This window comes from Lysinibacillus antri, assembly GCF_003977595.1.
GTDB lineage: Bacteria > Bacillota > Bacilli > Bacillales_A > Planococcaceae > Ureibacillus > Ureibacillus antri.
This window is the reverse complement of record NZ_RYYR01000031.1, coordinates 1-46872: the sequence shown is the minus strand read 5'-3', so window position 1 is coordinate 46872 and position 46872 is coordinate 1. Positions and strand designations below refer to the sequence as shown.

The window sequence follows — 46872 nt, the reverse complement described above, 5'->3', positions numbered from 1 at the left end:
AACGAGGAGTGTAACTTTATTGGATAATGTTGACAAGTGGTTTTTTCATGCACAAATTAATGTCCGAAAGGTACATTTTTAGTTTGCCATAACCAGGGGGATTCTTTCTGCCTTTGGATTAGCATTTTACACCATCCAGCCGATCGAACTATTAAAACGCTGGGGCTCAACCATTGTAGTAGGGTGGGGAATGATCGTCGGTGGGCTTGTATTCAGTTTTGTTCACCCACCTTGGCAATTTGAAGGGGAATGGTATTTCTCTACGAATTTTGCATTTCTATTTATCGTACTATGTGGAACGGTTCTATCATTTTATAGTTATTTAGAAAGTTTAAAATATTTATCTGCTTCTGAAACGAGTCTTCTTGCATGTGCTGAACCGCTTTCTGCTGCCTTTACAGCCGTCGTATTTTTAGGCGTTTCATTTGGATGGATTGATTGGGTAGGGACGCTCCTAATTTTATGCACAATCTTTATTTTATCCAAGAAAAAAGCAACACCTTCATGAAGTTACTCTTCATTATGGTGTTGCTTTTTATATTTCTTATTCATTTTCTCAAGCGTTTCGAGCTTTGTTTTCGTTACACGTTGATGCGTACTAAAGTCTACTTTTCCCCTTGAATTTGCAACGTCTTTTCCTTGTTGCTTTTGTAATTTTAATCTTTTTTTCTTTGCATCCGATCTACTCATCAATTTTCACCTCAAGTAAAATAATAACCGAATTTCTTTAGAAAGGGGAGGAGATCAAAGAAAAACCTCGAGTTAACGATAACTCGAGGTTGAAACCTTTTATTAGTGAGAAACGTCTTGTACAGAGATACCAGTTTGAGCTTTAACTTCAACTTCACGGTATTTCGCAGCGTCCTCTTGTTTAGAAAGCATTGTACCTAACCAACCACCGATGAATCCAAGTGGAACTGAGATTAATGCTGGGTTCGTTAAGAAGATTAATGGTTCACCAACAAAGATTGCTTTTCCTGCTTCTGGATTCCAAACGTTTGGAGAAACAGCTACAAGAATTAATGCTGAAATTAAACCAGTTAACATTGCAGCTACCGCACCATTTGTATTGAAACGTTTCCAGTAAATTGTGTAAATAATTACTGGTAAGTTTGAAGAAGCTGCAATACAGAATGCTAATGATACTAAGAATGCAACGTTTAATGTTTGTGCACCTAAAGCTAAAAGGATCGAAACTATAGAGATAATAATTGAACCTACGCGAGCAGCAATTACTTGCTCTTTTTCAGATACTACACCTTTTTTGATAATTTGGCCATAGATATCATGTGATAGGGCAGATGCACCAGAAAGTACAAGACCTGCTACTACGGCTAAGATTGTTGCAAAGGCAACGGCACAAACGAATGAGAATAAAACGTCTCCACCTAAAGCTTGTGCAAGAAGTGGGGCAGCCATGTTACCCGCTGCGTTTGCTGCAACGATTTCTTCTTTACCAACGAATGCAGCAGCACCGAAGCCTAAGAAGATTGTTAATACATAGAATAAACCTACGATCCAAGTAGCCCAAATTACAGATGAACGAGCAGTTTGAGCATCTTTTACTGTGAAGAAACGCATTAAGATATGCGGTAAACCAGCTGTACCTAATACTAATGCAATTAACATTGAAATTGTGTCAATTCCATTTGTATATTTTAATCCTGGATTTAAGTAAGCTTCACCAGCATCAGTTGCTGTTGTCATATGAGAGAACATTGTTAAAATATTGAAATCGAATTTTGCTAAAACTAAAAATGAGATAATTACTGTACCTAACATTAATAAACATGCTTTAATAATTTGTACCCAAGATGTTGCAGTCATTCCTCCGAATAATACGTAGACAGTCATCATCGTACCTACTAGAAGAACTGCGATCCAATAATCGATACCTAATAATAATTGAATAAGTGCGCCTGCTCCAACTAACTGTGCAATCATGTAGAATAATACGATTACAATTGTACTTAAAGCCGCTGTACCACGAACTTTTTTCGCATCAAAACGAGCAGAAATCATATCAGCTAATGTAAACTTACCAAGGTTACGTAATGGCTCAGCTACGATGTATAATACCACTAAATAAGCTACTAAATAACCAATCGAGAAGAAGAAGCCGTCAAATCCTACTAATGCGATTGCTCCTGCAATCCCTAGGAAAGATGCTGCTGATAAATAGTCACCAGAGATAGCTAGTCCATTTTGCCAACCTGTTAGACCACCACCTGCAGTGTAGAAATCACTTGCAGTACTAGTTTTCTTAGAAGCCCACCAAGTAATAACTAACGTCAAACCAACGATACCAACGAACATGATAATAGCTATTGGACTCATTATTTAGCACCTCTTTCGTACTCATCGATAATCGCTTTTGCATCTTTATCGTATGAATTTGCTTTACCTACGTATAGGTGTGCCATTCCCCAAGTCATAATGAACAATCCCGCTGCGTAGAACCAAACCAATGTAATATCCCCAACTACCTTTTGGTGTAGCACTTGCGTATACGATGTTAATACTGGTAATAACATGTATGCACCAAGAAAGACTACTGTCATCGCCCATAAAAACGAATTTTTCTTTTTCGCTAATTTTTTGAACGATTCCATTTCAGCGATTTTGTCATAATCAATTACTTTTTGATTATTCGCCATAAACATACCCCCCGTTTGTGTTTAATTTCCCTGCTTAATGTTTGTAAAATTCTATTTTGATAGATTTCACATTTTCATTCTATTTAATCGTTCACAAAATTGCAATAGTTTTTTATAAAATTATGTAAAAAAAATTCCTAAATTTTCGTTTTTAACGAGAAAATTTTAAACAGGTTATAGAAAAATAATGAATCAATAAGCAGGGTAGGGTGCAGAAAACCTTGATGTAGCGCCATTTTTTGATGTATTGACAAATAAAATATATGTTTTTTAAAGAGAAAAAGGTATTTTTCGATAAACTAAAAATGTTAATCATTTCCACGATTTTAATAGTAAAAATATAAGTTGAATAATAATAGTAAGTATGATTACGTGGATAGAATAGCTTTTTGAGAAAAAAAAAGAGAAATCTTATAAATAAGATTTCTCCCAATATTGTTACAACATTATATTAATGTGAAATATCTGATACCGAAACACCAGTATTTGCTTTTACGCGAATTTCTTGATAGATTTCTTGAGCTTTTTTCTGTTCAACTTTATGTTGTGTTAAAACTGTTCCTAAATAGCCTGCAATAAAGCCTAATGGAATCGTAATAATAGCAGGTACAGATAGTTTTAGTAAAGGTTCACCAACTAAAATTGCTGCACCAGGAACTGGATTCCAAACATTTGGACCCATTGCACCTAAAACTAAACAAGATACTAAACCTGTAACGATTGCCGCTACAGCACCGTTTGAATTAAACTTCTTCCAGTAGATCGTGTAAAGAATAACAGGTAAATTTGCAGACGCACCAATACAGAATGCAAAGGAAACTAAGAACGAAACATTTAAACTTTGTGCAAATAGAGCAAGAATAATAGAAACGATCGCAATCGAAATAGATCCAACACGAGCAGCAATTACTTGTTGCTTTTCTGTTAATTTTCCATCATTTAAAATTTCTCCATAAATATCATGAGAAATCGCTGAAGCTCCTGTTAATACTAATCCTGATACTACCGCTAAAATCGTTGCAAAGGCAACCGCAGCAATAAATGATAATAAAATGTTACCACCTAAAAACTCAGCTAAAAGTGGGGCAGCAGTGTTACCTGCAGCATTTTCTAATTTAATCGCATCAATTCCTACAAAGTGCATTGCACCGAAACCTAAGAAAATTGTTAATGAGAAGAAAATGGCAGTAATCCAAGTTGTCCAAGAAATAGAAGAACGTGCTGTTTTTGCATCTTTTACCGTAAAGAAGCGCATTAGAATATGCGGTAAACCAGATGTACCTAATACTAACGCCATCATCATAGAAACAGAGTCAATAGATGATGAATATTTCATACCTGGAACTAAGAATTGATCACCATGGTCACTTGAAATCGTGTCAAACATTTTTATTAAACTAAAATCAAATTTTGAAAATACTAAGAAAGCAAGAAGGGTAGTACCAAATAGTAAAAGTCCAGCTTTAATAATTTGAACCCACGATGTAGCAGTCATTCCACCGAATAATACATACGTAGTCATCATTACACCTACGATTAAAACCGCTAACCAGTAATCAATACCAAATAATAATTTAATAAGTGCGCCTGCTCCAACTAATTGAGCAATCATATAAAGAATAACAATAATAATTGTTCCAGTGGCAGCAACTCCACGAATACGTTTTTCATTAAAACGAGCTGTTAACATATCTGCAAGTGTATAACGGCCAAGATTTCTCATTGGCTCTGCAATTACATATAGAAGAACTAAATTTGCAACAACATAACCAACAGAGAAGAAGAATCCATCAAACCCTGTTAATGCGATCGCACCGGAAACCCCTAAAAATGCAGCAGCTGATAGGTAATCCCCAGCTATTGCAAACCCATTTTGCCATCCCTTAAGTCCGCCACCAGCTGTATAGAAATCACTAGCAGAAGACGTTCTTTTTGCAGCAATATACGTAACGATCAGTGTTAAACCTACAATCCCTAAAAAGAAACCAATTGTCACTAAATTCATTACTTCGCACCGCCTTTATATTCAGCAAGCACTTCAGCTGCCATTTTATCGAATTTCGGCGCCATTTTTGTGTACAGCATACATAACATGACTGTCATGACAAATAGGCAAGCTGCATATACCCAAACCCCAGTAATATTCCCGATCCACTTCTGTTGTAACACAGGTGTGAATGCAAGGATTGGTAATAGAATATATAATGTTAAAAATAATGCCGCAACCCCAAATAAGAACGTATTCTTTTTCTTCACAAACTCATTGAATGAAGTCATTTGATCGATCTTTTTGTAATCGATTTCTTCTTTTTTTGTTTTACTAACCGTTGTTTTAATAATTTTATCCCCTTGATTATTTAACGTGCTAACGTTAGCCATCACATTTCCCCCTAATGAAATATTATTCTACTTTAAACGTTATATTTCTGTTTCACCTCCTGCTGTTAGTCCATATTTTAGGGTAGAGTATTATATATTTCAATACTATTTTTTCAAAAATATCCCTTGACACCCAATGTAATGAAGTAGGGAAAAGCTTAGAATTATCAAGCTTTAAGCAGAATTTCCCTACTTGAAAGAGAATTGCAAAATTTGAAAAATGGATAATTTTAGTATAGTAATTACAAAAATTTTGCCTGAACTAGAAATAATAATTCACATTATAGAAATTATTGAAATGAGTAGATTAGAATAGCAATAACATACAAATACGAACAGTTGTTATAGAACAACAGAAAAAGATAATTTTTTGATATTATAGAATTTTTAAAAATTTTTAGCTTGACACGACAATTCTTGGGTAAAATATTAGCTTAATAGATTCATTGTTTAAATAAATGTGATTGAAGGAATAAAATGACAAGCAAAAGTAAACTGGTAATTCTGCAAATTTTAGTACGATGGTGAAAACGAGCATTTGAAAAATTGCATTCGCGGATTAGATCAATTAATAAATGATTACGGAAAAAATGTATTTTATTATTGGGGTATTTTCCAATTCCGTCTCACTATCTAGAGTATACTTATATATTGAGATTCAACTTCATATAATTTATATTATGACCACATCCCAATTTTGAAGTTAAAAAAGGAGATGTGTTTCCATCCCCTACATTTCTTTTCTATATCTCCAGCCCGCATTTTTAACGTTCATTACATCAATATATTCAATACTTGCTTCTATAACATCATTTAAATTTAATTTATTTTCTTTTGCAAACGTTCTAAGATCAGTCAGAACCGTTTCATTACATGTTGTTCGTAATTCTACACGATCTTTCGGACGAGATTTTTTATCAAACTGAATATAGTTTTCTCTTAAAATATTTTCAAATCCATTTTCAAGTAAATAACCTATATGTGTATTATTAGCTTTTGCAATTGCTTTTAAATTTTCGATCATTGCTTTGCTAATCCTCGTTTTATATTCTTTACGCGTCTCATCTATACTTTGAACAAGTTTTCCATTGATCATTTTCCACATTGTTCTATCACTCCTAATTTAACCATTGAGTTAAACGTTCTTTTTTCTTTTCGTTAAAGTTATCCTCATTACAGCACTCATAAATAATCATTGCTAAATTCGAAAGACTTTCTTTGCCTTTGACCCAAACTCTGTAAATGCATCGGCCAGATGGACTTGTTTCCGTAGTTATTTCTGTTCTAAGTATCCAATGATTAAACACATTAAACAATCCCTCTGCAAACTCCTTACTCGCCGTGGTCACATTCATGACATATCCTCTATCTTGGACCCAGCCATCCCCGTCGATCACACCCCTTATAAAAGATGACAAAAATTGATCTGGTACAGGTGGGAACTTCAATGTCAGTGATTTATTTGACGTAATCCCTATTTTCTCTAGGTCATGCTTTATTTCACGAGAATTTATTATTAGTAGAGGTGTTTTTCTTGTTTTACCAATTGGAGCTAATACATAATCTGCATCCATAAATTTTGCTATAAGCTTAAGGATTCTTTCATCCTTCTGTGCGAACGTAATGCTATGTGTTTTACTGCTTACAGTACCATCTGTAACAAACAATCCTAATACCCAAGTCATTTCATGAGTCCACACTTTAAAGAAATCTTCGTTCACTTTGTGTTTTCTTGGCTGACCCGATCCTTTTTCACGGATTGGTTTCACATTATATTTATTAAGTACATAATGTATTCCGCGATCTGTCAAACCAGTCATGCTCTTCATTTCCTTAAAAGGCGTCCCACTTTTATAAAGTTTGATGATCATTTCATCTGTCACACCTGATTTTCTCGGCATTTTGATATCACTCCTCATTAGGTAGTATCATTGTGTCGATTCAACGATGTTATTTCTATTATACAAACAAATGTTCCTATTTTCCAATTTTTTTAAAATAAAAAACGACGAACGATAGATTACCGTTCAGTCGTTTTACTTCATTATAATGCTCTGCTTCTACTACTCCTCACTTAAAAATTAATTATAAAATTCTCCATCTACGAGAATAAAATATGAGATAAAACAATCATCGTCGCTAAAGTAATCAGTATTGTATGTGTTGTACGAAGACTTTTCACCTTTTTATTTTTAAATAAAACTGTCCCAAATATCCCAGCAATAATCATTAGTACAACTCCACCGATCCCAATAATCCCTTCACCTTCCAATTCCCCTTCACTAAAATACATAACGATTCCATGACCGATACTTAGCAATAACGCAGCGATCCCAATCCATATATGGTATTTACTCAAAAATTTTGTAATCGATATATAGTTCCCTTTTGATGTTGGAAATGTAGTAATGAATGATTTGGTTAATCTTCTAAAAGGAAAAATTAATCCACTAGTACCCATTGTTATAACGGTTCCCCATCCTATCATTTTGCCAATTTCTTCAAAACGCTCATCTTCATGTTCTTCTCCGTCATGTTCCTTTTCATAATAATTATCCTTTTCTTCAAAATCATCATCCGCTACTACGGTATGACTAAAAGTATTTAGTGAAATAACGAAAAATAGTACGATGAATATAACGATCAAATTTCTCATGTAAGCACTCCATTCAGATGTATTTATTCATTAGAGTAATCACCGTTTATGAAAAATCTCTGAAAAAACTGGGAAAATTGAATAAATTTTAAAACAAAAAGCCCCTCATTCAAAAACCATATAGTTTTCGGATAAGGGGCTATAGTTAAGTTCGTTTAATTTTGCTGTTCAGACATTAATTGAGTTCTTAATTGCTGTACTACCTCTTCTGCAGCTGGAGCAGCAGGTTTATAATATCCTTTTTGAAGAGCGTAATTATATAAAGTTCGTTGGCGAGATTCGTCTTGATTTCTCAATTGAATTAATGTTTGTCTAAGTTCTGAATCATTCGTTTGGGCAATTATATGGGCATATCCAGTTAAACTGGCATTTAATCCCGCTAGATAATCATTAACCATTTCTTTATCTTGAAACATTGTAAGCCTCCTAGTTTAAATAAGATATTAAATCTTGTTGAGCTTGTTTTGCTGCTTGTGCATCTCTTTCAAGGATTGATTTTAATTCTGGATCAGTGCAACTCGCTGCATATGCTTCTAATTTTTTTGATACGTTACCATGCCCACCGATTAAACTGCGTAAATGTTCAACTTCTAATTCCGTTAAATTATGATTCATTACAAAGCCTCCTTTACTTTAATATTTCTCCCTTCTTTTAAATTTCATACTCAGACTTGAAAAACTTGATGAATAAAAGGGAACCGCACGAGCGGAAAGCGTCTACCGTAGCGGAAATCAACAGACTTCAAAAGCAAAAATGTACAATTCAAATTACAAATTGTACATTATTTTACTTTCAGGACAGCCCTACCTAGCCTGGTTTATTAACTTTTCAATTAGATCCTTTACGTTTTTTACAATATGGTCCCATCTACTTTCTATGATTTCACTTAATCCTAAGTTAAATGTAATTTCATACGCTTCTATCCCAATCAAATAACCTTGAATGTGATCTTTAAGTTGATATAACACTTGAAATAAATGCAAATTATGTAGTGAAAAGTCTAATGAATGAAATGCCGCAAGATGATCTAATGGATAAATCGTGATCTCTCCTGGTTGATTATCTGAAATAGTAGCATCTATTATAATGACGGATTTCGCATTTTCAATCTGTTGTATACAATAATCAACGTCTGACTCCCCAACGATATACTGAATATCGTATTCTGTCTCTTGTTTCATCAGTTCTTCAACAAGATAAATCCCAATCCCATCGTCCATCATTAATCGATTCCCGATTCCAAGAACAAGTATTTCTTTCATTAAAACACCTGTATCGTCTTTACTTGTTTCCCAGGACTGTAAACATGTGTAGCACAAGACATGCACGGATCAAAGGAACGTAGAATTCTACCAATCTCAACAGGTTGTTCAGGATTGACGATTGGTGTACCGATTAATGCTTCTTCCGCTACTCCTCTATAACCGTTTTCGTCTCGAGTTGAAAAATCCCATGTCGATGGCGTGATGATTTGATAGAAGGAAATTTTCTTATCCTTAATTTCTAACCAATGCCCTAATGCGCCCCTTGTCGTATCTACTAATCCTCTACCAAATGCTGATGATGGAAGTTCGTATTTTTGTTGTAATTCTACACCTGGAATAATTTGTTTAAGTAGTATTTTCATAATCTCGGCAATCTTCTTTGCTTCTAGTGCTCTTGCAATGGTACGGTCCATAGCCGAAATACGATTAGGATACGTTCCACTTAAAATGAGTCTTGCTAACGGCCCTACTTCAAAAGGAAGACCATTGTACCGTGGTGCCTTCACCCAAGAGTATGCCTTTTCTTTATCCATATCTGGTTCTGGCACCGCTTTATTTTGTTGGTCTTTGTTCGCCGGCGCCTGATAATAAGAGTAATCGATTTTTTCCTCAATATTCTTTTCATCAAACACTTCAATCCCTTTTTTCGTTAAAACTAGTGGATTCGTATAGAGTGTGCCGAGCTCTTTGTAATTGTGAAATGATCCATAAGATAATAAGTTGCCGTAACCTCCACCTAGTTGAAAATACTCCGGATAATATTTTGCAATATCGTAAACATCAGGAATCATTTTTTCGTCTATAAACAGAGCGATTTTTTGTAATAAAGAATCAATATGAACGACTTTCTCTGCTGTTGCTTTCGTCGTGATTCCACCAATAAAAACCCCATGATTATGGGGTGCTTTTCCTCCTAATACCGCTAACATTTGATGTGCTGAACGACTTATAGCTAGAGAGTCAAAATAATGTTGTGCAATCCGATCATTAATAGCTTTGGGTAGTCGAAAATCAGTATGATCCGTTTGTAAGAGCGTATTTTGATCCATTTTCACAAAATCCGGCACAGTATATTGATAAAAATGACGAATATGATTTTGCAAAAACTCGCAGGAATGAATAATGTCTCGTAAATAGCGTCCTTGCTCTAATGGTTCAATCTTAAGGGCATCTTCTAAAGCGAGTGAGGAAGCCATCGAATGTGCAGCAGAACAAATACCACATATTCGCTGGGTAAAATAAACCGCATCGAATGGACTCCTGCCAACTAACATTTGTTCAAATCCACGAAATAAATTGCCTTTTGTTTTCGCATCCACAACTCTTTTGTTTTCAATGCGAACGTCAATTTCTAAAAAGCCACTAATACGCGTTAAAGGATTGATTACTATACGTTTATTCATTTTTCACCACCCTTGTTGTGTCAAAGCTAATGAAAGGGGCCATTGCATCTGGAAATCCAAATTGTGCACATCCAATACAAGGAGTATCATCCCCAATCGGCCAATTCACATGTCCATTCCACTGCCTAGTTGGACAATCTGTTCTCGTTACTGGACCACGGCAACCAAGTTTAAATAAACACGTTTTATCGCTTAATTTTTCTGCAAAAATTCCACGATCGAAAAAAGGTCTTCTCGGACAACGATCATGAATAAGCGTACTATAAAACATTAATGGACGATTTAAGCTATCTGTCTCTGGCTCTCCATATAATAAAAGATGAGCTAATGTTCCTAAAAACCAGTCCGGATGTACAGGACAGCCTGGTAACATAATGATTTTTTTATGAGGAAGTACTTTGTTTAAGCCCACTGATTCAGATGGATTTGGTTTTGCTGCAGACACTCCACCATGGGTAGCACATGCACCAACTGCCAAAATGTGAGATGCTTTTTCACCAAGCATTTTGACTGCCTCTAGTCCTGTTAAAGGTTTCCCTTTCCAACTACCAATAATGTTATAAAGACCGTTATTCTTTAATGCCACTGCCCCTTCAACCGCTAAAATATACTCTCCTTCTAGCGCTTTCATTAATTTCTCTATCGCTTTCTCACCTTCAGCTACCATGAGCGAATTACTGTATTGAATGTCGACCATTGATTTAAACGTATATTCAAAGTCCGGATTTTGTCCGTTTAACAAAGAGATGATGTTTCCCGAACAACCATTTAACTCTAAATAAACAAGATTTTTTTTCTTAATAAGACCATTTTTAATACTCTTTATTGCATTTGTCGTGATCCTCGCTGAAATGGCTTTATTACTTAAATCTTCCGGTGGTAAAATGGGCATCGTCATGAAACTAACCTCCCCACTACTGGTAATGTGGCTAAAATCGATTGTTGCCCTGCGTGACAAGTTGCAAACTCTTGTGAATATTCTTTACCGGCAAGTAAACCAAAGTGGGTTGCCGCAGCCCATGCTCTATTATTGGTAACATCATAAACAGTACTATTCACAGCAACATATGCAGGTCTTCCATTTTTACCATCAAAGGTCGCTAATTCTCCAATGGTAAAATTGCGTCCGTTTAGTTGTGAGTTAGATTGATTTGGTATAGGTGTTATAGGTGAAATTTGAGTGGAGTTTGATGGAGAATTGTTTACTGGTATCATTCGTGAATTAACGGGGATTGGCTGGTAACAATGTAAAGCTTGATTGGCTAGTAATTCACTGATGAAATGAATCGTTGATGTTGTATCCCATAACCTTTGAAGAATTTGGGGAGCGATTGGTTGCTGGGGAACGGTAGAAAGCGTATATATATCTTGCCGTACCTGCGTAACAAGGCTGTTTAACTGCCATCTGAGCATCTCGATGTTTTGCATGGTGTCCTCCTAATTAAAGAGATTCCACACAGTTTATGCGAAAACTTTAATTTCATTAACATATTCTAGGTAAAAGTAACCCAGAAAGACGAAAAAGACGTCTTGTTGAACCTATTGGTGTTTTTAACACGACTTTTCCTACTTCCTTCTGGCATTCGATAATTTGACCAATCACTGTCGCATCCTTAGTTACGTCATAATTGTGTAGTTTTTCTAAAATCATTTCTTTTTGATTTGTATCTACAATCATTACTAGTTTTCCTTCATTTGCAAGATAGAGTGGATCAAAGCCTAAAATATCACAAGCACCTTCTACCTCTTGTCTAACAGGAATCGAACATTCATCTAACTCTATTGTACAATGATTCTCTTCACACAACTCAACAAGCGTTGTTGCCAATCCACCACGCGTAGGATCTCTCATCACACGAATCCCATCCACTTCTTCCATCAGTTCTTGTATAATATGATTTAATGAAGCACAGTCACTCTGTACATTGGTTAGTAATCCCAATTCCTCGCGAGCAGATAAAATCGCGATTCCATGGTCTCCAACCGTTCCGCTAATAATGACCGAATCGCCCACTTGGATACGTTCTGGATGTAATTGATGCTTCTCTTTTACAAATCCAATTCCTGTTGTGTTAATAAAAAGACCGTCCACACTTCCCTTTTCAACTACTTTTGTATCACCAGCTACAATTGATACACTGGCATTTTTTGCTTCTTTCGCCATACTTTCAACAATCGTTTTTAATTGTTTGATCGAAAATCCTTCTTCAATAATAAAGCCTGCAGTAATGGCTTGGGGAGTAGCACCACTTACTGCCAAATCATTCACTGTTCCGGTAATAGCGAGCTTTCCAATATCTCCACCTGGGAAAAATAAAGGTTTGACAACATAGCTATCTGTCGTGATTGCTAATTGTTTAGATTTACATTCGATCATCGCTGCATCTAATTGCGTATGGTGTTGATGTCCAAAAGCCTGTAGAAAGACATCTTTAATTAATTGATGAGTTAACTCGCCACCTTCCCCATGCGCTAAACTAATTCGCTGATCCAATTTACTCCTCCCTCATGTAATGATAATGTGCTGCACAAGTACCTTCTGTTGAGACCATACAAGGACCAATAGGACGTAACGGTGTACAGCCTTTATTAAATAACACACATTCTTCTGGTGTGATCATGCCTCGAATAATTTCACCACAACGACATTTTGTTTTTCTAGGTTCACTAAGGGATACATGAAATTTCTTTTGCGCGTCAAATTGGGCGTAGGATTCTTTTAAAATCAAACTACTTTTCGGGATCACACCGATTCCTCGCCAAGCTTCATCGTGGTAATCGAAATAGTGTTCCATCAACTTTTTGGCTACTCGATTTCCTTCATTCTTTACCATATAGGTATAATCATTGATGATATCTATCTTGTTATTTAATAATAGATGTAATAGTTTATAGATTCCTCTTAATAATTCAATGGGTTCAAAACCAGATATCACACCCGAAATAAGAAAATCCTCTGCTAAAAAGTTGTAATTATTTTTTCCCGTTACAACCGAAACATGACCCGGTAATAAAAAACCATCTATGTTAATTTCCTTTGAATTAAGTAATTCCCTTAAAACCGGTTCTACTAATTTTGTGGACATCCAAATTGAATAATTTGTTAATGCTTGCTTTTCTGCTTCTTGAACAGTAACTGCAAGAACCGGTATCGTCGTTTCAAATCCGATGCCTAGAAAAATCACTTCCTTATGTGGATTCTCTTGCGCAATTTTTATACTGTCTAGCGGGGAGTAAACAACTCTTATATCCTTACCTTCTGTTTTTGCATCCATTAAAGAAAACCTAGATCCAGGAACACGCATCATATCACCAAATGTACAAAGAATACGATTTTTATCCTTTGATAATTCAATCATCGCATCAATAGATTTTTGATCAGTTACACAAACTGGACATCCTGGACCTGCAATTAATTGGACATGGTCTTTCAAAATCGTTTTTATGCCAGATTTCGCAAAAGCCATCGTATGGGAACCGCATACTTCCATAAGAACAGGGATTCTACCGTTTTCTTTTTTATATTGCTCTGCTAGTTGAATAACGGCTTTTAATGATTGTCGTATAGTTTGTGGATCAGCTAAATGAGTTAGGTGTTCCATTCATCACATCCCTCCATTCGTCCATGCTCTCTTTTGCGAATTTTTCGTCAACAATGGTCATGGCTTGTCCTGCATGTAATAAAACATAATCATTCACTTGCACTTCTGGTACAAAAACGATCCCAACATACATGCTCGCTCCCATTACATCAACCAATGCCCTTCCCTTGTCTATTTTTAGAACTTTAGCAGGAACTCCTAAACACATCGTGACGACCCCTCTCTATCTATTATTTTCTGCAATTTTATTAGCCGCAATGATAAGTTGTCCAATGGCTAATCCACCGTCATGACATGGGATATTTTGATTTATAAAGACATTAAACTCTTCTTCCTTAAGCCTATTTTGTAGTTTGCTAGATAGATAGGTATTTTGAAAGGACCCACCCGATAGAACGATATTTCTTTCCATATGAGGGAACTTTTTGACAATGGTTAAAATCATTTGAACACAACTTTCAACAATGGTTTGATGAAAGTTATGGATGATTTCGATTAGCGGTTTATGTGCTAAGTGATCGATAATGATTTGGCGAATCATAGCGCTCAAATTAAGTTCAAATTCCATTTCGTTATTTTGAATTATTTGGAATGGATAACAAGTTGTAGGACGATCAATTAAGTCACGATTCATATAATCGGATAGCTTTATTGCAGCCTCTCCTTCATAAGTGGAAATTGTGCAAATGCCTAGAATGGCACTGACTGCATCAAATAAACGGCCACAAGTTCCTGCCATAGGAGTATTCACTTGTTTACGAATCATTTGCTCTATAACATCTAGTTCTTTTAATTTTTCAGGAAAAAGTTTAGTAGCGAATTCCTTGCCTTCTTCTTTTAAAGCGTATAGAAGCATACCAACTGCGTTTCGCCATGGTTCTTTTACAGCTTTTTCGCCACCAGGGAGCGGTGTATATCGTAAATGACCTAGCCTTCTGAACTTTTTTGCATCCCCATACAAAAATTCAAATCCCCAAATATGCCCGTCCTCACCGTAACCAGTACCATCTAAAATGATCCCTAAGCAAGGTTCAGTGAGGTTATGTTCTGCCATACACGACACATGATGAGCGTGATGATGTTGAATAAACATTGTTTGACCTTTGTGTTGTTTGGCAAGCATGGTAGTTGCATAAAAAGGATGCATATCGACTGCTATATACTTTTCGTCCACGCCGTACCATTTTTTAAATGCATCAAGTTGCTCGTTAAAATGATTCATCATTTCCTCATTCTCTAATTGTCCTATTTGTGGGCTTAAAATTATATCCTTTTGGCTCCCAATGGCAAATGCATTTTTTTGATTTCCTCCAAAAGCTATAATACGAGAAACATCGACACCCGACTCTATTGTCTCGGGAGCAAAACCCCTTGCGCGTCTAATGAATACCTTGTTTTTTCCGTCATGTAAAACAACAGAATCCTCAATCGGATGAGCGATTTCTCGATTATGAGTTAAAATATAGTCACAAAGTTCCCTTATATTCTCATGATCCGAATCATTGTAACTGATTGGAAACCCTGAAGTATTCGCACTTGTCATGACAAGATAGTCTAATTCCGTGCCTTCAAATAATAAATAATGGATAGGTGTGTAGGGCAACATGATTCCCATTGATGTTAATCCAGGGGCGATATTATGTGGCAATGTATTTTCAAATTTTCTATGCAATAAAACGATAGGGCCTGCTGAACTCGTTAACAATTCCTCTTCGGCATGTGTTACATTGCATAGCTTTTTTGCAACTTCTAATGATTTAGCCATGATTGCTAGTGGTTTTTGAGGGCGTCTTTTTCTTTTCCTTAAAAGATCGATTACTTTTTCCTGCTTGGCATCACAAACAAGATGATACCCACCTATCCCTTTAATGGTGACAATTTTTCCATGTTTTAACAACTCTTTTGCTTTAGAAATTGCATTGAGGTTATCAGCTACTAGTTCCCCTTTTGAATTAACAAGCTTCAATGTCGGTCCACAATGAAAGCAACAAACCGGTTGTGCATGATGCCTTCGATTTTGTGGATTTTCATACTCATCTTGACATGCTGGACACATCTGAAATTTAGCCATCGTCGTATATGGACGATCATATGGAAAACGTTGAATAATCGAATAACGTGGGCCACATTGTGTACAATTGATAAACGGATATTGAAAGCGACGATTTTGTGGATCCCTCAATTCTTCCAAACAGTGTTCACAAACGGCAGCATCTTGAGGTATGGTAGGAGTCGAAATCTGTTTATCAACTGAACTTTGAATGATAGTAAAATCTTGATAATTTTTAAGCATTATTTTTTGCGTCTTTATTTCTGTTATTTTAGCCAGTTTTGGAGGATTCATATTTAATTCATTTATCATTTTAGATAGTTGTTCTTCTTCACCTTCAATCATAATCGATACACTCTCAATGTTATTTTGTACGGTGCCTTTCAAATTGTACTTTTTTGAAAGGGCATAGACAAACGGACGAAAGCCAACTCCTTGTACCTTCCCCTTCACAATGATGTTTAAGGCTTGATACATGTACGATAAACATCCTTTATCCAATTAATCCACTCGTTCATTCCTTCCCCCGTTTTTGCAGATAATGTTTTTAATTGTGCTTTCGGATTAATCTGTTTTAAATCTCGGTCTGCTTCCTCCAAGTTAAACGATACATACGGTAAAAGATCAATTTTATTAATAATTGTTATATCCGTTCTTTTAAACATCACTGGATATTTTGGAATTTTATCATTCCCTTCTGGAACACTTAACACAACAACTTTATAATCTTGTCCTAAATCATAACCTGATGGACATACTAGATTACCAATGTTCTCGATAAAGAGAATATCAATTGATTCAAAGTCAAATTCAGGAATAACTTTGGCAACCATTCTTGCATCTAAATGACAACCACCTACTGTATTAATTTGAACAGTTTTGATTCCAAGGGTACGTAATCGTTCTGCATCACGGTCTGTTGCTAAGTCGCCTTCAATAACAGCGATCTTAAACTCGTCCGCTAGCCGTTTCACCGTTTCTTCCAATAAGGTTGTCTTACCTGCACCGGGCGAGCTCATTAAGTTGATCACTAAGGTTTGATTCTCTTTAAATAAATCACGATTAAAACTTGCCGCTGTGTTCAAATCTTTTAACACATCTTCTCGAAGTTCAATTTTCAATTTCATCACTTCCTTCATAAGATTCAACTTGAAATGTTTCCCCTGAAATCAGAAAGCCATTGAGTAAACCGCATTTTGGACAAAGGGCCAGGCGAAAATCGGGTTCAAATTTATGTAGACATGTTTGACATTGTGCAATTGCTTTTTCATGGATAATTTTTAATTGTGATTCTTCATCGAGGAGACCCATTTTCTTTTTACTAAAGTAGAAAAAGGCCAATTCCAATGCGTCTGGTAACACATTGGATAAATCGCCAACGATCACTTGAATTTGTTTCACTTTATAAAAACCTCTTGATTTTGCATCCTCTGACACTAGTTGAATGATTTCATGCATTAAAGACATTTCATGCATCTCATCGGCACCTTCCTATAAAGTGAAACTTCAATCCGTGGGGGTTTTCTTCATCCCCCACGGATTGTTAGTTGAACCAATCGGGCGCATGCCAGCAGTTGATCTCCCACCTATCCTTTTTGTTTTACTTAAGTCTTGAGGTGGGAGTCTTTACTGCCCGTTAATGCGGGATAAACTTCTATAAAAATCTTATGTTGAAATTTAATAATAAGAACTAATTATAGAAAAAAGAGAGAGAATAACCCGAGAATATACAGCGTGTCCAAGGAAGTGAAAAAAACTTTGTACAAACGTTATACAATTCTGTTATTCTCTGATATATTAAAATAGATAAATAATAGAAATGGAGAATTGATCACATGAACTTTGAGGATTTAGTGAAGTCACGCCATTCAGCAGTTAATTTTATAAAAGAAGAAAAATTGACAGAAGATGATTTTAAGAAAATCTTTGATTTAACAAAGTTAGCACCTAGTGTATATAACTTGCAGTTGACAAACTATCTAGTCATTACAGATGAAGAGAAAAAAGAGCGCATCTTTGAATTAAGTTATCAACAATACAAAATTCATACAGCTAGTGCAGTTATTATCGTCTTGGGCAATAAAAACAGCTTTGAAGTATCAGAAGCTGAAAAAATTTACGGCCCTATGAAAATGCTAAAAATGATGGACGAGTCAGCTTATGAAATGACAATAAATAATATTAAAGAATATGGTGATAGCTTAAAAGCAAATCCGCCTGAATTGGAACTAGAATTAGTTCGAAATGCAGGGATTCACGCAACAATGTTAATGCTTAGTGCAAAACATTACGGATTTGATACATGTCCAATGCACGTTCACAATGTCGATCAATTAAGAAAAGAGTTTAATATCCCTGACTATTTACAACCAATAATGATGATTACAATTGGTAAAAGTGTCGATAAAGAACGCCCACGTGGCTACCGCAAAACAGTAGGTGAATTTGTTCAGTTTAATAGATATTAATGATGAGAAAAGAAAGACTGTTTAGGAAGTTTTATCCCGCATTAACGGGCAGTAATTTATCTGTACCGAAAGCTTCAGCGTCAGGTACAAGACTCCCATCTCAAGACTTAAGTAAAACAAAAAAGATAGGTGGGAGATCAACTGCTAGCATGCGCCCGATTGGTTCAACTAACAATCCGTGGGGGATGTGGAAAACCCCCACGGATTGAAGTTTCACTTTATACTTTCTGGACAGTCCCTAATCTCTATAAATTGTCATGGTAACATCTGTATATCGCAACCGAATATTGAACCACTTGTTAATTAAGCCAGTGAGCGACTTAATACACTCTGTCTTTTCTAGAAGAACACCTCAGCTTTATTTGGAGTGGTGGAATTGAAAGGCATTCAAGATTGCCACTGAATGCCTTTTGTCATTTTCCTTTAATAATAGGATTTACCTATATAAAATGCTCAACAAACCTTAAACAATTTACAATTTAAAATCCTTAATATCAATCTGTAATCTATGCGCTATTTTATTTAATTCAGCTATAAATGATGCCATTTCTTCCATGGATGCATTTTGCTCTTCCACGGACGCACTAACTGTTTGTACGTTCCCTAATGACTGCTCAATAATTGATGCTATCTCTTCTATCATCAACATCATATCTCTTGACCTTTTATTAATTTGTTCAACCATAATCGATACTTCTTGTGACTGTTGAGACACTTCTTCAACATCTTTTAATATCTCTTTAAAGTTATCACCAGTTTCTCTAATTAATGTGCTACCATTTTTAACAAAGACCATTCCCTTATTCATAGATTCCACAGCTCTATTCGTCTCTAACTGAGTATCTTCAACTATATTTCTTATATTTACGCCAGCACTTGCTGATTCTTCTGCCAACTTTCTGATTTCAGTTGCCACAATCGCAAAGCCCTTCCCATGTTCTCCTGCTCGAGCTGCCTCAATCGTTGCATTAAGTGCCAATAAATTCGTTTGTTTAGCTATTTGAGTGATGATCTCTACAATTTCTCCAATTTTTTTTGACTTATTTTCGAGTAATTGAATAATATCTGATGTATCTTCAGTTGCTTTATATATTTCTTTCATCTCTTGGATAGTGTTATTTACTAATAAGTTTCCTGACTTACACGTAGCTTTCGCTGAATTTGCTATATGAGTGACCACTTGAACTGAAGAGGCTGACTCATTTATTCCCTTTGTAATTTCTTTAACTGTTTTAACAATTTCAGATGAATACTTCGCTTGTCCCTCAGCACCAGAAGCAATTTCTTGAATTGAATCTGAAATTTGCTCAATTGCTTTACTATTTTCTCCTGCGATTGTATTTAATTGATCCGAGGATTCAGTTACTTGTAAAACTGTTTGATTGGACTTTTCAAGTAGCTTATTAAGGCTAGAAATCATACTATTAAAAGAGGTAGAAAGCCTACCAAATTCATCTGTTGAATCATGCTGAATTGATACAGTTAGATCACCTTCTGAGGCCTTGATTATCGCCTCTTCAACCTTATTCAATGGAATAAGTATAACAACCCTGACAAATAATAAAATGACTACAGTAGAAATAATTATTGATATACATGTATTAATATAGACGCTAAAACTTCCGTCAATAATCTGCTTGATTTGTACGTTAATATAAGCAGATATGAGTGAACTTATTAGTAAACTTAAAATCACGATAATAATCATTTTTAAAAGAATATTAACTCTAACTCTAAAAATAGTTGTTTCGGGTTTAAGCCCTTTGGAATTATCCTGAATCCTTTCCAATACCAAATTCTCCATTCTATTTTGATTTATATTTATAATTGTTAAATGAAAGACCTCGCAAAGGTGAAATCGTTCACTTTTGCGGGGTCCCTTTTAAGAATTTTTTTTAACTTTAACTAATAACTCTAAAATTTCTTTAAAAAGAAGTAATTCTTCTGAAGACATATTATCTATATTGTCAATAATATAATTTTTCACTTTATTCTCCATCAGAAATACTGCGTTTCTTAAATTTATCCTATTAACACTATCTATATTGTGAAAATTATTCAAAATTTTATCTTTTATTCCCTTATTATTTGTAGCCACCTCCATCCACTCCTTTAAAGACTCGGGCTAATAAGAACCTTCTATTAAACTTCATATAATTTATATGAATCTCTGCCACTATCTTTTGCTTGGTATAAAGCAATATCAGCTTTTTTCATTAACTCAGACTTAGTTAAACCCTCTGAATAGGGTGCCATTGCAATCCCAATGCTTGTTGTTACATTTAATGATTCTCCATTAACTTCCCATGGTTTATGAACTTTACTTTTTATTCTTTCAGCAATTTCTAGTGCATTTTCAACATTTTGAATGCTAGACAGTAGAATGACAAATTCATCTCCACCTAATCTTGCCACGGTACCATGGTCACCGATAGACTCTTTAATTCGAAGACCAAACTCCTTAATCACCAGATCCCCTATATCATGACCGTAAGTATCATTAATCCTTTTAAAATGGTCAATATCCAAAATCATAAGAGCTAAGCCATTGTTATTTTTTAAAAATTGTTCCTTAGCAATTTCGAATCGTTCTTTAAACAGAAGGCGATTGGGAAGTCCTGTTAAAGAATCATGATATGCGAAATGTTTTAGTTTGGATTCGTATTCTTTTCTTAACGTTATATCTCTCGTTAACACTACTAAATGTTGAAACTTATTTTTTTGATTAAATACAGGCTTACCAATAGATTCACACCATAGCATTTCATCATTGGCATTTTTCTGCCTAAATTCGATTGTAAAAGGTTCGTCCGATTGAATAGATTTCTCAACAATCTCCATGTACCGTCCTAAATCGTCTGAGTGAACGTTATGAATAAAATGTTTTCCAATATATTCTTTATGGTGATAGCCTAATATATTTTTATATGAGGGTGATACATAGGTAATTTCACCATTTTTATTAACAAGTGTGATTAAATCATGCGCATTTTCTGCAATAATACGAAAACGTTTTTCACTTTCTTCAAGCTTCTCTATATTCTTTGTAGCTTCTGTAATATCTTTAAAAATACCAAATAATCCGATAACTTCATTTTCCAATATTAAAGGGATTACTTTTAAATTAATTGTTAGTATATTGCCTTTTTTATCCTTCAGTAAAAATTCTCCACTTGATGTACTACCCTTTAATGCTTCATTAATAGTTTGCTGTAATAAGTTAATATCCTCAAAAATAATATCTATAAAAGACTTTCCTATTAACTCTATTATTTCGAAGCCTGTAATACTTTTAACCGCTTCATTTCCATTCGTAATAAATCCTTTTTTATCAAAGGTAAGAATAGCATCTGGGTTATGAGTAAATAACGATTGATATCTTTCATCACTTTCAGCAATTCTTTCAACCATCTCTTTCACATAAGAGAGTGCAGCCTTTTCTTTAGTAATATCTCTAACGACGGATACAATTCGTATACATGAGCCACTTCCATCAAAAATAGGGGTTAATTTAACTTGAGAATAATTCATTTCTCCAACATTTTCTTTTTTTCTATATGAATCTTCGTAAGTAAGAATTTCTCTTTTAATTAACACTTCTTGGTATTTCTTATACAAAAACTCTGCTTCCTCTTTAGGTAACACATCCCTAAAGGTTAAACCAAGGATATCTTTATTCAATCTCAAGCACTGCATGGCACTTTTATTTAAAAACTCATATCGAAAATTTTGGTCTTCCACTTTTACAACAAAAACCATATCATCTATGCCATTTATTAAAATTTCTCTAAAAGAAAATTCCATATACAATCCCCTTATACACTAACTTGTAACGATTGTTTACTAAAATATTTATAGGCAGCCTCATATATAAATAATGTATCTGGTATGCTGTTATTCTTTTTACTGTAAGAGCTTAATCTATTAATTATAGAAGATAAACGGTCTTCTAGGATTCGATTTATTTCAAAACTTAATCCATATGAGAAAACACCTCTCTCTTCTTCGTCAATCCATTTGATGGAACCAGTTAGTTCGAATATTTCCTTAAGGATTTGACATTTTACACTGAATTTCATCTGTGTATTTACTGGAAGTTTCAAAGTAGATAGAATTTTCACTCCCCCTAATCCGATATTTTCTATAAGAACTGGAGATTTACCAACGTTCACTCCTTTACCATTGACTTCCACTATCGTCATTTCTCCTTCAATTGGAAAAGGAAACTGAAAACGATAATACTTTCTCTTTTCGACTAATACTATTTTCCTATTACTCTTTTCTGCTTTTAAGTAACCTTGTTTTAAAAGTTTTTCAAAAGTTTTCACCCTAACAGGTTTAGAGTAGATATATCCTTGAATAAGATCACATTCATTTTGTTTTAAAAACTTTAACTGCTCAAATTCTTCTACACCTTCAGCTACCACTTTCATACCAAGTACCTTACTTAGGTGCATGGCCGAAGAGATAATCCCTTTTTCAACACCATCTTCATCACCAATATGTTTAATAAAGGTTTTGTCGATTTTAATTGTATTTGGTTTAAATTTACGTAATGAATCTAATGATGCATAACCTGTTCCAAAATCATCGATGGCAAAGTTTATCCCTAGTTCTTTTAATCCTTCAATTGTTTTGATAACTTTCTTATCACTTTTTAATAATGAACCTTCAGTAATTTCGAATTCTATATAGTGAGCAGGTACTTTATGCAATTCTAACTGCCGTTTCACAAATGTTAAGAGTCCCTTTTTAATAAATCGTATTGGAGGTATATTTATAGAAATCGGCCGCACTTCGTATCCTTTGTCCATCCAATCCCGTATATAAGAAAAGACCTTTTGAATTACCCAATCTGTAATGTTATTAATCATATGATTTTCTTCAGCTAGCGGTATAAATTCACCCGGTGATACCAATCCCCATTCTTTATGATTCCATCGAATTAATGCTTCAGCTCCACAAATTTTCCCATATCTAGGCTCCACTTGAGGTTGAAAATATAATTCAAATTCTTCATTAAGAATTGCTTTTCTCATATCTCGATCTAGTACATATTTTTTGTAAGAAGATATATCCGTTAGATGAGAAGAAAGTTGATAATTATTTTTCCCTTCTCTCTTCGCTTTGTAAAGTGCTGTATGGGCATTTTCTAAAAGTACTAACTTATCTTTCCCTTCTTCCGGGAAAAACGTAATACCGATACTAGTAGAAACATGCAATTCATAATTTTGTATGATAAATGGTACTTCTGTTTCACGGATAATTTTTTCAGCAAGTTTATGAATGTCTTTTTTACTGTTATAATTCTGAACAACCATAATAAAGTCATTGCTACTTAATCGTGAAAGATACACGTTATTAGGAATCATAGAACTGAATCGGTTAGCGAGCAGTTTTAACGCCTCATCACCTATTTGGTACCCTAACGAATCATTAATAATATTAAATCGATCAATATCTAAATATAAAACTGCAAATGGTTCATCTTTTTCACATAACTTATCCAAATGGTCATAAAGACTTTTTTGATTCGGTAAGTTAGTAAGTGCATCATAGTTTGAAATATAAGTGAGTTGTTCTTTCGTTTCCATTTCACTTGTTATATCTGTTATTAAACCGAAAAGATTGGTGATGTTACCGTGAACATCGATTTTTGGTACAATTTGTTCTAGTATCCATTTAGTCTTCCCATCACCATTAATGATTCGATAAACAGCTTCTACACTTTTTCCTTTTGACAAGTCTTTAATTCCTTCTTCTATAACTCCATAACAATCTGGTTGAATCATGTTGTACCACAAGTGTTTTTCTTCGTACAATCTTTTTAAAGGGATTGCTGATATTGTTTCTAATGCTTTCGAAACGTAAACAAACTTATCATCTAAAGATTCCTTCATCCATATGCCTGATGTAATATTATCAAACATATAATAAAAGTTATCTTTCACTACTGTTAATTGATTTTCTAACTCTATTTGATAAGTTTCATCTTTAATTATGCCGATGATCTTGTAAGGATGTTGCTCTTTAAAGTACACTTCTGCATGCACCTTGATATATCGAATGTCATTATTTCTTCCATGTTTAATGCGGAATTGATTAACGAAACTTTCTCCTTTTTCAATTGCAATTTGTACTTTTTGATATGCATCTTCATAATCATGAGGATGTACTAATTTAAAAGGGTCTTCCATACTGATGCAATCATCTTTATCTATGCCAAAAATATGATGGAAATGCTCCGAACAATATAGTTGGTCTTCTTCTATTAGATACTCCCAACTCCCGATTTTCGTTATTTGTTGAGCTGAGTTTAGGTGTTTTTCACTTAAGGCCAACCGATTTTTTAACTGCACTTTTTCAGTAACATTGGCTGCAATTAAGTAGACACCTTCTACTTCACCATCATGCTTTATAGGTATAAAAGTAATCACCATAAAGATAGATTGATTTGATATTGTTTTGATTTCAACTTCATGTTTTTCAGAGTTCCCTCTTAATGTATTGTAGAACGCTGATTCAAGCTTTCTATAGTTGTCCTGAGATAAAATTTTATATAAATCTTCCACATTTTGAATGTTTAAACCTAATAACGCATGAACCTTTTTGTTATCGATTGTTACAATTTCACTATCTCGTGAAAACACAATAACAATATCTGGGTGATAAAGCGCTAGAGAGGAATAATAATCTAATAACCTACTACTTTCACTATTTAAACTAATATTCATATTCTGATGAGGTTCCTTCCCTAGGAACAACTCTTTTAATTTATTACTTTTTTTTGTTTTATTCATATAAATATTATTCATACAAATTCCCCTCCCCCGGTTGATTTGTAAATAAATTGAGTGAAATAAATAAAATTAACCTTTCCACTATAAAAATAGTAAAAATAGAATAATATAATGCAAAGTACTAGTGGATTTTATAACAAATGCATCTATCACTAATACTCAAAATCTAATCTCAATTTTCGACATTAATAGATAAAAGAAGTACTTAAAACATTTTTTAATATATTATGAATTATATAATGCATTCTTATCTTTTTGATGAATTACTCGCGAAATGCAGTTTTTAACGTCTGTAATGCATCATTACATTTCTGAAATACTAACTAAAAAGCATCATTTTATTCCAAAAAGAGTAGATATTTTTTACAATAAATGATTAACACCATAAGAACGTACCACCTCTGTCATGTTTTTTCTCAGCGATCGCCACTCAATTTTCTACTTATTTACAACACATTTACCAATAGGTATTATCCCTAAAGTGCAGAATTACAATATATGGGCATTGAATGATAAAAAGCCTAATCCCTCCTATTTTTAGCGAGGAAGTAGACTTATGACCTTCCAAAAATCTGGTATATCGATCAGTGTGGATTTTTACTCAACAATTCCCGTCTTAACAATATCCACGTTAATCTCTACATCAAATTCAGCATGAGGAAACATATCTTTCCATTCTTCGTGCGTTAACTTCTTGTTTCGTATACTACTGTCGTATACCATTCCAAATCCTAATGGATCAGAATTCATTTCTTGTAGTTTCTTCATTATATTATTAACCTTTTTTTCCATTTCCTTTTCAATTAATTCCTCTAATGTCTTGAGTGATTCTGGATCTTCTAAAATCACCTCTTCTGAAACCTCTTTTATTACTGAATCGATATGAATTGTTATTTTATATTTTGGTGTAGAGGCTTCCACAAGTGTAATTTTACTATTACTTTTAATGTCATCGACCACAACAAAAATGTTTTCTTTTTTTGGTTTATTTTTAATAAATTTTTTTACGGATTCCGATGGGATACTAATCTCGGTACTTCCTGCTTTAAATCTTTCACGGATTAATTTAATATAAAACCCTTCGTCTCCTTTAAGAAAGCCCACTACTTTGTCATTGTTGAATACTACCAATCCATCAGCTTTAACACTCTTATCTTCCATAGTTACAAGAGGTAAGATGGGATCCTTCCCAGGGTCATAATAAGCCTGCAAAAACTCATGAAGAGTTGCAGAAACTAGCAGTTCCCCCTCAATATTTTGTTTTAATAAGTTGTACAAGTACGTTCCCATATCGGAGACGGGTGGTTTTGTTTCCAAAATTTCTTTGGCATTTCCTTTACTAACACATAAATATAACATTGTCCCAATTGAAGCATCTCTTGATAACGTATCTGTTATAGAAAGAACCCCTTCTTCAGCAAGTGATTCCCCCAACACCACTACCCTGAGTTGTCCACCAACAATTTTGTTACTCGTTTCTAAATTGGAAGATTGTCGGGATGTTTTACTTGTATTCCCAGGACTACTTACAACTTGGAAGGCATTTTTTTCCTCAGGTTGGAATTGGTTAAGTACGGCGGTCGCTCGCACTTCTTCTTTATCAAGATCATATCCAATAACGGTGGCTAACCCAAGTTTTTCCAAATTGTATTGTTCTAAACAAGCTGTTAATACGAGTGTCATCATAAGGAAAATAACTGAAATGATTGTTTTTTTCATGCAAAGCACCCTAATAGGTTAATTTTGTAATGATTTTTTTATTCGAACCGCAATGTAGAGGATGATTGGATACACATAACAAACATATAACCCAATCATACCAACATAATCAATAAACATATTGATATGGAGTCTTTTGTTGAAAAATATGAATACAACTAGGGACAATAACAGAAATACATATAATGCATACGATTGTCTATAACCGAAACTTATTTTAATTCCTTTAGAAGCAGCCCACATATATAATAAAAGGTTGGGAATAATGATAATCATCCATACAGGAATAGCAATATACTCAAATCGTTCAATAAATGGAAGCTTCACTATTTTAAACATAGAAATCGTAGCCCAAATAGTTCGTTCTAGCTGCTCTCCACTAAAATAACCTATCGCTATGACTGTGAGAATTACTAATATAACAATAGAAGCAATGACTCCTAATATCGCAAACCTTACTGCTTTTTCTTTCTCTTTAACAAATGGATAAATAAAATAAAGAAGTTCAAATCCTAACAGACTATATGAAGTCTTTATCATCCCTTTATATAACTCAGTGGAGGTTAATTCAAACATTGGGAATAGATAGTGCCATTCAGCAAATTTTAATGGTTCAGCAAAAAAGATAAATAACATCCAGATCGCAGAGAGAAATGCAAGAAAACAAACACCAACAATAGGACGGAATCCACTGCGAACCCCTTTTCCCGTTAGAATAATTAGAAAGGCACCTATTAGCCAACTTGGCATTTTCTCAAACATCCACGCCTGAACAATTTCTATATAACCAAGGCAAATCGATAAAAATACAGAAAATAAGTAAAGGACAATTAAGAGATTTACAAACTTACCAAGCCATTTTCCATATATATCTAAATGAATATCAAATAGTGTGTGGTTTTCGTATTCGCTTAAAGTTTTTCCGATAATCCATACAATCAAACAAGTTATTACTCCAGAAAGTATAATGACAATCCACGCATCTTGTTGGACTTCCTTATATAAAACTCGCTGAATTCCAGCAACTCCAATACCCATCTGTGCGGTATGGACAACAAAAAGAACTAGAAACGCATTGATGGTATTCTGTTTCTTCATCTCCATGTTCACATTCATAGTAATTACCCTTTACTCGTCTATGTCTTTTCTTTGTTTCGCATTTGTTCTAGAATATCGAATTATATCAATTGGTCTATTGGTTTCTGGTCTTTTGCCTGCATATTGTGGGGGAACACGAAATAAAGAATCTTTCCAATCAGAAAATCGAAATGGATAGATAGGTACTAAATATGGTGTTCCAAAACTCGTTAACTTTAATAGGTGAATTATGATGTACAAAAGGCCAAATATTAATCCAATACCACCCCATAATCCAGCAAGTATAATAAGTGGAAAGCGAACGATGCGAATCACAGCACCCATCATATAACTTGGAGCTGTAAACGTACCTAATGCACTAAGTGCAATAATGATAATTAATATGTTACTTGTAAACCCTGCATCTACAGCTGCTTGTCCAATAACAATACCACCAACGATCCCCATTGTTTGCCCAACTTTCGTAGGAAGTCTCGCTCCAGATTCCCGAAGTAACTCAAGAATAAACTCAAGAATGAGCGCTTCTAACACTGGCGGGAAAGGAACACTTGCCCTTGATTGACCTAAAGACAACAAAAGGGGGGATGGGATTATCTCGTAATGATAGGTTAGTGCAGCTACGTAAGCTGGTGTAAGAAGAAGTGATAACATCATGGCTATAAACCGAACTATTCTCAAAAAAGAACCAATATTCCAACGAGTATATACATCATCTGTCGTTTCGAAAAAATTTAGAAATGAACTGGGAGCAATAATAACACTGGGACTTCGATCAACAAATATAGCAATTTTCCCTTTGCCTAACATGTAACATACACGGTCTGGCAGCTCAGTTGTTAACGCTTGTGGGAACAATGAAAGTGAATTATCATCTAATAGTTGAGCTAGTACATTACTATCTATTGGATCATCTATTTTTAAATCTTGGATCCTCTGTTTCATCGTTGCTATGTTATCCTCGTTCGCAATATCCTTTATATATACAATCCGTACTTCTGTACTATTTCTTTCACCAACAAGAAATTTTTCAGTACATAGATTTCGATCTGTTATATTTTTTCGCAACAACGCTATATTTGTACTTATAGATTCAGAAAACGTAATACTTGGTCCAAAAATCATTGATTCATTTTCAGAAGCACTTAAAGGTCTTTCCACTAGCTTTGAAAGTGAAATAAGCATACACTTTGTTTCGTTTTCCATAAGGAGACATACTGCACCAGTATTTATAGCATCCACGGTTTGAAGAAGTTCAGATGAATAGCTTATTTTTTTAGTCAGAATCAATGGTTCTAGCTCTTCATATTTTAAAACCTTCATTTGATCTAAGTTTAGAAGAAGCATGGAAAACTCTTGATGATTAATCATATTATCCAAATATAAGAAAACAGCGCCCTTTTTATCTCTTTCAACGTGTTTAATGATTAAATCGGGGCTATTATTCGTATAATGCGTAATCCCCTTCGTCCATTCTTGCACATCAATTGGCTTTTCTATTTCATCCATTTTCTCATTACCCATGCAGCAAATCACCTTTTGTTGAAGTATATTCTTTTTAGCATCCTAACCAAATTCTAGGTAGGGTAAACATGTGAGGAAAGGATGTGAAATAAATTCCCACACCAATTTACCTATTTATGAAACTTTTGTTTTTCACAAAGTATCTGTGATAGATGAACAGTCTATTATATATGACAAGAAAAAAGGCCAATTTGTAATGCATTCGCATCACAAATTGACCTTTTAAAGTTGATAAAAGTTTATTCTGTCACAAACTTCTATCTCTAATATAAATTTAAAGGTAACGTAATCTTAAATGTACTGCCTACATTTACTTTGCTGCTTACTGTTAAACTTCCGCCTAATTCGTGGATGATTTGTTTCGAAAGACTTAATCCAATTCCACTTCCTTCTACAGTAGGATTATTTGACGGCGATCTATAGAATGGTTTAAAGATATCTTCTAACTCTTTTTCTTCAATTCCTTTTCCTGTATCATGAAATTCAATAGTTAATATACTTTCTTTCACATTTGTTGAGATTCGCACATTCCCATTGTCTTTATTATATTTTATTGCATTCGTTAACAAATTGGTTACTACTTGCTTCAACCTTTTTAAATCTGAATATATATATAAATCGGTATTATTCATTAAGACCTCAAAATCTACTGAAACTCTCTTACTTTTTGCAAAAAAAGCCGCATCTAATATGCAATCTTCAATCAGTGCATTAATATCCACCTTTCTCAAATTAAAGGTTAAGCTGACATTATCATACCGAACAAAATCTAACATATCATTTATCATATTTTTTAATTGATTACTCGCCCTTAACATTTTCTCAAGTTGCTTAATTTGATTATTCGATAAATAACTATTTGGCGTAGTGAGCAGTAATTCGTTATACCCGATAATTGAATTTAGTGGCGTCCGTAATTCATGACTCATTAGCAATAGAAAATTCGTTTTGGCTTTATTTGCTTTATCTGCACGCTCTTTTTCAATCAATAATTGTTGATTAGTAGCAACTAACGCTTTATTTGTTTCTTTTAAATTGGCAATTAGAAACACACGTTCAAGAGATGTAGCTACTTGCTTACAAATGTCGCATATTAATTCAACCTCATCTGTTGAAAACGTAGACCTTTTACTTGAACCAAAGGATAAAGTCCCTATTAGCTTTCCGTGAGCAAATAATGGGTGACAAATATAGGCCTTTATATTCCAACCCTTAATTAGTTGAACTTTAGGGTCATCGGATTTATCAACGTGTTCTGCTATAATCTTTTTCTGTGTTTTTGCAACTGTTCCGCAAACTGCCTCTCCAAATTGGAGGATTTCTATACTTTCTGCAATTTCTTTTGATATCCCATGATAGTTCATTAACTTAATCTGGTTATTTGAAGAATCTAGTATATAATTAAAATAAAAGTCAACATCTAACAAAGATGATAGTCTTTCAAATAGAGAATCAAGTATTTTTTTAGGTTCATTAAATTGCATAATTTCTTTTGATATTTCCGTTAAAATAGTAAGTCGTTGATTATTTTCTTCAATAATATCAAAAACTTGCACATGCTTTGTATTGTCTTTGAGAAGAATAATGAAGTTCTCACTAGTAAGATAAACTTTCACTTCAATAGTTGATTGATTATTAAATTGAATTTCAAATGAAGAAGCAGTACCCATGTTATAATCTATTTCATTTATAATTCTTTTGAGTAAAGGATGAAAAGTAGCATATGGGTCTGCTTGCTCAATGTTATCCTGAGTTGAGGCATATATTGTTTTAAGTAACTGATATATTGCGCAGTTACATATATTAGATTCTCTAATTTGTAACGTTTCACGATCGACGATAAAATAACACTTATTTAGCGGTTTAACTTCTTTTACTTGAAATTCTATCGTATTTATCAAAGTTATCATCCCATCACTTAGCAATAATTAGTTGCCTGAAATTTTTTCTTCTAGCTCTTTTATTTTCAATTTGGAGACATGAGCTGCTTTTTCTAATCCATCAAAATAAGCTAAAAATGTTTCGTAATCCTGAACGATAGATGAGATTTTATTTATATTTACAATATTAGATCTATGTGCAACAAAAAAATTACTATCTAACCTCTTACTTAATTCGGTTAGATTCTCATTTGTTTCAATCGTTCGACCACTTAAATGGATGATGCACTTTTTCCCTTGTTTTTCAACGAAATAAATATCATCCATGGGAATCAAATGTAAGACGCCATTAGTTTTGATTTTTAATTTCTTCGTACCTTGGTAATTTTTTTCATTAGTCTGGTATGCTAAACTACTCTTCACCTTTTCTAGAGCTTGATATAACCGTGCACTATCAATGGGCTTCACAATATAATCAACCGCAGACTCCGCAAAAGCTTCCACTGCAAATTCATCGTAACCTGTGATAAATATTACTTTTATATCCGGTTTAACTTTTTTGCACTTTTTAACAGCCTCCATACCATTTAATTTAGGCATGTTGATGTCGGCAATTATTAACTTCGGATCATATATAGTCACTTGATGAATTAATTCTTCACCATCAGTACAAGTTGCAATCACATCAAAACTAGGGTGCCTTTCAATAAACGCTTCAATAATTTCTAAAGAATCTGGATGATCTTCAGCTACAATTATTTTAATTCGTTCCAAAAAGGGACACCTCACTACACTAGTTTCTTAGTTCTCTTCATTTTCTCGAGAAAAATAATAAGTGTACTCTTCATGTCGAATACACTTATCTATTAATCACGCAAAGTTTTTTAAATCTTATTATTATCTTTTCACAAATTCTTCATACAATCTATATAAATCATTTAACTATATTCACAAGATTTAACAGGTAATAAACAAATATCTTTATAGGAAAAATAAGCAACATTACCAAACTTAATCAATTTTACTTATTTTGTCTAATAATGATTTCACATTTCACGCCAATATATAGACTTTTCAAACTTAGATATCGGTACTCCAGGACAAAATTAGAACATTTCGGTAATTAAATTAAAATTTTGTTAATAACCTGTTCATCGACTTAAAAATGAAATAAAAAACACGTATTCCATAAATCCTATAATTAAACTACTTGGTAGCATTAATATAGAAAAAGAATTCGTGTAAATTAATTTTAACATATCTAAATACATTACAAAATACAAAGTATGGATTAATAATAACTATACGTCCTATTCTACACTATCCAAGTAAGCCCGTACTCTCCAATTGAACTCTCACACTTATGTTAATACTTGCGTGGGGATAAAGCGCAAGCCATTCTTCATAATCCATAAGTTTATTATGGAGTTTTTTGGTCCTATATTTAAGACCAAAACCAATTGGATCCACACCCTCTCATTTTGAAGTTTTTTTATTAACTTCATTAACTTTTCATCTATATCTTTTTCTACAATTGGATCATTATCCTCCAATTTACTGTTCTCTAGCTTTACTTTTGATTCACTAATAATTTCCACAATTTAATGCAGAAAGGCTTTTTTGTATTGTCCATTAGATATATGCGTATATTCTGACCCTAGAATCCTACTAATTCGTTCCTATTTCCTTTTCATATTTAATTTACCTTCTCGATTAAGTAATTCATCAACAGTTAGAAGAGGGCGTCCGAAAATGAACACCCCCTTATTTATTTACTCTTTTCTAATACATCTATAAGAACCGCTTCAATTTTTTCTGCTATAGATATTAATTCAGCATCGTTAAGTAGGCTAATCATGGCAGTTGGTTTAGGAAGACCGATTTTCGTTTTTCCTTCGTCTTCATACACGGTAATTTTGCAAGGCAAGAAATAACCTACTAATGGATTATGCTCTAGTACACGTGCTGCTTCTACCGGATTACAAACTTCCAAGATTCGAAATGGCTTTTTATATTGATCGACACCTTTTTTCTGTAAAGTTTCAGTCAAGTTTAGCTGCCAAAGAACCCCAAATTTATTTATCTTCAGATTCTGTTCAATAGATTCAATCGCTTCTTCAATTGTTTTATTGGTTTGAACCGTATAATGAAAATCCATTGTATCCTCCTACTGTTTTAAGATAGTATTCTCAATAATGTAGTTGATATATGCTAATCAAAATCCCATGATGTTCTAGAAAATATCAATCCAAATTTTTATGGCTGTTCCAAGTATTAATACGGCTAAAATATTTTGTAATACCTTTGTATTCATCTTCTGGCTAATTTTTGCCCCTAATGGAGCTGCGATTATTCCAGCAATGATAATGATAACAGCTGTCGGGTAGTCTATTTGCCCCGTTGAGATTTTTCCAATTGAACCGGCTAAAGATGAAATAAACGTAATCGCTAGGCTTGATGCGATAGCCATTCTTGCCGGAATATGAAGTATTGATAACATAATAGGAATTAATAAAAATCCCCCTCCAGCTCCTACAACACCTGAACCAATCCCGACAAAAAATGCGAGAATTGCTGCAATCGGCTTGTTGAACGTAACTTGATCTAAAGGAATATCGTCTAACTCTTTTTTTGGTATGAACATCATAACGGCCGCTACTAATGCTAAAATTCCATAGACGATGTTCACTTGAGCCTCAGTTAAATATTGTGATCCAAAACTACCGATAAAAGTTCCAATTAACACGGACATACCCATAATGGTAATTAACGATTTATTTAAGTAGCCACCACTTCTATATCCGATGACACCTGCAATTGAGACAAATAAAACGTCTAGTGCACTAATACCCGAAACTTCATGCGCGGTTAATGCATGAAATCCCAATGCGGGTGGAATCATTAAAAGCATAGGATATTTCACAATGGCCCCACCGATCCCGAGCATTCCAGAAAGAAATGAACTAATAAAACCTATAACGAAAAGGAGGATCACATAATTTATATCCATGTAGTTTCCTTCTTTCTCAAGAATACACCGAAAAATAAATAAGTGAGTCTTTACCCAACTCACTTATTATTTTTAAGCTTTTTTAATATAAAAAGTTAATACATTTTGTTCTTCTTTATGGTCTAAAAGAGTGTGACCTGCAGCAGCTGACCATGCCGTTAAGTCAGCGATTGCACCTTTATCTGTTACTTGCACTTCTAAAACTTGACCTGGTTCTAGTGTATCCATTGCCTTTTTTGTTTTAACGATTGGCATTGGACAAGCTAATCCTTTTGCATCTAAAATTTGCGTTACTTCCATATTAATTTTCTCCTTTTATTTCCTAAATTAACGTACTGCACAACGGTTTGGACCGATTTCCATCTCTGTTTGTTCCTCGTTGTCAGGTGTGATTTTCCCCATATTCACTTGACGAATTTGTTGATAGGCATTTGGTTGTGGTGGTAAGTTATCTGTTACTGTATGACGGAATTCTTCTTCACTTTCAATATTTAAACCGTGGTTCTCCGCAAATAAATCACCTAAACGTTTTGCTACGGTCCCATCTTCATTTAACTCTTCAATAATCATAAAGTGAGCAGGTAACACAATTAAATCCTCTACTAATTCACGGTAACGACGATATAATGTTTCACGAAGATCGCCTACCCAATCTTCAGCAAGACCTGCTAAGTCCGGACGACCGATTGAATCGATGAATAAAATATCACCTGTTAATAAATACTTGCTATCAACGATGAATGAAGTTGAGCCAATTGTATGACCTGGTGAGTAAAGTGCGCCTACTTCAATTTGAGAGGCACCCACTTTCACTGTTAAACCATCTTCAAGAGGTGTGTAATCGAATACGACTTCTTCTGCATCTTTTGGCGGTAAGTAATACGTAGCTCCTGTTGCTTCTGCGATATGACGACCACCTGAGATGTGATCTGCATGTAAGTGCGTATCAAATACATGTTTAATTTCAACATTTTTTTCTTTCGCAAAATTTGTGAACACTTCTGTGAATCGAACAGCATCAATAATCGCTGCTTCCCCTTCAGAAATCACCATGTAAGAAAGACAGCCTTTACCTAGACGAACAAATTGATACATTTCGCCGCCATCAGTTAAATCTCCAACTTTAATTGGTTCAAGATACGAACTCCAAGATTTCATACCACCTTCAAGATAGAACACATCACGACCTGCTTCTGCCACCATCTCCGCAACCATAACAGAAGAACCTTCTTTTGCACATACAACTAATACATCTTTGTCTGTCGGAAGTTTTGGAATGATCTCCTCTACACCATCTAGTAAATCGAAATAAGGAATATTTAAATACTCAAAGTTGTGTCCTTCAATTTTCCAATCGTCATAAGCATCTGTATTACGTACATCTAAAATAAATAATGGTTGTTTTTCAATTAGTTTACGAGCTACTTGTGCTGCTGTCATTTTAATGATTGTCATATTTAATTACCCCCATAGGTATTGTTTTTGATTTTTTTAATGGAAGGGTATGTAGCCCTTCCATTAGTTTTAACAGTTGCTAAGATATTATTAATTAGAATGTTAACGTTGGTGCTGCATCTTTAGCAAATTCAAGGAATGTTACTGCTCCGCCAACTTCAATCCCATCAATAAAGTCTTCTTTTGTTAAATTCATTACATCCATTGTCATTTGACAACCGATAAATTTTACGCCCATTTCCTGCGCCATTTCGACTAGTTGTGGAATGCTTGGTACATTTGCTTTTGCGAAACCTTCCGCAAAATGCTCTTTTCCTGCTGGCATTGGTAATTGTTGCATCGCTTGTTTATGAATTAAGTTAAGTCCCTCGAATGTAAAGAAAATCGCTACTTCTTTCTCTGTTGCGGCTGCTGCCGTTGCAATATTAAATACTTTATACGCGTCAAATAACCCACCATTACTTGCAATAATCGCTACTTTGTTAGACATAATAAATTCCTCCAGTTAATTTAATTTTTTTTATAGTTTTTTTGCTAAATCGCCATTCCAAGAACTCATACCTGGTAACACGTTTACAACTTTCGTAAACCCTTTTTCCGCTAATTTCTGTGCAGCTAAATCACTGCGTGTACCTGTACGACAAATGACAAATATTTCTTGATCTTTATCTAACTCTTCTAAACGATTTTCTAGTTCACCCATTGGGATCGATTTAGAACCTTCAATATGTCCAAATGCATACTCAGCTTCTTCACGAACATCTAGAATAATACCGCCATTTGTAGCACGGTCGATTAATTCTTCATTCGTAATTGTATTTTCATATTTCTGTTCGACGTTATGGTCATCACCACTTTTACGAATGTAATGCAGTAACACACCATCCTCTTCTTTCGTGCCAATATACTGATGCCCGACACTGTCTGACCATGCTTTTAGGTCCGCAATAGAACCTTTATCGGTAGCTTGCACTTCTAGAATTTGACCATCCTCTACATCATTCATTGCCTTTTTCGTTTTAACAATTGGCATTGGACATGCAAGACCTTTGCAGTCTAACTGTACATCTGCTTTAATTGACATTTAAAAGCCTCCTCATACCTACAAGGGTATTATTTTACTCAAAAAAATTATTCAACTTTTCCTTCCCAGCTCATCATACCACCAGTCATGTTTGTTACATCAAAACCTTGACTTTGTAAATAATGCGTTGCCTGACCACTGCGGCCACCTGAACGGCAAACCATAATGTACGGTTTGTTTTTATCAAGTTCGTGTGAACGAAACTCTAGTAATCCTAATGGAATATTCGTGATGCCAGGAATATGACCTGCTTGCACTTCATCCACTTCGCGAACATCAATTAGATTTAACTGTTCACCATTTTCTATACGTTGTTGAACTTCTTTTGCACTAATTTCTTTCATTTTATTTTCCTCCTAATTATTAATTAACTTCTCCAAGCACTCATGCCACCACGAACATTTGTGATGTTTTCATAGCCCAATTTTTTTAATTGTTTACATGCTTGGGCGCTACGCATTCCACTTTGACAAATGACTACAATTTCTTTGTCCTTTGGGAGCTTTGAGAGATCTGAACCTAATGGCATATTTTTAAATTGATGAATATTTCGGGACTTATATTCACCTGGTGTGCGTACATCGACGAATACTTTATCCTTGTCATTTAATATTCCTTTTAGTGTTTCAGTCGTTATAGTTTTTGTTCCTTTAACCGGTCTCATACGCCAAAGGATAAAAACAATCGCCACCGCAATCATAATCCAAATTTCCATGAATGTACTCCTCCATACCTGTATGGGTATGTTTTTATTGAAAAAGAAAAGTCGATTTTTTAACGACTTTTAACTAACAAATCCATTGCTTCTTGTATAGCGTCATTCGCGGTATCGTCGTTATGCTTTGCCTCCAAGATACATTCTTTTAGGTTTTGACTAACGATTACACCAATAGTATGATCAACACCTGAGCGGACAGCAGATAATTGAGTGACGACGGCTTTACAGTCTTTTTCTTCATCCATCATTTTCAATATCCCTCGAAGTTGACCTTCAATACGTTTGATACGATTTTTTATTTTAACTTCATACGAGTTCATCGTGCCGCCTCCTTCTCTTTATTTTCTCTTGCCGATATACATATAATATACCCCTATAGGTATAATGTCAACAGATAAAATAAAAGTTTCTTTTGTTTTTAGATTCTCCAAAAATTGAAGATCAATACACTTCCTTATATAGATGCATTGGGGATGGTAACAATAAACGTATGATAGTATCCATCTGAAGTTAATTGAATGTTGCCTTTATGTTGTTCAAGTATTTCTTTTGAGATGGCTAGGCCTAATCCTTTACCAATCGTATTACTCGTAGCTTCTGTCCGATAAAATCGTTCAAATATACGTTCTCTTTCTTCCCCTGAAATAAATTGACCTTCTGCACTCACAGAAATGCAATAAGATTTCTTTCCTCTTTTCCCTGTTATCACGATTGGCTTACACCCCGTGTAGTAACGTATGGCATTATCAATCAAATTACTCATAACTTGTGTTATCCCATTCGGATCAATTCGAATTAATTGTTGATCAATGTCCATTCTAATATCAATATTTTTTCCTTTCATGGTCCAACTAAACATGTGTACTACTTGATTGATGATGTCCGTAATTTGAATTTCTTCTTTTAGAAAAAATTTTTGATGTTGCACATATTCAAATTCTTCAATTGACTTTAGTTGCTCTAACATACTAATCAAGCGATTGGATTCTTGTTGAAGCGCATAAAATAACTCTTGATTACCCGTTATGACTCCACTTTGTAACGCCTTTAAATACCCATTTAAATTGGTTAACGGTGTCCGAAATTCATGAGAAAAATCCGACAGTTGTTTGTGCCTTTGAATTTTATTGCATTCTAGTTGATTGACTAGTTCATTAAAATGATAAATTAACTCTTCCATTTCACCATCAGATTGAAATTGGATATTCTGTACTTTATCACCTTGCTTTAAGCTTTTCATCGACTCGATTAATACTGTTAAAGGTTTCATTAATTTACGTGTAAAATAATACTGGCTAACTATAGCGAGAACAATAAATACCCCAACAAGTATCCATAAATATTGCAATAAGACGGCTTTAAATAATTTTGTTTCTTGATTACTCACCATTTCATCAAAGATTTGACAGGCAGCTTCGTAAATCGACCATCCAGAAAGCAATATGAATGCAACAATGATGAAACTATTGGCTAAAGTTAAGCGCCATAAAAACTTCTTTGGTAAAAAAGATGTTCGTTTATTCTGTAACAAACTTATACCCCATTCCACGAACTGTTTGAATCCTTTTTGGCTTACTTGGATTCTCTTCAATCTTTTCACGAAGTTTTTTAATATGTGCATCGATTGTTCTAACCATTACCTCTTTTTCTAGATAAGGATAAAGATGCTCTAATAAATTTTCTCGGGGTAATACGATGTTTGGGTTTTCCATGAAGTGATACAATAATTGAAATTCATGTTTCGTCAGGTGAATTTCTTTATCATATAAAAGGACTTCTCCTTTTCTCGGTTTTATACATAACCCTTTGTATGAAATTTTTTGACAAAATTGCCCCGTCCTTCTTAAAACTGCTTCTACATGGGCTAGTAATTCTTCTGGATCAAAGGGTTTTGTCATATAGTCGTCAGCGCCTAATCGAAGACCGTGAATTTTATCCGCAGTTTGTACTTTTGCACTTAACATAATAATGGATACTTCATTTCTTTCTTGATCTTTTATCCATTCACACAATTCTTCACCACTAATATTCGGAAGCATTAAATCCAAAATAATTAAACAGGGATGTTCATTCAAAAATACATCTTTCGCTTTTTCCCCGTCAGCTGCTTCTACCACTTCATAGCCTTCCTTTTGTAAATAAATCTTAATTAAGTTTCGAATCATTTGGTCATCTTCAACAATTAATATTTTTTGTTTCAAAATAACACCCTCATAAATTTAAGTCCTCATTTTAACTTCTCAAACTCTCTTATCATTAAATCGTAATTCATTGCACCTAATGCGACATACTGAATTGTTCCTTTCGAATCAATCATATAGGACGTTGGATAAGCTTGGACACGATATAATTCGGCCACATCCCCATTTTCATCTTTTAAAACAGGAAACGTGAACGCTCTGTCTTGAATAAAGTTCTCAACAGTTGTCAAAGAATCTTCTGTATGCGTTAAGTTAATAGCCAAAACGACCACATCCTCATCTTCAGAAAACTTTTGTATATCAGGCATCTCTGCTCGACAAGGTGGACACCACGTAGCCCAAAAATTAAGGAACACCTTTTTTCCTTTAAAATCGGATAAGGACATAACCTCACCTTTTAATGTTTCCAATGAAAAGTCAGGTGCCACATTTCCACGTTGAATGCCAACTACATTTGTCTCTTCAATGTCGATGTCCGTATTTGAAGAAACTACTGGATTCCCTGTTTCTGATTGATTGGACTGTGTTGAAATATATTCGAATAACGCATAACTAATCATCGCAATTAACAGTACACCAAATATCACTTTTCTCACTGCTATTTACCTCCTTCTATCCTAAATTGGATAACCATGTCCCATCAATTAATCTTAATAAAAACGCACTTAACCGAGGCATTTGTCCAAAAAATAGTAGGATCCCCATTAGAATCATCATAACGCCTCCCACCTTCATAATGAGGCCAGTTTTACTTAAAATCCATTTAGAAGATCCAACGAAAAACGTCAGAATAATAAACGGAACCGCAAAACCAATAACATACATCAATGTATAGAGAAGACCTTGACTTGGATTGGTTGCAGCTAATAACAAGATCGATGCAAAAATCGGACCAATGCAAGGAGTCCATCCTGCTGCAAAACCTAATCCAACAAAAAATGTACCTAAAAAGCTCGTCGATTTCTTCGTATAGTGTAATCGTCTTTCCTTCATAAATAAAGGAATCGTTAACCAACCAGCGACAACAAATCCCATGAAGACAATAAAGATTCCTGCTAGTCGTTGGATCAATAATGCGGTATTCCCTAGTAATAACTGTTGCAGCCATTGCCCAAGAAAGGAAGCACTAGCACCTAAACTAATAAAGACAACACCTATTCCAAGTAAAAAGATAATGGAATGACTAAATATTCTTTTGCGAATTTCAGAATTTTGTTCTGCTTGAATTTCCATCACACTGATGCCTGTAATATAGGATAAATAAGCAGGAAATAATGGTAGAACACATGGAGATAAAAAAGAAATGGCACCCGCTCCAAAAGCTAAAAGCATTCCCACTAGTAAGACCGTATCTGTCTGTATAACCATTTGATCACCTCTTCAAGTTAATAGAAATAAGAACAATCGTCATAAATAAAAAAAATACTAAAATAAATGGCAGTGATAATAGATACCCAAAAATTGATACATAGGGTTGTGTAAAAAACATAAAAAGCGTACCGATTAACCAACTAAGCAAAAGAATGGCATATAAAGTTAACGTTGAAAGCTTTTCTTTTGAATAATAAAAAATAGTCACTAGAATGCCGTAGAAAATTAAATTTGTTAAAGAATAAAAATTTTGATCTTGTACAAATTGAATAAATTCAAACATGAATGCTGCCGTCAATATAATGGGAATCAATAAACTTAACACTGGAAGATTATTTTTTTTCTGTTTATAAAGTAGTCGTAAAATACTACCAATAATGGCAGCATAAAAAGAAGTTGAATCAACAGGATATGCTAAAATAGCGAGTGGGTCTTTTACAAAAGTGGAGAGATTTAAAAGAACTTTCCCAATCCACATGAATATCACGAAATTGATGAAAAAATCAGTAACTTCTTCTAACTGTTTTTTCTTCTCTTCTTTACTAGATGGATTCATCCAATAAAAAAGTAATAGACCTGCAACAATGCTAAAAAAAACAGTAGCTAATGAAAAAATTTTTGCAGTAATAGCCATTTCACACCTCCTATAATTAAAAATCACTTCATTATGGTAAAAGCTACCCTTCTTGTTCCCCATCGTACATTTGAATGGACTTGATCATATCCTCCATGATTTGTTCATCCATCGAGCCGACGAACTTTTGAAAGATCCGTCCTTCAGCATCGATAATATAACTTGTTGGAATGGTAAGTATTTCATAGAGCTTTCCAACAGATCCATTTTCATCTAATACAACTGGGAATGTTAATCCATACTCATTGACGAACTTTTCCACTGCTTGCTTTCCTTCATCCAGGGCCGTTAAGTTAACAGCGATAATTTCAACGCCATTATCTTTATTTTTTTCATAAAAACTTTGCATATGGGGCATTTCTGCTCGACACGGCGGACACCAAGTAGCCCAGAAATTTAGAATGACGATTTTACCTCTGAGGTCAGAAAGGTTAATAGGGTCGCCATTCATATCCGATAAAGTAAACTCCGGGGCAAATTCAACGTCTAGTGATGAATGGCTTGACTCGATAATCCCGGTCTTTTTCGAATTATCGTTTGTATTTTTAGCTGGCTCTACAGGCTGACCTATTCCACTCGCTACACCTTCCGTTTGATTCACATTTTCTATTGCCGGATCACTTACCTTTTCCTTCATTAAAGAATCATAAAAGGCATAACCCGCTAAAAACCCGATGAGTATAAAAGGTAACAATTTTTTAATCACGAAAGCGTCTCCTCCTAATAGCGTCTCAATTTTTACTCTTGTTCTTTGAATTATGGAGTAGAATTGTGAAAATTTCGTTAAAATGAAACAAAAAAAGATACTTAAAGAAATAATCTTTTCTAAACAAATCAAAAATCCTTAAATAAAAGGGATGAAATCAAAAGATGAAGACTCTTCTTCACCCATTGACTCATCCCTAAATCAATATTACTTCAATTTTGATCTGCTACTTATTGCTTGTTTTTTTAATTGACGCCATACACACTTGAATAAGTCTTCCAACCACCATCAACATTTTTCACATCAAATCCATTATTTTTTAGAATTCGGCTTGCTAAATAGCCTCTTAATCCGACTTGGCAGCTAACATAAACGGTTTGATCTTTTGGGATTTCGTCTAAATTCTCTCTCAGGTCATTAAGGGAGATATTGATTGACCCTGGGATATAGCCATTTTCTCTTTCCTTTGCTTCACGTACATCAATTAAAAGCCCACCATCTGCTACAACTTGATCCACTTCATGCCATTGAATTTGTTCTAAGTCCCCTAACATAATATTCATTGCGACGTAGCCTGCCATATTTACAGGATCTTTTGCAGATGAATAAGGTGGCGCATAGGACAATTCTAAGTTCGTTAAATCTTCTACTGTTAGATTCCCTTTAATCGCAGTAGCAATGACATCCATTCGTTTATCAACACCATCTGCTCCAACGGCTTGTGCGCCAAAGATTTTTCCTGTTTCTTTATCAAAAATTAATTTTAACGCGATTGGTGCCGCTCCTGGGTAATATCCTGCATGGGAGCTTGGATGAATATGCACAACTTCATATGCTACTCCTAAACGCTTTAATGTTTTCTCGTTGTTACCAGTAGCCGCAACAGTTAAATCAAATACTTTTGCAATGGAAGTACCTAAAGTCCCTTCATATTTCTCGTTTTTCCCCATCATATTATTGGCAGCAATACGACCTTGACGATTCGCTGGTCCTGCAAGTGGAATCATCGCTTTTTTACCGTTGATATAATCGACAACCTCTACAGCGTCCCCAACAGCGTAAATATCCTGATTAGACGTTTGGAGATACTCGTTCACAATAATTCCTCCACGTTCACCTAACTCTAATCCAGCTGTTTTCGCTAATTCATTTTCCGGTCTTACTCCAATCGAAAGAATCGTCATATCCGTTTGAATTTCAGTTCCATCTGATAAAACTACTTTCTTTCCTTGATTGGCAAATGCTTGTACGCCATTTTCTAAAATTAAATTGACACCTTTTTCTTTTAAATGCTTGTGTAGTATACTCGCCATTTCAAAATCAATAGGAGCCATAATTTGATTCGCCATTTCGATAATCGTTACTTCAATGCCACGGTCAACAAGATTTTCTGCCATTTCAATTCCGATAAACCCGCCACCGATCACAACTGCTTTTTCAGGTTTTTGAGTATCAACATAGTTTTTAATGCGATCCGTATCCGGAACATTTCTTAAAGTAAACAATGCTTGGTTGTCATTTAATCCTGGAATTGGCGGTACAATCGGTCTAGCGCCAGGTGATAAAAGTAATTTATCGTACGTTTCTTTATAAACTTCTCCTGTTTGTAAGTTTTTAATAGTTACAGTCTTTTCTTCTGGATGAATGCTCTCCACTTCACTTAAATTTCGGATATCTAGATTGAAGCGTTCTGACATACCCTCTACCGTTTGTACTAACAATTTATTTCGATCCTTAATTGTTTCACCAATATAATAAGGTAAACCACAGTTAGCAAAGGAAATATATTCGCCACGTTCTACAAGGATAATGTCAATTTCTTCACTAATTCTTCTTAAACGGGCAGCAGCTGTTGCTCCCCCTGCAACTCCACCAACGATAATCACTTTTTTTGTCATATTTTTTCCCCTCCGAATTTAAATTCGCCCCAAAATACCATATAGGGTATTATTTTTTATAAATAAAAAGTCGAATGTGTTATCGACTCTTTACAAACAGGTTCACTGCTTCTTGAATGGAATCATTTAACGCTTTTTCGTCTCCCTCTGCAGCTTGAATACATTCAAGTAAGTTTTGACTAACGATTAACCCTATCGCACGATCCACTCCAGAACGAACTGCCGAAAGTTGGGTAATAACCGCTTTGCAATCCTTACCCTCTTCCATCATTTTCAATACGCCACGAAGTTGACCTTCCATTCGTTTCATTCGATTTTTCACTTTATCATCATATGAATTCAATCTATGTTGCCTCCTTTTTAGTTGATTCGTTATTATGTTTAACACCATCTTATACCCCGTTAGGTATGTTGTCAACAAAAACTCATCCTTTTAGAATATAAAAAAGCATGTTTTTGAAGTAAGATTCAAAAACATGCCTTTTTAGGTAAATGTCGAAACAGTAGATAGTAGTACGTTGAAGCATCTTGTAACTCACCTATTTCTCATTTATCGCTCGATTTAGCATATCCACAACTTGTTCTCGTGTTGCCAATGCTCTAGGATTACTGCCATCTGTAATTCCTTGTGACGTTAATTTTTCCCAAGCTTCTTTATGATTAGTAGAAACTCCATTATTATTTGCAATAAAAGTATCGTGATAACGTTTTAGTATGGATGCCATTTGTTCGCGTGTTATAGCACCGCCTGGATTCAAATTATTGCCGTCCCCTCGAAAAATTCCATTCGCAATGGCCCAATCCCAATCATTTTTAAAACTTGGGTCCACTCTATTTCTATCGGCAGTAATATCTGCTTTATTCGCAAGTTGACCTTCTAATTTGGCAATTCGTTGCTTTAGCTCTTCATATTGACTCACGGTTAACCCCTCCTCTTGACCTGGTATCGCTCTCTCCAATCCTACAAATCTAGCAAATGCTTGTGCAATTGCCTTACCGACATTTTCTAACACTTGATTGTTCCGTAACTTTTTTATATCGATTGTGCTATCCATAAAGCCACCTTCGACTAAAATCGCCGGCATGTTTGTCTCACGGACGATGTGCAAATTCGCTTTTTTGACTCCTCGATTGCGGAGACCGTATGATTGTACTAACGCAGGATGAATCGCATGTGCGAATTCGGTGCTTTGCGGTTTTGGGGTTGTGTAAATAAATGTCTCGACGCCTGTATGTTCGCCCCACACACTTGCTAATGCATTATGGTGAAATGAAATATAGTAGTTTGCGCCCCAACTATTTGCGCCGTTTGTTCGTTCAATTAATGGAACATCACGTCTTCCTGTGGGATCATCAAAACGTTTTGACATGACCCCCTTGTACAAAGCTAATTCATTGGCAAAAGCTCTAGCTACTTTATTATTAAATGTCCACTCTGGCTCTCCATCTGGGGTACGTTTTCCTGGAGTATTTAAACCATGCCCAGCATCAAACCCAACTTTAATCAATCCATTTCACCTCCTACTATTGAATATATCCAACGAACAAATATAAAAGTAGGCATTTTTAGGAGAACAATAGTAACGTTCTTTGTGGAATATTATTACATTCTTTCGCAACAATTTGATTACCTTAGTTTTTAAAAATTGATTTGTTATTCCCTCTAACAAACATTAAGAACTTCTACGGTTTCCCAATTACCGGAAATGCAGTTAAAATAGCTTCTAGTTCTTTAATGATTCCTTTTAAGTAGGATTGGTCTGAAGTAAACCCAAAGTTCAGCACCGCTCCATCACCTACTGGAAAACAAGTCTCCCCTTTCCACTTCAATTGACCAAAGTGATTTATTTCCCCTTCTAATTGAATATACTCCTCCATATTATATAAAATGGCTTTTCCTTTTAATTTGTTATCCATTATTTTTAGCTCGTCTACAAACGCTTGTAGTTCCTCTGTCCTTAAATTAGCGATGAATTGCACGATATATCCAGGAATGTCCACTTTAATTTTTGCATCAACCCAGTTACCATCCCAAAAGTCTACACTATGTGGGTAACTTCTTGTTAATACCTCAATTTCTACTTTTTCATTATCTTCCCCTAAAAAATGTACTTTCATGGAATCACCTCGGATTAATTTACTTTTATCTTGTACCAAAATAACAACCATTCAAACATAAAAAAGAAAGAACCCGATACATTTGAACTGCACCCCAAATTTTAGACACAAAATCTAAAATTTGGAGGTGCTTTTCTTTTGGCTAAATTTTCAAGGGAAGAAAAAATTGAAGCAGTAA

The 46872-nt window shown here is 34.5% G+C and carries 51 protein-coding genes; 2 read left to right on the top strand and 49 right to left on the bottom strand.

The window, feature by feature from the left end; genetic code table 11:
• Window positions 1–88: 88 nt before the first annotated feature.
• Window positions 89–508 (top strand): DMT family transporter, encoded by a 420-nt coding sequence (locus EK386_RS16940; RefSeq protein ID WP_126660362.1) that lies wholly within the window; start codon window positions 89–91, stop codon window positions 506–508.
• A 2-nt stretch (window positions 509–510) separates the two neighbouring features.
• On the opposite strand, the gene brfA is transcribed toward EK386_RS16940, so the two are convergent.
• The 20 genes from brfA to EK386_RS16840 form a co-directional block, all read right to left on the bottom strand.
• On the bottom strand, window positions 511–690 hold the full coding sequence (gene brfA / locus EK386_RS16935; RefSeq protein ID WP_126660361.1) for a ribosome rescue factor BrfA: 180 nt from the start codon (window positions 688–690) through the stop codon (window positions 511–513).
• 102 nt (window positions 691–792) lie between these two features.
• Complete coding sequence (locus EK386_RS16930) at window positions 793–2337, bottom strand: solute symporter family protein (RefSeq protein WP_126660360.1); 1545 nt, start codon at window positions 2335–2337, stop codon at window positions 793–795.
• Window positions 2337–2657, bottom strand: coding sequence for a DUF485 domain-containing protein (locus tag EK386_RS16925; protein WP_126660359.1), 321 nt, complete (start codon window positions 2655–2657; stop codon window positions 2337–2339). The genes EK386_RS16930 and EK386_RS16925 overlap by 1 nt, the downstream gene beginning before the upstream one ends.
• Before the next feature lie 451 nt (window positions 2658–3108).
• The gene (locus EK386_RS16920) at window positions 3109–4662 is read right to left on the bottom strand and encodes a solute symporter family protein (RefSeq protein WP_126660358.1); all 1554 of its coding nucleotides are present in this window, start codon (window positions 4660–4662) and stop codon (window positions 3109–3111) included.
• Complete coding sequence (locus tag EK386_RS16915; RefSeq protein WP_126660357.1) at window positions 4662–5036, bottom strand: DUF485 domain-containing protein; 375 nt, start codon at window positions 5034–5036, stop codon at window positions 4662–4664. The genes EK386_RS16920 and EK386_RS16915 overlap by 1 nt, the downstream gene beginning before the upstream one ends.
• A gap of 730 nt (window positions 5037–5766) precedes the next feature.
• Complete coding sequence (locus EK386_RS16910) at window positions 5767–6141, bottom strand: rRNA methyltransferase (protein ID WP_126660356.1); 375 nt, start codon at window positions 6139–6141, stop codon at window positions 5767–5769.
• 13 nt (window positions 6142–6154) lie between these two features.
• Entirely contained in the window at window positions 6155–6937 is a 783-nt protein-coding gene (locus tag EK386_RS16905) for an LAGLIDADG family homing endonuclease (protein WP_158674459.1), read from the bottom strand.
• A 200-nt stretch (window positions 6938–7137) separates the two neighbouring features.
• Window positions 7138–7692, bottom strand: coding sequence for a hypothetical protein (locus tag EK386_RS16900; RefSeq protein WP_246027708.1), 555 nt, complete (start codon window positions 7690–7692; stop codon window positions 7138–7140).
• 155 nt (window positions 7693–7847) lie between these two features.
• The gene (locus EK386_RS16895) at window positions 7848–8108 is read right to left on the bottom strand and encodes a spore coat protein (protein ID WP_126660354.1); all 261 of its coding nucleotides are present in this window, start codon (window positions 8106–8108) and stop codon (window positions 7848–7850) included.
• Between the two features lie 10 nt (window positions 8109–8118).
• Window positions 8119–8307 (bottom strand): hypothetical protein, encoded by a 189-nt coding sequence (locus EK386_RS16890; protein WP_126660353.1) that lies wholly within the window; start codon window positions 8305–8307, stop codon window positions 8119–8121.
• 189 nt (window positions 8308–8496) lie between these two features.
• The gene (locus EK386_RS16885; RefSeq protein WP_126660352.1) at window positions 8497–8955 is read right to left on the bottom strand and encodes a hydrogenase maturation protease; all 459 of its coding nucleotides are present in this window, start codon (window positions 8953–8955) and stop codon (window positions 8497–8499) included.
• The gene (locus tag EK386_RS16880; RefSeq protein ID WP_126660351.1) at window positions 8955–10361 is read right to left on the bottom strand and encodes a nickel-dependent hydrogenase large subunit; all 1407 of its coding nucleotides are present in this window, start codon (window positions 10359–10361) and stop codon (window positions 8955–8957) included. The genes EK386_RS16885 and EK386_RS16880 overlap by 1 nt, the downstream gene beginning before the upstream one ends.
• Complete coding sequence (locus tag EK386_RS16875; protein ID WP_126660350.1) at window positions 10354–11259, bottom strand: hydrogenase small subunit; 906 nt, start codon at window positions 11257–11259, stop codon at window positions 10354–10356. The genes EK386_RS16880 and EK386_RS16875 overlap by 8 nt, the downstream gene beginning before the upstream one ends.
• Window positions 11256–11789: a cytochrome b5-like heme/steroid binding domain-containing protein gene (locus EK386_RS16870; protein WP_126660349.1), complete on the bottom strand. Its 534-nt coding sequence runs from the start codon at window positions 11787–11789 to the stop codon at window positions 11256–11258. The genes EK386_RS16875 and EK386_RS16870 overlap by 4 nt, the downstream gene beginning before the upstream one ends.
• Before the next feature lie 55 nt (window positions 11790–11844).
• On the bottom strand, window positions 11845–12855 hold the full coding sequence (hypE, locus tag EK386_RS16865; RefSeq protein ID WP_126660348.1) for a hydrogenase expression/formation protein HypE: 1011 nt from the start codon (window positions 12853–12855) through the stop codon (window positions 11845–11847).
• 1 nt (window position 12856) lies between these two features.
• Entirely contained in the window at window positions 12857–13963 is a 1107-nt protein-coding gene (hypD, locus tag EK386_RS16860; RefSeq protein ID WP_126660347.1) for a hydrogenase formation protein HypD, read from the bottom strand.
• The gene (locus EK386_RS16855) at window positions 13938–14171 is read right to left on the bottom strand and encodes a HypC/HybG/HupF family hydrogenase formation chaperone (RefSeq protein ID WP_126660346.1); all 234 of its coding nucleotides are present in this window, start codon (window positions 14169–14171) and stop codon (window positions 13938–13940) included. Before EK386_RS16855 ends, hypD begins: the two co-directional genes overlap by 26 nt.
• 15 nt (window positions 14172–14186) lie before the next feature.
• Window positions 14187–16490 (bottom strand): carbamoyltransferase HypF, encoded by a 2304-nt coding sequence (gene hypF / locus EK386_RS16850; protein ID WP_126660345.1) that lies wholly within the window; start codon window positions 16488–16490, stop codon window positions 14187–14189.
• Window positions 16475–17134 (bottom strand): hydrogenase nickel incorporation protein HypB, encoded by a 660-nt coding sequence (hypB, locus tag EK386_RS16845; protein ID WP_126660344.1) that lies wholly within the window; start codon window positions 17132–17134, stop codon window positions 16475–16477. The genes hypF and hypB overlap by 16 nt, the downstream gene beginning before the upstream one ends.
• Window positions 17124–17489, bottom strand: coding sequence for a hydrogenase maturation nickel metallochaperone HypA/HybF (locus tag EK386_RS16840; protein WP_126660343.1), 366 nt, complete (start codon window positions 17487–17489; stop codon window positions 17124–17126). The genes hypB and EK386_RS16840 overlap by 11 nt, the downstream gene beginning before the upstream one ends.
• 359 nt (window positions 17490–17848) lie before the next feature.
• Between EK386_RS16840 and EK386_RS16835 the strand changes: the two genes are divergently transcribed.
• A complete protein-coding gene (locus EK386_RS16835) occupies window positions 17849–18481 on the top strand; it encodes a nitroreductase family protein (protein WP_126660342.1) in 633 nt (210 codons plus the stop codon).
• A gap of 472 nt (window positions 18482–18953) precedes the next feature.
• On the opposite strand, the gene EK386_RS16825 is transcribed toward EK386_RS16835, so the two are convergent.
• The 29 genes from EK386_RS16825 to EK386_RS16690 form a co-directional block, all read right to left on the bottom strand.
• Entirely contained in the window at window positions 18954–20270 is a 1317-nt protein-coding gene (locus EK386_RS16825) for a methyl-accepting chemotaxis protein (protein WP_158674458.1), read from the bottom strand.
• Window positions 20271–20363: 93 nt separating this feature from the next.
• Window positions 20364–20579, bottom strand: coding sequence for a hypothetical protein (locus tag EK386_RS16820; RefSeq protein WP_126660339.1), 216 nt, complete (start codon window positions 20577–20579; stop codon window positions 20364–20366).
• Window positions 20580–20623: 44 nt separating this feature from the next.
• Complete coding sequence (locus EK386_RS16815; RefSeq protein WP_126660338.1) at window positions 20624–22285, bottom strand: sensor domain-containing diguanylate cyclase; 1662 nt, start codon at window positions 22283–22285, stop codon at window positions 20624–20626.
• An 11-nt stretch (window positions 22286–22296) separates the two neighbouring features.
• Window positions 22297–25296, bottom strand: a complete 3000-nt coding sequence (locus tag EK386_RS16810; RefSeq protein ID WP_126660337.1) for an EAL domain-containing protein — start codon at window positions 25294–25296, stop codon at window positions 22297–22299.
• A 582-nt stretch (window positions 25297–25878) separates the two neighbouring features.
• The gene (locus EK386_RS16805; protein WP_126660336.1) at window positions 25879–27000 is read right to left on the bottom strand and encodes a Ger(x)C family spore germination protein; all 1122 of its coding nucleotides are present in this window, start codon (window positions 26998–27000) and stop codon (window positions 25879–25881) included.
• An 18-nt stretch (window positions 27001–27018) separates the two neighbouring features.
• Window positions 27019–28116, bottom strand: coding sequence for a GerAB/ArcD/ProY family transporter (locus EK386_RS16800; RefSeq protein ID WP_126660335.1), 1098 nt, complete (start codon window positions 28114–28116; stop codon window positions 27019–27021).
• A 12-nt stretch (window positions 28117–28128) separates the two neighbouring features.
• Window positions 28129–29619 (bottom strand): spore germination protein, encoded by a 1491-nt coding sequence (locus EK386_RS16795; protein WP_246027707.1) that lies wholly within the window; start codon window positions 29617–29619, stop codon window positions 28129–28131.
• A 263-nt stretch (window positions 29620–29882) separates the two neighbouring features.
• The gene (locus tag EK386_RS16790) at window positions 29883–31520 is read right to left on the bottom strand and encodes a GAF domain-containing sensor histidine kinase (RefSeq protein WP_158674457.1); all 1638 of its coding nucleotides are present in this window, start codon (window positions 31518–31520) and stop codon (window positions 29883–29885) included.
• Window positions 31521–31547: 27 nt separating this feature from the next.
• Window positions 31548–32273 carry a LytR/AlgR family response regulator transcription factor gene (locus EK386_RS16785; RefSeq protein WP_126660333.1) on the bottom strand — a complete coding sequence of 242 codons (726 nt, stop codon included), beginning with the start codon at window positions 32271–32273 and terminating at the stop codon, window positions 31548–31550.
• A gap of 546 nt (window positions 32274–32819) precedes the next feature.
• Window positions 32820–32969: a Ger(x)C family spore germination C-terminal domain-containing protein gene (locus EK386_RS20670; RefSeq protein ID WP_369333528.1), complete on the bottom strand. Its 150-nt coding sequence runs from the start codon at window positions 32967–32969 to the stop codon at window positions 32820–32822.
• A 298-nt stretch (window positions 32970–33267) separates the two neighbouring features.
• Window positions 33268–33657 (bottom strand): DUF302 domain-containing protein, encoded by a 390-nt coding sequence (locus tag EK386_RS16780; RefSeq protein WP_126660332.1) that lies wholly within the window; start codon window positions 33655–33657, stop codon window positions 33268–33270.
• A 75-nt stretch (window positions 33658–33732) separates the two neighbouring features.
• The gene (locus EK386_RS16775) at window positions 33733–34509 is read right to left on the bottom strand and encodes a sulfite exporter TauE/SafE family protein (protein ID WP_126660331.1); all 777 of its coding nucleotides are present in this window, start codon (window positions 34507–34509) and stop codon (window positions 33733–33735) included.
• Window positions 34510–34581: 72 nt separating this feature from the next.
• Window positions 34582–34809, bottom strand: coding sequence for a sulfurtransferase TusA family protein (locus EK386_RS16770; protein WP_126660330.1), 228 nt, complete (start codon window positions 34807–34809; stop codon window positions 34582–34584).
• A gap of 27 nt (window positions 34810–34836) precedes the next feature.
• On the bottom strand, window positions 34837–35964 hold the full coding sequence (locus EK386_RS16765; protein ID WP_126660329.1) for an MBL fold metallo-hydrolase: 1128 nt from the start codon (window positions 35962–35964) through the stop codon (window positions 34837–34839).
• A gap of 94 nt (window positions 35965–36058) precedes the next feature.
• A complete protein-coding gene (locus EK386_RS16760) occupies window positions 36059–36454 on the bottom strand; it encodes a DsrE/DsrF/DrsH-like family protein (RefSeq protein ID WP_126660328.1) in 396 nt (131 codons plus the stop codon).
• A gap of 30 nt (window positions 36455–36484) precedes the next feature.
• The gene (locus EK386_RS16755; protein ID WP_126660327.1) at window positions 36485–37048 is read right to left on the bottom strand and encodes a sulfurtransferase TusA family protein; all 564 of its coding nucleotides are present in this window, start codon (window positions 37046–37048) and stop codon (window positions 36485–36487) included.
• Window positions 37049–37095: 47 nt separating this feature from the next.
• The gene (locus EK386_RS16750; RefSeq protein WP_126660326.1) at window positions 37096–37392 is read right to left on the bottom strand and encodes a rhodanese-like domain-containing protein; all 297 of its coding nucleotides are present in this window, start codon (window positions 37390–37392) and stop codon (window positions 37096–37098) included.
• Window positions 37393–37415: 23 nt separating this feature from the next.
• Window positions 37416–37763, bottom strand: a complete 348-nt coding sequence (locus EK386_RS16745; RefSeq protein WP_126660325.1) for a rhodanese-like domain-containing protein — start codon at window positions 37761–37763, stop codon at window positions 37416–37418.
• 59 nt (window positions 37764–37822) lie between these two features.
• Window positions 37823–38086 (bottom strand): metal-sensitive transcriptional regulator, encoded by a 264-nt coding sequence (locus EK386_RS16740; RefSeq protein ID WP_126660324.1) that lies wholly within the window; start codon window positions 38084–38086, stop codon window positions 37823–37825.
• 134 nt (window positions 38087–38220) lie between these two features.
• Window positions 38221–39297 carry a sensor histidine kinase gene (locus EK386_RS16735; RefSeq protein ID WP_158674456.1) on the bottom strand — a complete coding sequence of 359 codons (1077 nt, stop codon included), beginning with the start codon at window positions 39295–39297 and terminating at the stop codon, window positions 38221–38223.
• Window positions 39284–39967 (bottom strand): response regulator transcription factor, encoded by a 684-nt coding sequence (locus EK386_RS16730; protein ID WP_126660322.1) that lies wholly within the window; start codon window positions 39965–39967, stop codon window positions 39284–39286. The genes EK386_RS16735 and EK386_RS16730 overlap by 14 nt, the downstream gene beginning before the upstream one ends.
• 26 nt (window positions 39968–39993) lie before the next feature.
• The gene (locus EK386_RS16725; RefSeq protein ID WP_179966054.1) at window positions 39994–40563 is read right to left on the bottom strand and encodes a peroxiredoxin family protein; all 570 of its coding nucleotides are present in this window, start codon (window positions 40561–40563) and stop codon (window positions 39994–39996) included.
• A 16-nt stretch (window positions 40564–40579) separates the two neighbouring features.
• Entirely contained in the window at window positions 40580–41335 is a 756-nt protein-coding gene (locus tag EK386_RS16720; RefSeq protein WP_126660321.1) for a cytochrome c biogenesis CcdA family protein, read from the bottom strand.
• Window positions 41336–41339: 4 nt separating this feature from the next.
• Window positions 41340–41972, bottom strand: coding sequence for a hypothetical protein (locus tag EK386_RS20345; protein WP_179966053.1), 633 nt, complete (start codon window positions 41970–41972; stop codon window positions 41340–41342).
• Window positions 41973–42015: 43 nt separating this feature from the next.
• Complete coding sequence (locus EK386_RS16710) at window positions 42016–42678, bottom strand: peroxiredoxin family protein (RefSeq protein WP_246027706.1); 663 nt, start codon at window positions 42676–42678, stop codon at window positions 42016–42018.
• Between the two features lie 245 nt (window positions 42679–42923).
• Window positions 42924–44576, bottom strand: a complete 1653-nt coding sequence (locus tag EK386_RS16705; RefSeq protein WP_126660320.1) for a CoA-disulfide reductase — start codon at window positions 44574–44576, stop codon at window positions 42924–42926.
• Window positions 44577–44655: 79 nt separating this feature from the next.
• Window positions 44656–44967: a metal-sensitive transcriptional regulator gene (locus tag EK386_RS16700; protein ID WP_126660363.1), complete on the bottom strand. Its 312-nt coding sequence runs from the start codon at window positions 44965–44967 to the stop codon at window positions 44656–44658.
• 148 nt (window positions 44968–45115) lie between these two features.
• The gene (locus EK386_RS20530; protein ID WP_126660319.1) at window positions 45116–46084 is read right to left on the bottom strand and encodes an N-acetylmuramoyl-L-alanine amidase family protein; all 969 of its coding nucleotides are present in this window, start codon (window positions 46082–46084) and stop codon (window positions 45116–45118) included.
• Between the two features lie 175 nt (window positions 46085–46259).
• The gene (locus tag EK386_RS16690) at window positions 46260–46694 is read right to left on the bottom strand and encodes a WapI family immunity protein (protein ID WP_126660318.1); all 435 of its coding nucleotides are present in this window, start codon (window positions 46692–46694) and stop codon (window positions 46260–46262) included.
• Window positions 46695–46872 lie beyond the last annotated feature (178 nt).

Excerpts from the sequence above, each read along its gene's own strand:
- brfA (WP_126660361.1), bottom strand. The coding sequence starts at position 690 with ATGAGTAGATCGGATGCAAAGAAAAAAAGATTAAAATTACAAAAGCAA.
- EK386_RS16930 (WP_126660360.1), bottom strand. The coding sequence starts at position 2,337 with ATGAGTCCAATAGCTATTATCATGTTCGTTGGTATCGTTGGTTTGACG.
- EK386_RS16925 (WP_126660359.1), bottom strand. The coding sequence starts at position 2,657 with ATGGCGAATAATCAAAAAGTAATTGATTATGACAAAATCGCTGAAATG.
- EK386_RS16920 (WP_126660358.1), bottom strand. The coding sequence starts at position 4,662 with ATGAATTTAGTGACAATTGGTTTCTTTTTAGGGATTGTAGGTTTAACA.
- EK386_RS16915 (WP_126660357.1), bottom strand. The coding sequence starts at position 5,036 with ATGGCTAACGTTAGCACGTTAAATAATCAAGGGGATAAAATTATTAAA.
- EK386_RS16910 (WP_126660356.1), bottom strand. The coding sequence starts at position 6,141 with ATGTGGAAAATGATCAATGGAAAACTTGTTCAAAGTATAGATGAGACG.
- EK386_RS16905 (WP_158674459.1), bottom strand. The coding sequence starts at position 6,937 with ATGCCGAGAAAATCAGGTGTGACAGATGAAATGATCATCAAACTTTAT.
- EK386_RS16900 (WP_246027708.1), bottom strand. The coding sequence starts at position 7,692 with ATGAGAAATTTGATCGTTATATTCATCGTACTATTTTTCGTTATTTCA.
- EK386_RS16895 (WP_126660354.1), bottom strand. The coding sequence starts at position 8,108 with ATGTTTCAAGATAAAGAAATGGTTAATGATTATCTAGCGGGATTAAAT.
- EK386_RS16890 (WP_126660353.1), bottom strand. The coding sequence starts at position 8,307 with ATGAATCATAATTTAACGGAATTAGAAGTTGAACATTTACGCAGTTTA.
- EK386_RS16885 (WP_126660352.1), bottom strand. The coding sequence starts at position 8,955 with ATGAAAGAAATACTTGTTCTTGGAATCGGGAATCGATTAATGATGGAC.
- EK386_RS16880 (WP_126660351.1), bottom strand. The coding sequence starts at position 10,361 with ATGAATAAACGTATAGTAATCAATCCTTTAACGCGTATTAGTGGCTTT.
- EK386_RS16875 (WP_126660350.1), bottom strand. The coding sequence starts at position 11,259 with ATGACGATGCCCATTTTACCACCGGAAGATTTAAGTAATAAAGCCATT.
- EK386_RS16870 (WP_126660349.1), bottom strand. The coding sequence starts at position 11,789 with ATGCAAAACATCGAGATGCTCAGATGGCAGTTAAACAGCCTTGTTACG.
- hypD (WP_126660347.1), bottom strand. The coding sequence starts at position 13,963 with ATGGAACACCTAACTCATTTAGCTGATCCACAAACTATACGACAATCA.
- EK386_RS16855 (WP_126660346.1), bottom strand. The coding sequence starts at position 14,171 with ATGTGTTTAGGAGTTCCTGCTAAAGTTCTAAAAATAGACAAGGGAAGG.
- hypF (WP_126660345.1), bottom strand. The coding sequence starts at position 16,490 with ATGTATCAAGCCTTAAACATCATTGTGAAGGGGAAGGTACAAGGAGTT.
- EK386_RS16840 (WP_126660343.1), bottom strand. The coding sequence starts at position 17,489 with ATGCATGAAATGTCTTTAATGCATGAAATCATTCAACTAGTGTCAGAG.
- EK386_RS16835 (WP_126660342.1), top strand. The coding sequence starts at position 17,849 with ATGAACTTTGAGGATTTAGTGAAGTCACGCCATTCAGCAGTTAATTTT.
- EK386_RS16815 (WP_126660338.1), bottom strand. The coding sequence starts at position 22,285 with ATGGAATTTTCTTTTAGAGAAATTTTAATAAATGGCATAGATGATATG.
- EK386_RS16810 (WP_126660337.1), bottom strand. The coding sequence starts at position 25,296 with ATGAATAATATTTATATGAATAAAACAAAAAAAAGTAATAAATTAAAA.
- EK386_RS16805 (WP_126660336.1), bottom strand. The coding sequence starts at position 27,000 with ATGAAAAAAACAATCATTTCAGTTATTTTCCTTATGATGACACTCGTA.
- EK386_RS16800 (WP_126660335.1), bottom strand. The coding sequence starts at position 28,116 with ATGAATGTGAACATGGAGATGAAGAAACAGAATACCATCAATGCGTTT.
- EK386_RS16795 (WP_246027707.1), bottom strand. The coding sequence starts at position 29,619 with ATGGGTAATGAGAAAATGGATGAAATAGAAAAGCCAATTGATGTGCAA.
- EK386_RS16780 (WP_126660332.1), bottom strand. The coding sequence starts at position 33,657 with ATGGATTTTCATTATACGGTTCAAACCAATAAAACAATTGAAGAAGCG.
- EK386_RS16775 (WP_126660331.1), bottom strand. The coding sequence starts at position 34,509 with ATGGATATAAATTATGTGATCCTCCTTTTCGTTATAGGTTTTATTAGT.
- EK386_RS16770 (WP_126660330.1), bottom strand. The coding sequence starts at position 34,809 with ATGGAAGTAACGCAAATTTTAGATGCAAAAGGATTAGCTTGTCCAATG.
- EK386_RS16765 (WP_126660329.1), bottom strand. The coding sequence starts at position 35,964 with ATGACAATCATTAAAATGACAGCAGCACAAGTAGCTCGTAAACTAATT.
- EK386_RS16760 (WP_126660328.1), bottom strand. The coding sequence starts at position 36,454 with ATGTCTAACAAAGTAGCGATTATTGCAAGTAATGGTGGGTTATTTGAC.
- EK386_RS16755 (WP_126660327.1), bottom strand. The coding sequence starts at position 37,048 with ATGTCAATTAAAGCAGATGTACAGTTAGACTGCAAAGGTCTTGCATGT.
- EK386_RS16750 (WP_126660326.1), bottom strand. The coding sequence starts at position 37,392 with ATGAAAGAAATTAGTGCAAAAGAAGTTCAACAACGTATAGAAAATGGT.
- EK386_RS16745 (WP_126660325.1), bottom strand. The coding sequence starts at position 37,763 with ATGGAAATTTGGATTATGATTGCGGTGGCGATTGTTTTTATCCTTTGG.
- EK386_RS16740 (WP_126660324.1), bottom strand. The coding sequence starts at position 38,086 with ATGAACTCGTATGAAGTTAAAATAAAAAATCGTATCAAACGTATTGAA.
- EK386_RS16720 (WP_126660321.1), bottom strand. The coding sequence starts at position 41,335 with ATGGTTATACAGACAGATACGGTCTTACTAGTGGGAATGCTTTTAGCT.
- EK386_RS20345 (WP_179966053.1), bottom strand. The coding sequence starts at position 41,972 with ATGGCTATTACTGCAAAAATTTTTTCATTAGCTACTGTTTTTTTTAGC.
- EK386_RS16705 (WP_126660320.1), bottom strand. The coding sequence starts at position 44,576 with ATGACAAAAAAAGTGATTATCGTTGGTGGAGTTGCAGGGGGAGCAACA.
- EK386_RS16700 (WP_126660363.1), bottom strand. The coding sequence starts at position 44,967 with ATGGTGTTAAACATAATAACGAATCAACTAAAAAGGAGGCAACATAGA.
- EK386_RS16690 (WP_126660318.1), bottom strand. The coding sequence starts at position 46,694 with ATGAAAGTACATTTTTTAGGGGAAGATAATGAAAAAGTAGAAATTGAG.